Consider the following 55,888-nt stretch of genomic DNA (forward strand, 5'->3'; position numbering starts at 1 on the left):
TGGAAGCGGCGGTCCACCAAGGTAGGCTCACGCGCATCCAGCAGGCGGGAGCCGCTGCGCTCGGCAGCCGGGTGTTGGGCAATCAGTGCTTCGGGCAGCTCGAAATCGAAATCGCTCAGGTGAAATGTGCGGCGGGCACCGGAGAAGGCAGTCATCTTTGGCTCATGCAGGCGGAACACACCTGCAGCTCACAGGGATCAAAACAAGGGGGCGATTGTGCCACTGTGGCAGAGGCGCAGCAGGCTGCGCGGGCTTGGCCCGGTTGGGGGCTGCCTCCTACGTGCCTGTGCAGCGCAGTTGCTATAGTGGCCCGATGCAAAATCTTCGCCACTGGATGAGCTTCGCGTTGGTCTGGATTCTGGGTATCCTCGCGGCTCCTGCTGCCGGGGCTGCGCAGGAGGAAACCCTGCGCGTGGGCTCCAAGCGCTTTACCGAATCCTATGTGCTGGCCGAGATTATGGCGCAGCAAGCGCAGGCCGCCGGGGTCAAGACCCAGGTGCGCCAGGGCCTGGGCAACACGGCCATCGTCTATGAAGCGTTGCGATCCGGGCAGATCGATGTCTATGCTGAATACAGCGGCACCATTGCGCTGGAGATTGCCAAACATGCCAATGGCAGCGATCTGGCATCGCTGAATGCGGCGCTGGCGCCGTTGGGCCTGGCCGTCGGTGTGCCCCTGGGCTTTAACGATGGCTATGCGCTGGCCATGCGCCGCAAGCAGGCCGAGGAGCTGGGTATCCGCAGCCTGAGCGACCTGGCGCGCCACAGCGAACTGCGCTTTGGCCTGTCGAACGAATTCATTGGCCGGGGCGATGGCTGGCCGGGCCTGGCCCAGCGCTACAGCCTGCAGGCCAAGCCCCAGGGACTGGACCATGGCCTGGCCTATGAGGCCATCACGCAAAAGCACATCGATGTGATGGATATCTACACCACCGATGCCAAGATCGACCACCTGGGCCTGTTGGTGCTGGAAGATGACCAGGCCTATTTTCCGCGCTATGACGCGCTGCTGCTCTATCGCCAGGATCTGCCCCAGCAAAAGCCCATCGCCTGGGCGGCTCTGCAAAAGCTGCAGGGCCGGATCAGCGAGGAGGCGATGATCGGCATGAATGCCCAGGCCGAGCTGAACGGCCTGGGCTTTGCCGAGATTGCCAAACAATTTCTGGCGGGTGGGGCGCCGCAGGCGGCTGCGGCCACGCCGGCCGATGCAGGGGCTGGCGGCCAGCCCTCCTTTGGCGCCCGGCTGTGGTCGCGGCTGGTGGCGCCTGATCTGTGGCGGCTCACGGCGCAGCATTTGGCGCTGGTGCTGATCTCCGTGGGCGTGGCAGCGCTGATTGCGGTGCCTGCCGGCATTCTGCTGTTTCCGCATGCGCGTTCCAGGGCCTTGGCACTGGGCGCGGCTGGCGTGCTGCAGACGATTCCATCACTCGCACTGCTGGCGGTGCTGATTGCCTGGTTTGGCGTGATAGGCCGCCTGCCGGCGCTGGTGGCGCTCACGGCTTACTCCATCTTGCCGATCTTGAGCAATACCTGTGCGGGGCTGGCCGAGGTGTCACCCGGCCTGCGCAGTGCGGGCTCGGCGCTGGGCATGACGCGGCCGCAACGCATGCGCTGGGTGGAGCTGCCGATTGCGATGCCCACGGTGGTGGCGGGTATCCGCACCGCCTGCGCCATCGGCATTGGCACGGCGACGATTGCGGCCTTTATTGGCGCCGGCGGTTTGGGCGAGCGCATTGTGACCGGCCTGGCGCTGAACGACAGCGCGTTGATGATGGCCGGTGCCTTGCCCGCCGCAGCGCTGGCCTTGCTGTCAGAGCTGGTGTTTGAGCTCTGGGAGCGCTACCTGCGGCGCCGGCGCGTGCGGCGCTGATACTACGTGCTGCTTGCGCAGGCACTGTTTTTTTAACCAGTCGTGCGGCAAAGCATGCCAGAATGCAGCATTGCTGAAACTGCCTCCATGTCTGCTGCCACGCCTGCCAACTCCGCTGAAGATGCCGCGCCTGTGAAGGGGCGCAAGCCTGGCCGGCCGCGCAAGGCGGCTGCGGCAACGCCTGGCGCTGCGGCTGCCGCCAGCGCCGCAAAGAATCCAGCGAAGAACCCGGCCCAGCAGGCCCTGGCCAAGTTGGGGCTGACGCGCGATATCGATCTGGCCCTGCACCTGCCACTGCGCTATGAAGACGAGACCCGCATCATTGCGCTGCGCAATGCCCGCGATGGCGAGGTCGCGCAGATCGAGGCGACGGTGGTGTCTGCCGATGTGCAGCTGCGCCCCCGCCGCCAACTGGTGGTGCGGGTGGAAGACGCCAATGGCGACCCCTGCGAGCTGCGCTTTTTCAGCTTTTACCCCTCGCACCAGAAGACCATGGCTGTGGGCAATACCTTGCGTATCCGGGGCGAGGTCAAGGGCGGCTTCTGGGGGCGGCAGATGCTGCACCCGGCCTTTCGCCTGGCCGGTGGTGAGTTGCCCCAGTCGCTGACCCCCGTCTACCCCACCACGGCCGGGCTGCCCCAGCCCTATTTGCGCCGCGCGGTGATCAGCGGTGTGCAACGCGCCGATCTGAGCGAAACCCTGCCGCCCGGTGTGGACCTGCCCTATGCCCGCTACCAGGGTGAGGGCGGCCTGGGCCGCGCCTATACCTTGCGCGAGGCGCTGCAGTTTTTGCACCACCCGACACCCGATGTGGCGCTGGCCACCCTGGAAGACCACAGCCACCCGGCCTGGCAGCGCCTCAAGGCCGAGGAGCTGCTGGCGCAGCAGCTGTCGCAACTGACGGCCAAGCGCGAGCGCGACAGCCTGCGTGCCCCCGCGCTGGCGGCACAGCGCATGGCCGATGGCAGCCTGAACCTGCATGAGCAGTTTCTGGCCGCGCTGCCCTTTGCGCTGACCGGGGCGCAGCGCCGGGTCTGCGAGGAAATCGCCCGCGATCTGGGGCGCCACATACCGATGCACCGCCTGCTGCAAGGCGATGTGGGCTCGGGCAAGACCATTGTGGCGGCACTGTCGGCGGTGATCGCCATCGACGCGGGCTGGCAGTGCGCGCTGATGGCGCCCACCGAAATCCTGGCCGAGCAGCACTTTGCGAAGCTGGTGGGCTGGCTGGAGCCACTGCTGGCGCCACGCGGCCTGAAAGTAGCCTGGCTGGCCGGTGCGCAAAAGAAGAAGCAGCGCACCGAAATGCTGGCCCTGGTCGAGAGTGGCGAGGCCGCGCTGGTGGTGGGCACGCATGCCGTCATCCAGGACCAGGTGCAGTTCAAGAAGCTGGGGCTGGCCGTCATTGATGAGCAACACCGCTTTGGTGTGGCCCAGCGCCTGGCACTGCGGCAAAAGTTGCTCTCCACCGGTATGGAGCCGCATATGCTGATGATGAGCGCCACGCCCATCCCGCGCACCTTGGCGATGAGCTACTACGCCGATTTGGATGTCTCCACCATCGACGAGCTGCCGCCAGGCCGCACACCGGTGGTCACCAAGCTGATCAGCGACAGCCGGCGCGACGAGGTGGTCTCGCGCATCGCCGACCAGATTGCCCAGGGGCGCCAGGTGTACTGGGTCTGTCCGCTCATTGAAGAGAGCGAGGCGCTGGACCTGTCCAATGCCACCGCCACCCATACCGACCTGAGCGAGGCGCTGCCCGGGGTCATGGTCGGCCTGCTGCATTCCCGCATGCCAACGGCCGAGAAAAAGGCGGTGATGGCCTTGTTCACTGAGGGCGTGATGGGTGTGCTGGTGTCGACCACAGTGATTGAAGTGGGGGTGGACGTGCCCAACGCCAGCCTGATGGTGATTGAGCATGCCGAACGCTTTGGCCTGAGCCAGCTGCACCAGCTGCGCGGCCGGGTAGGGCGGGGCGCTGCCGCATCGGCCTGTGTGCTGCTCTATGCCGTGGGGGACAACGGCAAGCTGGGCGAAACCGCCAAGGAGCGTTTGCGCGCGATGGCGGAAACCGCCGATGGCTTCGAGATCGCACGGCGCGATCTGGAAATCCGGGGGCCAGGTGAGTTTCTGGGCGCGCGCCAGTCGGGAGCGCCGTTGCTGCGCTTTGCGGATTTGGAGGCAGACAAGCATCTGCTGGAATGGGCGCGCGAGCTGGCCCCGCACATGCTCGATCGTTGGCCTGAGCTGGCCGCCAGCCATGTTTTGCGCTGGTTGGGTGGCCGGGCGGAATACCTCAAAGCTTGAAAACTAGTACATCTCTACCAGTTTGGTTGCATGGCAGCATTGCAAACAAGATTTAAAAGTTGTGAAAACACGACGAAATCTAGGTAAATATTGATTGATTCGTGCTATGGCTCTTGCGCACAATGATGACGGTGTTGTTCAAATAGAGGATATAAAACGCATCCTGTAACTAGATTTAGGGCGCTGTGCGGTCGCCGAAACCGCAAATATGTCTTATTTAACAGGGAGGTAGCGACGTAGTTTGCAGCATGACTGTGTAGCATTGTGTAAATGCCAGCATCCATATTTACCCACGCATCCGGTAAGCGAGCGCTTGCATTTGACGCATAATAGATTAATCCTATTTTTGTCGTCACGCATTGGCACCCATGGTGCTCCGGAATAGAGTACAACTCATAGCTTGCGGTTCTGATGAAACACAGTGTGGCACTTTGGCCTCTGGCGCTATAGCCAGGTGGTCCACAGGCCATGCACAATACGCGATTCGCACTAAAAACTGACATGACACTTACAGAGCTCAAATATATTGTTGCTGTCGCCCGTGAAAGGCACTTCGGCCGCGCCGCTGATGCCTGCTACGTGTCGCAACCTACCTTGTCTGTTGCCATCAAAAAGCTGGAAGAAGAACTCGAGGTCAAGCTGTTTGAACGCAGTGCCTCGGAAGTGTCAGTCACCAGCCTGGGTGACCAGATCGTGCGCCAAGCGCAAATCGTGCTGGACCAAGCCGCCGCCATCAAGGAAATTGCCAAGCGCGGCAAGGACCCGCTGGCCGGTGTGCTGACCCTGGGTGTGATCTATACCATCGGCCCCTATCTGTTGCCTGAGCTGGTTCGCCAGTCGATCGAGCGCACGCCGCAGATGCCGCTGATGATCAACGAGAACATGACCGCCAAGCTGCTGGAAATGCTGCGTACCGGTGAGATCGACTGCGCCATCGTGGCCGAGCCTTTCCCCGATACCGGTCTGGCCATGGCCCCTCTGTATGACGAGCCCTTCTTTGCGGCCGTGCCCAGCGTGCATCCGCTCGCTACGCGCGACAGCATCTCGGCCAGCGAACTGAAAAACGAGACCATGCTGCTGTTGGGCGCTGGCCACTGCTTCCGTGACCATGTGCTCGAAGTCTGCCCCGAGTTCGCCCGCTACTCCAGCAACACCGAAGGCATCCGCCGTACCTTTGAAGGCTCGTCGCTCGAGACCATCAAGCACATGGTGGCCGCTGGCATGGGCGTGACCTTGGTGCCCCGCCTGTCGGTGCCCAAGGATGCGCTGGAGAAGGGTGTGCGCCGCCGCAAGTCGGACGAGACCCATATCCGCTACATTCCGCTGACCGACGAGATCAACGACGAAGCACCGAAGCGCCGCGTGGTGCTGGTGTGGCGCCGCAGCTTCACCCGCTACGAAGCCATCGCCGCTCTGCGCAATGCCATCTTCGCCTGCAACCTGCCAGGCGTGACCATGCTGCAAGCCTAAAGCGCGCTGCACGGTTTCTTTTGGACCCCATGCACGGCATGCCGGCATGGGGTTTTGTATTTTCTGAGGTGTTGTGAACGTGTTGTCTGTGTTGTTGCCGCATCGGCGGCTGTCGTCGTTGGCCGCTGGCCGAGACCGGTGTTGCCAGGGTTCGTGCTTCGCCGCTCTGATGCTTTTCGGTTCCGAGCAAGCGATGGCCCAGAGCAGTCACCTGCCTGGGGGATCAAGCTTCGTCTTTGATGCCTTGGCCATGCTGGATGCCTGGATGCCGGCGCTGCTCGCCGCCTGGTTGCTGGCGGGGGCGCTGGTTTGGCGCTGGCTGCCGCGCAGGCAGACTGCTGTTCTGTATGCCGCCCAGCGGCCTGTGGCAATGCCGCTGAGCGTGGCGGCCGGCTGCCTGCTGGTGTTTGCGATGCTGGCCTGGGTGGTGGTCTACCCGGAGCATTCTGGCCATGCCCGCCTGTTGGCCGCAGATGCAGCGGCCCAGCAATGGGCACAAGCCCATGTCTCGGCGCCAATGCGCGAGGTTCTGCATGTGTTGACCGCTGCTGGCGATGTGCGCTGGCTGGCGGTCCTGGTGCTGCTGGTGGCCGCCTGGCTGGCGCTGGGCGCGCAGTGGCAGGCCTTGTGGGCTTGGGTGTTCTTTATCGGCCTCAATGGGCTGGCGGTGCGCCTGCTGAAGAATCTGCTGGACCGTGCCCGCCCCGAGGTGCTGCATGAGATGCTGACCTCGGGTGCGAGTTTTCCCAGCGGTCATACTTCTGGTGCCGTGGTCGTCTATGGCTTGCTATGGCTGGTGCTGCGCGGTCGGCTCTCGCCTGCTGCGAGTCGCATCCTGGCTTGGGTCTGCAGTGCCCTGGTCGTCATCATTGCATTGAGCCGCATCCTGCTGCAGGCGCACTTTGCCAGCGATGTGCTGGCTGGCGCGCTGCTGGGCCTGGCCTGGTGTGCACTGGCTGCCCTGGTACTGGGGCGGGGCGGGCGCGCAAATTGACAAAGACAGGGCACAGGGTAGCGCTGTGACGCTATGCTTGCTGCCATGTCTGCTGCCGCCCGTCCCTCCATCTCTCTATCCGAGCGCTTTGCGCTGTACCTCGATCTGATCCGCTTCAACCGGCCTGCTGGCTGGCTGGTGCTGGTCTGGCCCACCTTGGTGGCGCTGTGGGCGGCGTCAGGGGGCTTTCCGGGGTGGCACCTGGTGCTGGTGTTTGTGCTGGGTACTTTTTTGATGCGCAGCGCTGGCTGCTGCATCAATGACATTGCCGACCGCAAGTTCGACCGCCACGTGAAGCGCACGGCCCAGCGCCCGATCACCACGGGCAAGATTTCGGTGTTCGAGGCGGCTATGGTGGGCGTGGTGCTGACCTTGCTGTCGCTGGCGCTGGTGCTGACCACGCGCTGGGAAGCGGTGGCCTGGTCGGTGCCTGCGGTGCTGTTCACCATCCTCTATCCCTTTACCAAGCGTTTCTTTGCGATGCCCCAGGCGTTTTTGGGCATCGCCTTCAACTTTGGCGTGCTGATTGCGTTTGCCGCCGTGCAAGGCCAGGTGCCGATGATGGCCTGGCTGCTGTGGCTGGCCAATATGTGCATGGTGCTGGCCTATGACACCGAGTATGCGATGGTGGACCGCGATGACGATCTGAAGATCGGCATGAAGACCTCGGCCATCACCTTGGGCCGTTTTGATGTTGCCGCGATCATGGCTTTCTTTGGGGTGTGCCTGGTTCTGACGGTGCAGGCGCTGGCGCCCCTGCAGCTGGCCTGGCCCTGGTGGCTGGGCGTGGCCGTGGCAGCGGCGCAGATGCTGTGGCACTACAGCCTCATCCGCCTGCGCACGCGCGAAGGCTGTTTTACCGCCTTCAGCAAAAGCCATTGGATTGGCGTGAGCCTGTTTGCCGGTGTGGCCCTTGCCTTTGCGCTGTGACCGGGCTGTGACAGTGGCGGCATTGTCGGTTTTTGGGAACGCTTACGGATTCTGACACGGAGCTTTCATCGCCAGCGGCGACAAAGAGAGGTTGTTTGCCACTCCCTCTACTGCTGCCATGTTTGCTCTTCGCTCCATTTCGTCTGCCTGCCGCGTCAGCGTGCGGGCATCCCAGGGCCTTTCGCTGGCCGCTGCGTTGCTGCTGGGGGCCGGCATGCTGCCCGCCTCCGCCCAGACCACCCTTGCTGCTGGTGAGGTTGCGGTCATCGGTTTCGCCTCGAACACTCCCGACTCGGTCAGCCTGGTCTTGTTGCGCGATATCGATGCCGGCACCGAGATCCGTGTGACTGACAATGGCTGGCTCAATACCGGCGCATTTCGCGCAGGTGAGGGTGTGCTGATCTGGACAGCCGCAGATGCTCTGCCAGCGGGCACCATCATCAAGATCAGCGCCGCTGACACCAAGACACCGTCAGCCAACCATGGCAGCGTCGGCGCGACAGGCAGCTTCAACCTCGCCGCAGGGGGCGACAGCGTGCTGGTCTACCAAGGCTCTGAAGCTGCTCCCCACTTCCTGTATGCCGTCAACAATGTGGACGCTGGCTCGTGGGACACCAATGCCACCAATTCCAATACCTCTGCATTGCCACCTGGCTTGGTCAACGGCAGCACGGCCATTGCTTTGGTCAAGCAAAACAACTTCGCCTATGACCGCACCAAGGGCGTCACAGAGGGCACCGCATCCGAGCTGCTGTCGGCCATTAGCAAGGCTGCCCACTGGACGGGTGCAGGCGCCGAAGTCACGAAGATGACGGTCCTCGACCCGGATGCGGGCGAAACGGCTCTGTTCACACCAAGGGCCGATACGAAGGCGGGCAGCTCCGACGCTTCTGCCGGCATTGCACTTGACGCCAGCTACATGGTGGTGGGTGACGACGAAGGCAATGTGCTGCGCGTCTTCCCCCGGGGTGGCGGCGCAGCCATCAAGGAGTGGGATTTTGGCACCTTGCTGGGCCTGACCAAGGAGCTGGACCTGGAGGCTGGCACCCGCATCGGCAACACCTTGTATTTCACCGGTTCGCACAGCAACAAGTCCGATGGCAGCGAGGCAGACAACCGCGAGCATCTGTTTGCCGTTGATGTGGCGGGAACGGGCGCCAATACGGAGTTCAGCTTCAAGGGTTCATACGGCGGTCTGGAAACGCAGCTCAACACCTGGGACAGCGGTAATGCGCATGGCAAGGGCGCCAACTACTACGGCTTTGCAGCCTCTTCGGCAGACAAGGTGCCGCCAGAGTCGGCATCTGGTTTCTCCATCGAAGGTATGGCTGCCACTGCAGACGGCCAGCTGCTGCTGGGTTTCCGTGCACCATTGGCCAGCGCGCAGCTGCGCAACCGCGCGCTGGTCATCCCGATCACCAACCCCGCCGCCATGGTGGCGGGAACGGCGCCAGTGCTGGGCGCACCGATCGAGCTGAACCTGGGTGGCCGGGGTATCCGTGACATACAGCGTACGGATGACGGCAAGTTCCTGATCCTGGCTGGCCCGCCGGGCAAGGCTGATCCTGCCGTCAACACCAACTTTGCCTTCTTTGTCTGGAACGGCCCAGGCACGACTGCGGTGCAGCAGCTGGACAATGTGCTGGACAACCTGCTGCGCAGCACCGGCGGCAGCTTCGAGACCCTGGTCAGCCCCACCAGCACCGCCCAGGGCACGACCGTGCAGCTGCTGCAGGACAATGGCGACACCATCTGGCCGGGCAAGGGCTCGGTCTCCAAGGGTCTGCCTTTTGCAGACCAGCAGTTCCAGGGCAACACCGTCAAGCTCGGCGGCCCCATTGCTGCGGACACCACCGCCCCCGTGCTGCAAAGCAGCAGCCCGCTGCAAAATGCGGTGGACGTCGGCAAGACGAGCGTTGTGCGTCTGCAGTTCAGCGAAACTGTGCAGCGCGGCAGCGGCAATATCTCGCTGCTGGAAGGTAGCACTGTTGTCGCCACGGTGCCGATGACCGATGCGCAAGTGACCATCGATGGCAGCGCGCTGAGCTTCAAGTACCGCGAAGGCTACCAACCGGGCAAGACCTACAGCCTGGTGCTGCCCGCCGGTGCCGTGCAGGACATGGCCGGTAATGCCTTGACTGCCGAGCAGAAGCTGACCTTTACCGTCAGCAGCGCCGTGGCAGCTACCGCCAAGGTGCTGGTTTCCGAGGTCAATTCCAACGCCGACGGCGGTGATTTCTTTGAGTTGTACAACTACGGCACGACACCCGTCGATTTGACGAACTGGGGCTGGACCGACAGCAGTGGCGCGCTGCCCAGCACCTTTCCTGCGGGTACCAGCTTGGCTGCCGGTGCCCGGCTGGTGGTGTTGAACGAGACCACGCCCGAAGCCTTCCGCACTGCCTGGGGTCTGGATGCCGGCACGGCCGTCATCCTGGTCGCCGGCCAAGGACTGGGCAAGGGTGATGCTGTCCTGGTGTACGACGCCAATGGCTATGTGGCGGCAGCCATGAACTATGGCAGCAAGGCGCTGACGGCGACCGATGGTTCGACCGTGGCGCCTGCCAAGAACCCCAGTGGGGCAGCGGTTTCCACCAGCGACCATGCCGGTGCAGCGGTGCGCAATGCGGGCACCACGGTAGGTAATGGGGTGTCGGCTGTCTGGGATGGCAGGTCCACGTCCGAGCCGCGCTATACCGCAGCAGCGGTCGGGGTGCTCGATGCGAAGGCTCAACCTTCGAATGCCGCCAACATCGGCTCGCCCGGCTTTGCACAAAACCTGGCGCCTGTGCCCACGACCGCTATCTCCGCCGTGCAAGGCTCGGGCGATGTCTCGCCAATGCTCGGCCAGACGGTGACGGTGCGCGGCATCGTCACCGCCTACCTGCCTGGCCTCAGCGGCTTCTACATCCAGTCACTGCCGGAAGACGATGACAAGAATGATGCGACCTCCGAAGCGGTGTTCGTCTACTTTGGCAACAACCAGCCTGCCGGTATCAACGCCGACAGCATTGGCCAGGCGGTGCAACTGACTGCCACGGTCAGCGAGTACAACGGTCTGACCCAGCTGGGCGGCAACAACCTGGCGGTCAGCGTTCTCAATGCCGGTGCCAAGCAGCCCCTGCCTGCGTTGGTGGAGCTGAAACTGCCGATGGCCGACTACGCCAGCTGGGAGCGCTACGAAGGCATGCGTGTGCGCATCACCGGCAGCACCGGCCCGCTGGTGGTGACGGACAACTATTACCTGGGCCGCTATGGCACCGTCAGCCTGAGTGACTCCGCCAAGCTGGTGCAGTACACCGAGCTGAATGCGCCCAGCGTGGCGGGCAACACCGCCTATATGGAGAGCGTCAAGCGCAGCCATATCGTGCTGGACGATGGCAGCAGCACGCAAAACCCGGAAACGGCACTTGGGCGCAATGGCCAGGATCTGAGCGCCAGCAACACCCTGCGTGCGGGCGACAGCACCACGGCAATTGAAGGCATTCTGGACCAGTTCATCGACAAGAATGCGGGTGCCCACCAGACCAGCTACCGCGTGCAACCGCTGCAAAAGCCCATCTTTACCGGTGCCGCACGCCCGACGGTGGCCGACCTCCAGCAGGCCATTGGCAGCCCAACGGTCAAGATTGCTTCGGCCAACGTGCTGAACTTCTTCAGCACCTTGGGCACGGCCAAGTTCAACAACCCCTATGGCGATTCGCTGGAAGGCCGTGGTGCCGACAATGCGGCAGAGCTGACCCGGCAGACCGACAAGATCGTCAGCAACCTGCTGGGCCTGGACGCCGATGTCTACGGGCTGATGGAAATCCAGAACAATGGCTTTGACACCAGCAGCGCGCTGGCGACCTTGACCCGGGCGCTGAACGCCAAGCATGGCAGCGAGGTCTATGACTATGTGAAGGGCCCCTTCAATGCCGGTGGCTCTAAGACGGCCGTCGCGGCTGGCCATGATGCCATCTCGGTGGCTGTCATCTACCGCAAGGACCGTGTCAGCCCCGTGGGCGTGCCTGCAGTGCCTGATGAGGCGCAGTACGATGCCTTCAATGCCACCTATGGCAACCGCGTGCCGCTGGCCCAGACCTTCGAGAAGACGCTGGCGAGCGGCGGCAAGGACCAGTTCACCGTGGTGGTCAACCACCTGAAGTCCAAGGGCAGTGTCAACGACCCGGACACCGGTGACGGCCAAGGCGCCAACAACCAGTCGCGCAAGCGTGCCGTCGAGCAGCTGCAAAACTGGCTGGCAGGCAACCCGACGCAAGCGGGCAATGGCAAGAACGTGCTGATGGGCGACTTCAACGCCTATGCCAAGGAAGACCCGATTTCCTTCCTGGAAAGCAAAGGCTACAAGAAGCTGGGCACCGGCCAGTATTCGTACAGCTTCCAGACCCTGTGGGGATCGCTGGACCATGTGCTGGTCAGCCCGGCCCTCGCCAGCCAGGTGGGCAATGTGCTGAAGTGGCAGATCAATGCGGAAGAGCCGCCGGTCATCGACTACAACACCAACTTCAAGAGCGCCGCGCAGGTCTCGTCGTTCTATGCGGCTGACGCCTACCGCTCCAGCGATCACAACCCGATTGTGCTGGGTCTGAACCTAGAAGGCGCGCCGGTCGATCCGAAGCCGGAGCAGCACTTTGATGTGGCGTTGCCAGCTCCCGGCGGTGGCGGCAGTGCTGCAGTGCAGTGGACCAGCGCCGATGCCTGCCGCCTGGCCCAAGCGCCGGTGGCCGTGGCTGCTGCATCGCTGGGTGCGCTGCCCCAAGGCCTGAGCGTGCCTTACGGCGCTCTGCAGTGGACGGCCACGGGCTGCGCCATGGGTGGCAATGGCACGATGCGCATCAGTTACCCATCGGCCCTGCCGGCCAATGCCAAGTACTGGAAGTTCGGTCCCACCAAGTCCAACACCACCCCACATTGGTACAACCTGCCGTCGACTGTGAACGGCAACACGCTGTCCGTGCAGATCGTAGACGGTGGGGATGGGGATGACGACATGGTCGCCAACGGCCAGATCGCGGATCCAGGTGGTGCTGGCTGGTTGGCGGATGTGCCGGTAGATCCAGGCACTCCTGTCGACCCAGGTACCCCAGGCGTCGGCAGCGCTGTGCCGGTGCCTGCCTTGGGTCTGTGGAGCCTGCTGAGCCTGAGCGGCTTGCTGGGTCTGCTGGCGGCGGTTCGCCGCCGTATCGGTCTGAGCTGCTGAGCACAAGCTGCCCTGGCGGCCCTGGGCCGATCCGCCCCGCTCTCAAGGACTTGCTTGCAAGTCCTTTTTTCATGCCCGAGCGATGGCCGTTTTCAAGCCGGATTTCGGTGCGCTGCCAATGAAATGCAGACAAAAAAGCGGCCATCACTAGATGGCCGCTAACACTGGAGTCGCAGGAAAAAACGTTAATTTTTTCGAAGAATTGCGTGGATACTTCGAAAAAATGTCTCAAATCATGGTGTTGTGTAAGCCAGAGTTTAATCCAAAGTGTCAAACACTGCATCATCCGGGCCTACAAAAGCCGGAGAACGCCAGGTGACATCCCGCAAATTACGGGCAATCTGGTTCTCAACGCCCATCAAAACCGCAAACAAAGCCATGCGCACAGGAATGCCATTGTCGGTCTGGCGGAAGATGGCCAGGCGTGGATCGAGGTTCAGATCGGTCGACAGATCATTGGCGCCGGCGCGGGCATCGCGCGGCAGCGGGTGCATGATGATGGTGTCAGGTTTGCACACGGCATCGACGAGCGATTTCTGCACCTGGAACTCGGGCGTGTAGCCCTCGATGTTCTCACCGGCAAAGCGCTCCTTCTGGATGCGCGTGGCATAGACCACATCGGCGCCCTTGAGGTCCTGCAGCGAGGTCGAGACCTCCACCACATGGCCATTGGTCGAGGCCAGCTCGATCAGGTAGGCAGGCATCTCCAGCGAGCTGGGCGAGATGAGGGTGAACTTCATGCCCTTGTAGAGCGACAGCAGGCGGATCAACGAGTGCACCGTGCGGCCGTACTTCAGGTCGCCGACCATGGCGATGTGCGCGCCATCCATCAGCTTGCCCAGGCGCGAGAACTCGCGCTGGATGGTGTACATGTCCAGGATCGCCTGGCTCGGGTGTTCGCCCGGGCCGTCGCCCGCGTTGATGACGGGGATGTTGGTGGCGCGTGCAAACTCGGCCACCGAGCCTTGCTCGGGGTGGCGGATGACCAGCGCATCGACATAGCCCGCCATCACGCGGCTGGTGTCATAGATCGATTCGCCCTTGGCCATCGACGAGAAGGTGAAGCCGGTGGTATCGCAGACCGAGCCACCCAGGCGGCTGAAGGCGGCGCCAAAGCTCACGCGGGTGCGGGTGCTGGCTTCAAAGAACAGGCTGCCCATGACGGCGCCTTCGAGCACGCGGCAGACCTTGTGGCGGCGCGCAATGGGCTGCATCACATCGGCAATGCGGAAAAGTTCTTCGAGGCTTTCGCGCTCCAGCTGGGCCACCGACAGCAGCTGCGGACGGCCATCGGCAGACATGCGCTCGGCCAGCGGGCGGTGGTGCTTCTGGGCATCGTGGCCGGCTGCTTCACGGTACAGGATTTCGGAGACAAACTTCTGCGCCATATCGGGCATGGCGCGCGCTTCGCCCGAAGCCTCGGGCAGCAGCCAGGTGTCCAGGGTGCGGCGTCGCACGCCCAGGCGCTCGGCAAAGGCGTCGCGCGTCAAGTTCAAACGGCGCATTGCGTCGCGAAGAAAATCCTGTTGGCTGTCCATGGGCCGTGCTCCGATGCAGAGGAATGAATGCGGCCGAATTATACGCTTTGCGTTTGACTTTTGTGTGAAATATACGCAATGCGTTGCCGCATTTCTGCAAAGTTGCTGGCGCAGGACGGGTAGCGCGCCTGCCTTCTGCGCAAGGCAGGCGCTGCAGGGCTGGTTTAGCCGCCGAACTCGTCGCCAAGCGCCTTGGCGCGGCGCTCGGCAGCGTGCATCGCGCCGATGAAGTGGGCAGCAATATCGGCGCCGCGCATGTGCTCCAGCGCGGCAAAGGTGGTGCCGCCCTTGCTGGTGACGCGCTCACGCAGCACCGCTGGCGCTTCGCCCGACTGTGCAGCCAAGGCCGATGCGCCGCTGAAGGTGCCAATCGCCAGCTGCAGTGCCTGCTCGGCGGGCAGCCCCATCTCGGCACCGGCTTGCTGCATGGCTTCGAGGAAGTAGAAGACATACGCAGGGCCCGAACCCGACAGCGCGGTGACCGCATCAAGCTGCGACTCTTGCTGCACCCAGACCAGCTGGCCGGTGGTGCTGATGATCTGCTCGGCCAGTTGCTGCTGGGCGGCGCTGACTTGGGGGCGGGCAAACAAGCCCGTCATGCCTTGGCCCACCAGGGCCGGGGTGTTGGGCATCGCGCGCACGATCTGGTCATTGCCCAGCCACTGGGCAATGCTGTCGCTGCGGATGCCGGCGGCCACGCTCAGGTGCAGCGCATGGCGGCTGTGGTCGGCAACGGCGGCAGCGGCCTGGGCAAAGGTTTGTGGCTTGACGGCCCAGACAACGACTTGGGCCTGCGCCAGGCTGCTGTCAGCAGCGGGCAGCGCATGGATGCCGAACTGCTGCTGCAAGGTCTGGCGCTGGGGCTCGTAGGGCTCGACGACCTGGATACGGTCTTTGGGCAGGCCTTGGCGGATCAGGCCGCCGATGATGGCGCTGGCCATGTTGCCGCCGCCGATGAAGGCAATGGTGGGGAATTGGGACAGATCGGTAGTGGACATGGCGGCAGGTGCAAACAATGAGAAAAGAGGGCAGAACCAGCGCGGGCTGCTGTGGCTGCCACTATAGCGGCGGCCTGCACAAAGCTCAAACCGCCAGCGCGGCAAGCCATGCGGGGCGCACAGGTTTTGCTATCAATTTCAATTGCGATGCGATTGACCTGCGCTGCCAGATGGGTTGCCAGATGCATTGACTGATGCAGTGGTGCAGGCCGGCGTCTCCACCAGCGCCAGAAACTGCGTGACCTGGGCGGGGTTGAAGTTGTTGTCGCTGACCAGCAGCAGCACGCGCTCGCCGCTGGCCAGGCGCGGGCCCCAGGTCATGCCTTCGAGGTTGTCCACGGTGCGCAGGCCCAGGTGTGCAAAATCCAGCAACAGCTCTTTATGGGCCGGCGTATATGCGGCGTCGTTTAGCGCATCGGTCGCCAGGGTGTCGCTGGCTTCCTGGGTGTTGATGCGGTAGAGGCGCGCGGAAAAACCGGCGCCCAGCACATAGGCGCGCTCCAGCACCAGCAGGTGGTTGGGGCCATCGGCCAGGATCTCGCTGACGCCATTGATGGCGATCAGGGGCAGCAGCAGGTTGTCCTTGGGCAGCGCATCGGGGATGTAGGCGATCTGCCGCACGGGCTGCTGGCTGGCCAGATCGTACTGGGTGATGCGCAGCGGCCCGCCGATCTGGCCCCGGCGCGGCAGCGGGCCGTCCTGGCGCAGGGCGCCTTCCATCGATAGCCACAGGCTGCGCTGGTCCTCGCTGATCGCGATGCCTTCCAGGGTCATATTGTTGCGCGGGCCCCGGCCAGTTTCGGGCTGCAGCGGGCCCTGCAGCAGCGCGGGCAGCGGCCAGGTTTTTTGCCAGCTGCCATCCAGCCCGGCCTGCTGCAAAGAGGGCCCAAAGCCCCGTGCAAAGTCTCCTTCGCTGCTCCAGACCACACTGCGCCCGCCGGGCAGCAGGCGCAGTGCTTCAGGGTCCGGCACCGCTGTACCGGCTGTGGCTGTGCGGTTGCTGGGGTAGGGCGTGCCAGATGGTGTTTGCAGGTAGTGCTGGTGCGTGATGCTGACTTGCTGCAGGCCGCTGGCGTCATAGCGGATGCGGGCCTGGTACCAGCGGGCGTTGTCCTTGGCTGAGCGGTCGTCGCTCACCAGGTGGTAGCTGTCATTGGCCGGGTCGTAGTCAATGGACGACAGCCCGCCGATGGGCACGCCGGCCCATTGCGTGTCCAGCGGCCAACGCTGCTCACCCAACAGCCGCAAGGCGGGGCTGCCGGGCGTGTGGCAGGCGACGGCGCCAGGGGTGTTGGGGGATGGAGAAGCGGGGGCTTGGGCCGGTTCCGGAGAGGTCTTGCAACCGGCTAAAAACAGCACCAGAACGGAGAGCGACAGCGCGTTGAATAGACCGAATGAATAATGTATTTGAGTATTGATTTTCATAGCATTTTCAGCAAGTGTATCGCGCTTGTTGCACCGGCAATTGTTGACATTTTCAAACGCGTCTCGCTACTTATCATCTCGCCTGCTTGGACCTGCATGCCGCAGGTCGGCGTGATGAAGGGGTAAGAGAAATGACATCAAACATACAAAAATGGTCGGCGGAATGCCTGGGAACGTTCTGGCTGACTTTTGGCGGTTGCGGCAGCGCTGTGCTGGCCGCTGCTTTCCCTGAGCTGGGAATTGGCCTCCTGGGCGTATCGCTGGCTTTTGGCCTGACGGTGCTGACCGGCGCCTATGCCTTTGGCCCGATCTCGGGCGGCCATTTCAACCCGGCCGTGTCCGTGGGCTTGACGGTGGCCGGGCGCTTCAAGGCGTCCGAGCTGCCGGGCTACATCATTGCCCAGGTGCTGGGCGCGATTGTGGCCGCTGGCCTGCTGTACCTGATTGCCAGCGGCAAGGCTGGCGCCCAGGTCACGGACCTGGCGACCAATGGCTTTGGTGAACACTCGCCCGGCAAGTTCTCGATGCTGGCCGCGCTGCTGACAGAAGTGGTGCTGACGGCCGTGTTCCTGCTGGTGATCCTGGGCTCGACCACCAAGAAGGCCGCTGTGGGCTTTGCCGGCATGAGCATTGGCCTGTGCCTGACCTTGATCCACCTGATCTCGATCCCCGTGACCAATACCTCGGTCAACCCTGCACGCAGCACCGGCCCGGCGCTGTTTGGCCCCGCGATTGCGCTGGAGCAGCTGTGGCTGTTCTGGCTGGCGCCGATTGTCGGTGCAGCCATCGGTGCGCTGATCCACCGCGCCTTGCTGCGTGGCGACGAGGAATAAGCGGCTTCCATTGAAAGCATAAAAAACAGGGGCTGCGGCCCCTGTTGTCGTTGTGAAGCGGTGGCTTATCGCGCCGTGGTCTGGCGCACCGCCTGTTCCCAGCGCGCCATCAGCGCATCGGCACGCGCCTTGTCCTGTGTGGGCATAAAGCGGCGCTCGGCCTTCCACAGCGCAGACAGCTCTTCGCTGTTCTGGTAGATGCCGGTGGTCAGGCCCGCCAGGTAGGCGGCGCCCAGGGCGGTGGTCTCCACGCAGGCGGGACGCACCACCGGAATGCCCAGCAAATCGGCCTGGAACTGCATCAGCAGGTTGTTGACGCTGGCGCCACCATCGACCCGCAACTCGCTCACCGGTTGGCCGCCATTGGCGACGGCATCCAGGCTCATGGCTTGCAGCAGTGCCGCGCTTTGGTAGGCAATGGATTCCAGCGCCGCGCGGGCAATATGCGCCACCGTGGTGCCCCGGGTCAGGCCGGTGATGGTGCCCCTGGCATCGGCATCCCAGTAGGGCGCCCCCAGGCCGGTGAAGGCGGGCACCATCATCACGCCGCCGCTGTCGGGCACGCTCTCGGCCAGCTGCTGCACCTGGCCACTGTGCTCAATGGCGCGCAGGCCATCGCGCAGCCATTGCACGACGGCGCCGCCGACAAACACACTGCCTTCCAGCGCGAACTGGGCTTGGCTGTCGGTCTGTGCGGCGCTGGTGGTCAGCAGGCCGTTGCGCGAGGGGTGGAACTGCGTGCCGGTGTGCATCAGCATGAAGCAGCCGGTTCCATAGGTGTTCTTGGCCATGCCCGGTGCAAAGCAGGCCTGGCCAAACAGTGCGCTTTGCTGGTCGCCAGCCATGCCTCCAATGTGGATGGCGGCGCCCAGCACCTGGGCGGCGGTATCGCCAAAATGGCTGGCCGAGGGCTGCACCTCGGGCATCAGCGAGCGCGGAATGTTCAGCAGGTCCAGCAGCTCCTGGTCCCAGGTGTTGCTGTGCACGTTGAACAGCATGGTGCGGCTGGCATTGCTCACATCGGTGACATGGCGCTGCCCCTGGGTCAGCTGCCAGACCAGCCAGGTATCGACGGTGCCAAAGGCCAGCTCGCCGCGCTCGGCGGCGGCGCGTGCGCCCGGCACATGGTCCAGCAGCCACTGCAGCTTGGTGCCCGAGAAATAGGCGTCCACCAGCAGGCCGGTCTTTTGCTGTATGCGTTCGGCATGGCCATCGGCACGCAGCTGGGCGCAGACGGGCTCGGCACGGCGGTCCTGCCAGACCAGGGCGTTGTGGATGGGCTGGCCGGTCTTGCGGTTCCAGATGATGGTGGTTTCGCGCTGGTTGGTGATGCCCAGGCTGGTGACCTGGCTGGCGCTGATGCCGGCGGCCTTCAGTGCCTCTTGCGCCGTGGCCAGCTGCGTGCCCCAGATCTGCATCGGGTCGTGCTCCACATGGCCGGGGCGGGGGTAGATTTGCGGCAGCTCGCGCTGCGCCTGGGCCACGATGGCGCCCTGGCGGTCAAACACGATGGTGCGGGAGCTGGAGGTGCCCTGGTCCAGAGCGAGCAGATAGGTCATGTCTCAAGGCCGGTCTGAGCCGGTATGTCAGTCAAGTCAACAAAGGGGCGAGGGGCTGTGCCTGGCCGTCAGGCGACGGTGCAGCGCACATGGGCTTCCTGCAGCAGCCGGGGGAAGGGCTCGGGCGGCGGCGCATCGGTAAACAGCCGGTCGATGCGCGACAGCGGGCCCACTTCGACCATGGCCGGGCGGCCAAACTTGCTGTGGTCGGCCGCCATCCAGACCTCGCGCGCTTGGTCCATGATGGTCTGGGCCACTTTCACCTCGCGGAAGTCGTAGTCGCGCAGGCTGCCATCGGATTCGATGCCGGAGATGCCGATCAGCGCGATGTCCACGCGGAACTGGCGGATGAAGTCCACTGCGGCCTCGCCGATGATGCCCCGGTCTCGGCCGCGCACCACGCCGCCGGCCACGATGACTTCGCAGTCGGCATTGCTGCTCAAGGTGGCCGCCACATTGAGGTTGTTGGTGATGATGCGCAGCCCCCGGTGCTGCATCAGCGCGCGGGCAATGGCCTCGGTGGTGGTGCCGATGTTCAGGATCAGCGAGCAGTTGTGCGGCACCTGGGCGGCCACGGCCTGGGCGATGCGGGTCTTGCCGTCGGCATTGAGGGCTTCGCGCTGCTGGTGGGCCAGGTTCTCGGTGGTGGAGTTGGGCACGCGCACGCCGCCGTGAAAGCGGGTAAGCACGCCGGCTTCGGACAGCCGCTGCACATCGCGGCGCACGGTCTGCAGGGTCACGCCCAGAAAGGCGGCCAGTTCCTCGACAGTGGCCGAGCTGCGGCGCTGCACCTCTTGCAAGAGCAGCAGTTGGCGTGGATTGCTGTTGTAGAGCTCCGTCATGGCGTGGATCTGAAACGAATAAAAACGAAAACTCCCGCCAATATAGTGCAAAACGCAACAGTTCGGCCAGCCGCTGCGGGCACGCGCTGAGGCGCTTTTGCAGCAGCAGCCATGGCTGGCGGGTGGTTTTGTCATCAGATTGGCATGCCATGCTGGCATGCTGGGCTGCGGAGATCTTGGGGTTTGCAGACGGCAAATTTTGCAATAACGAACACAAAAGATCAAAAACGAATAAAATTTAGAGACAAAAGCGCAAAAGCGAATCTCCGCTTCCAGGCTTTGGCTATTTGCCGCGCTGCTGCCCTGTTCGCCAGCGCCGCAACCCTCAGACCTTCATATCTACTTCGCATGTCCACTGCTGCTGCACCGCTGTCTGTTCACCGTACTGATTTGCTGGCCCGCCTGGGCGCCACGCCGGTGTTTGATCTGGTGGTGGTCGGGGGCGGTGCCACCGGCCTGGGCGTGGCGCTGGATGCGGCGGCACGCGGCTTCAAGGTCGCGCTGCTCGAAGCCATGGACTTTGCCAAGGGCACCTCGTCGCGCGCCACCAAGCTGGTGCATGGCGGCGTGCGTTACCTGGCACAAGGCAATATCTCGCTGGTGCGCGAGGCCTTGCACGAGCGCACCACCTTGCTGAACAATGCACCGCACATCGCCCAGCCGCTGGCCTTTGTGATGCCTTCCTACAAGATGCTGGACACGCCGTTCTACGGCATCGGCCTCAAGATGTATGACGCGCTGGCGGGCAAGGCGGGCCTGGGCTCCACCCAGTTTCTGTCGGCCGGCGCCACGCGCCGCCTGCTGCCCACGGTGCAGGACAAGGGCTTGAAGGGCGGCGTCAAATACTGGGATGGCCAGTTCGACGATGCCCGCCTGGCCATCGCGCTGGCCCGCACAGCGGCTGCCAAGGGTGCGTTGCTGGTCAACTACTGCCCGGTGATGGAGTTGGTGCAGGAAGAGGGCCGCGTGGCCGGCGTGGTCTGCCGGGATGCGGAATCCGGCCAGCGCTACACAGTGCGTGCGCGCTGCGTGGTGAATGCCACCGGCCCCTGGGTGGACCACCTGCGCCAACAGGATGCCGAGCTGATGGGCAAGCCCGTCAAGCCCATGGTGGCGCCCAGCCAGGGCGTGCACCTGGTGGTGGACCGGGATTTCCTGCCATCCGACCATGCCTTGCTGGTGCCCAAGACGGCCGATGGCCGGGTGCTGTTTGCGGTGCCATGGCTGGGCAAGGTGATTCTGGGCACGACCGACACGCCGCGCCATGACCTGGCGCGCGAGCCCCGTCCGTTTGAGGAAGAGCTGAACTTCATCCTGAGCGAGGCGGGCAAGTACCTCAGCCGCGCGCCGACGATGGCCGATGTGCGCAGCATGTGGGCTGGCCTGCGTCCGCTGGTCAAGCCGCAGGACGACGATGGCGAAAACACCAAGGGCATCAGCCGCGAGCACACGGTGCTGACCAGCAAATCCGGCATGGTGACCGTGACCGGTGGCAAGTGGACCACCTACCGCGCGATGGCCGAGGACGTGCTCAATGCCTGCTTCGATGCCCAGCGCCTGCCGCGCAAGCCCGGTGGTGTGACCGTGAAGCTGCCGCTGGTGGGTACGCCAACATCGGGCCGCGCCCAGCACAGCATGCACATGGCCCAGGGCATGCACTCCTATGGCAGCGAGGCCGATTTTGTAGCCACCCTGCCGGGTGCGGACATCTGGCTGGCCAACTGCCTGAGCGAGGCCATGGTGCGCTTTGCCGCGCGCTTTGAATATGCGCGCACCGTGGAAGACGTGCTCGCCCGCCGCAGCCGCTTGCTGTTCCTGGATGCGCGCCTGGCTGCCAAGCTGGCCCCGCGCGTGTCGGCCATCCTACAGGAAGAATTGGGGTCAGACACTGCGCTGACCGCCTTCCTGGTGCTGGCGCAGCAGTACGCCGGCGAAAAAGTGGCGTAAAAATACAAATTTACCGCTGGTTTGGGTACGCGCTCTTGACGGAGTGTGCTAGCTCTGACAGAATGGAGGGCTTCGCGTTTAATGCGCGAGGTTTCTGCCCAGGAGAAGCATCGTAAATGGTTGCGGTGTGGACGACGGGCCCAAGACTGACTGGCTGCTTGGCTGTCCATGAGGATTAATTCTTATTGGGCTGTCTGGTCTGCTGGTGCAAGTTGGGAATATTGAAATGATCCAGACAGAATCTCGACTCGAGGTTGCCGACAATACCGGCGCGAAGTCTGTCCAGTGCATCAAAGTGCTGGGTGGTTCGCACCGTCGCTATGCGAGCGTTGGTGACATTATCAAGGTGAGCGTGAAAGAAGCTGCTCCACGTGGCCGCGTCAAAAAAGGCGAGGTTTACAGTGCTGTGGTGGTGCGTACCGCAAAGGGTATTCGCCGTGCTGACGGTTCGCTCGTCAAATTCGATGGCAACGCTGCTGTGTTGCTCAACGCCAAGCTGGAGCCTATCGGCACCCGCATCTTTGGCCCCGTGACCCGTGAACTGCGTACCGAAAAGTTCATGAAGATCGTGTCGCTGGCCCCTGAAGTTCTCTAAAGGAATAGCACTATGAACAAGATTCGCAAGGGCGACGAAGTTATCGTGCTGACCGGCCGTGACAAGGGCAAGCGTGGCGTTGTGACGCTGCGTGCGGACGACTCTCACCTGGTGATCGAAGGCATCAACATGGTGAAGAAGCACGTCAAGCCAAACCCCATGAAGGGCACCAACGGCGGTATCGTGGAAAAGGCCATGCCTATCCACCAATCCAACGTGGCTATCTTCAATGCGGCAACCGGCAAGGCTGATCGCGTGGGCATCAAGGTGAACGCCGACGGCGCACGTGTTCGCGTGTTCAAGTCCAATGGCGCTGATATCGCAGCCTAAGGAGTAAGACATGGCAAACGTTGCACGACTGCAAAAACAATACCGTGAGCAAATTGCTCCGGAACTGATGAAGAAGTTCGGCTACACCTCCTCCATGGAAGTGCCTCGCCTGACCAAGATCACCCTGAACATGGGTGTGAGCGAAGCCGTCTCCGACAAGAAGGTGATGGACAACGCCGTGGCTGACCTGACCAAGATTGCTGGTCAGAAGCCTGTGGTGACCAAGGCCAAGAAGGCTATCGCTGGTTTCAAGATCCGCGAAGGCCAAGCTATCGGCTGCATGGTGACCCTGCGTGGCGTTCAGATGTATGAATTCCTGGACCGTTTCGTGACCGTGGCTCTGCCCCGCGTGCGTGACTTCCGTGGTATTTCTGGCCGCGCCTTTGATGGCCGTGGCAACTACAACATCGGCGTCAAAGAACAAATCATCTTCCCTGAAATTGAGTACGACAAAGTCGACGCACTGCGTGGTCTCAACATCAGCATTACGACGACTGCGAAGAATGACGACGAGTGCAAGGCACTGTTGCAGGCTTTCCGCTTCCCGTTCAAGAACTGAGGTGATGCATGGCTAAACAAGCACTGATCCAACGCGAACTGAAGCGTGAAAAGCTGGCTGCCAAGTACGCAGCCAAGTATGCAGAACTGAAGGCCATCGCCGGCGACGCCAAGCGTTCCGACGAAGAGCGCGATGCAGCCCGTCAAGGCCTGCAAAAGCTGCCTCGCAATGCAAACCCCACTCGTCAACGTGCACGTTGCGAAATCACGGGTCGTCCCCGTGGCACTTTCCGTCAATTCGGTCTGGGCCGCGCCAAGATTCGTGAACTGGCATTCGTCGGCGCCATCCCTGGCGTGACCAAGGCCAGCTGGTAAGCAGTCAGGAGATTAAACATGAGCATGAGTGATCCAATCGCTGACTTGCTGACCCGTATCCGTAACGCACAAATGGTGTCCAAAGCCACCGTGCTGGTTCCTTCCTCCAAAGTGAAGGTTGCCATTGCACAGGTTTTGAAGGACGAGGGTTACATCGATGGCTTCGAAGTGAAGACCGAAGATGGCAAGTCTGAACTCGCAATTACCTTGAAGTACTACGCCGGTCGCCCAGTGATCGAGCGTATCGAGCGCGTGAGCCGTCCTGGCCTGCGTGTGTACAAGGGCTGCACTGCAATTCCCCAAGTCCAAAACGGCCTGGGTGTTGCAATCGTGACCACGCCTAAGGGTGTGATGACCGATCGTAAAGCGCGCGCTGCCGGTGTCGGCGGTGAAGTGCTTTGCTATGTGGCTTAACGCGGCATTGAAGGAGAAATACTGACATGTCCCGTGTAGCAAAAATGCCTGTGAGCATCCCCCAAGGTGTGGATGTCTCCATCAAGGAAGACCAAATCAGCGTCAAGGGCGCAGGCGGCACGCTGCTGCTGACCCCCAACGCCCTGGTCAAGGTTTCCAACAACGACGGTAAGCTGGCTTTCGAGCCGGTGAATGACTCCCGTGAAGCCAATGCCATGAGCGGCACCATGCGTCAGCTGGTGAACAACATGGTGGTTGGTGTGAGCAAGGGCTTCGAAAAGAAGCTGTCTCTCGTCGGCGTGGGTTACAAGGCCGCTGCTTCTGGCAGCAAGCTGAACCTGAGCGTTGGTTATTCCCACCCAGTCAACTTTGAAATGCCTGCTGGCATCACCGTGGCCACCCCTACCCCTACGGAAGTGGTGATCAAGGGTGCTGACCGCCAACGCGTTGGTCAGCTGGCAGCTGAGATTCGTGCCGTTCGTCCTCCCGAGCCTTACAAGGGCAAGGGCATCCGTTATTCGGATGAGAAGGTCACGATCAAAGAGACTAAGAAGAAATAAGGAGCTGCATCATGTTGAACAAGAAACAGCAGCGTCTTCGTCGTTCCCTGCAAACCCGTATCCGCATTGCCAACCAAGGCGTTGCGCGTTTGACGGTGAACCGTACGAACCTCCATATCTATGCCACGATCATCTCTGGCGACGGCACCAAGGTCATTGCTACCGCATCTACGGCAGAAGCCGAAGTGCGCGGCAACCTGGGCGCTGCCGGCAAGGGTGGCAACACCGCCGCAGCTACTCTCATCGGCAAGCGCATCGCTGAAAAGGCGAAGGCAGCTGGCGTTGAGAAGGTTGCATTCGACCGTGCAGGTTTCGCCTACCACGGCCGCGTCAAGGCTCTGGCTGATGCAGCCCGCGAAGCCGGCCTGCAGTTCTAAGCGGAGTGGATAGAAATGGCTAAATTTTCCCCCAAAGTGCAAGACGAAGGTCGTGACGACGGTTTGCGCGAAAAAATGATCGCGGTCAACCGCGTCACCAAGGTTGTGAAGGGTGGTCGTATTCTCGGCTTCGCTGCACTGACCGTGGTTGGCGACGGTGACGGCCGCGTTGGCATGGGCAAGGGCAAGTCCAAGGAAGTGCCTGCTGCCGTGCAGAAGGCTATGGAAGAAGCCCGTCGCAACATGATCAAGGTGTCGTTGAAGAACGGCACCCTGCATCACAAAGTGATGGGTCACCATGGCGCTGCCAACGTGATGTTGGCTCCTGCTCCCAAGGGTACCGGTATCATCGCCGGCGGCCCAATGCGCGCCGTCTTCGAAGTTCTGGGTATCACCGACATCGTGGCCAAGAGCCATGGCTCGTCGAATCCCTACAACATGGTTCGCGCCACTTTCGACGCTTTGAACAACTCCACGACCCCTGCGGAAGTGGCTGCAAAGCGTGGCAAGTCGGTTGAAGACCTGTTCGTCTGATCGGAGTCACTATGACAACGCAACAAACTGTGAAGGTCCAACTGGTGCGTAGCCCGATTGGTACCAAGGAAGACCACCGCGCCACCGTGCGTGGTCTGGGTCTGCGCAAGCTGAACAGCATCAGCGAACTGAAGGACACCCCTGAAGTGCGCGGTATGATTAACAAGATCGCCTACTTGGTGAAGGTTCTCTGAAAGGATTGATGATGGAACTCAATAGCATCAAGCCTGCAGCAGGTGCCAAGCACGCCAAGCGTCGCGTCGGTCGCGGTATCGGTTCGGGTCTGGGTAAGACCGCCGGCCGTGGTCACAAGGGTCAAAAGTCGCGTTCGGGTGGCTACCACAAGGTAGGCTTCGAAGGCGGTCAAATGCCTTTGCAGCGTCGCCTGCCCAAGCGCGGTTTCAAGTCCACCACGTTGAAGTTCAACGCCGAAGTCTCCCTGGCTGCTCTCGAGCTGCTGGGTGCTGCGGAAGTGGATCTGGCAGTGCTCAAGCAAGCTGGTCTGGTTGGCCAACGCGCCAAGGTCGTCAAGGTGATCAACACCGGTGCTCTGTCCAAGGCTGTCAAGCTGAACGGCATTGGCGCCACCGCTGGTGCCAAGGCTGCGATCGAAGCCGCTGGCGGCAGCATCGCCTAACCCTTTCTGAAAGATTCATCAGTGGCTACGAACACCGCAACTATTGCAAAGACCGGTAAATACGGCGATCTGCGTCGTCGTTTGGTTTTTCTGTTGCTGGCGCTGATCGTCTACCGCATCGGAGCTCATATTCCGGTGCCTGGTATCGATCCCACCCAGTTGCAGCAGCTGTTCAATAGCCAACAGGGTGGCATCCTCAACCTGTTCAACATGTTCTCGGGCGGAGCGCTCTCGCGCTTCACCGTGTTTGCACTGGGGATCATGCCGTACATCTCGGCATCGATCATCATGCAATTGATGACCTACGTCGTCCCGACATTCGAACAGATGAAGAAAGAGGGCGAAGCCGGCCGTCGCAAGATTACCCAGTACACCCGTTACGGTGCCCTGGCGCTTGCGCTGTTCCAGTCGCTCGGCATTGCCGTGGCGCTGGAAGGCACTGCCGGTTTGGTCCTCAGCCCTGGTTTCGGGTTCCGTCTTACCGCCGTGGTCAGCTTGACCGCCGGTACGATGTTCCTGATGTGGCTGGGTGAACAGATCACCGAGCGTGGTTTGGGCAACGGGATCTCGATCCTGATCTTCGCCGGTATCGCTGCGGGTCTCCCCAGCTCCATCGGTGGATTGCTCGAATTGGTGCGCACTGGTGCGATGAGCATCATTGCCGCGATCTTCATTGTTCTCGTAGTGGCAGCCGTGACGTACTTCGTCGTGTTTGTCGAGCGTGGACAGCGCAAGATCCTGGTGAACTATGCGCGCCGTCAGGTTGGAAACAAGGTGTATGGTGGTCAGTCTTCGCACTTGCCACTGAAGCTGAACATGGCAGGTGTGATTCCTCCCATCTTCGCTTCGTCGATCATCTTGCTGCCTGCCACTGTTGTGAACTGGTTCAGCGCTGGCGAATCGATGCGTTGGCTCCGGGACATTGCTAGCATGCTGACTCCTGGTCAGCCCATCTATGTGATGTTCTATGCCGCAGCGATCATCTTTTTCTGCTTCTTCTATACGGCCTTGGTTTTCAACAGCCGCGAAACGGCCGATAACCTGAAGAAGAGTGGTGCCTTTATTCCCGGGATTCGCCCAGGGGATCAGACAGCACGTTATATTGATAAGATTTTGGTGCGTTTGACGCTTGCGGGTGCTGTTTACATCACCTTCGTGTGTCTGCTGCCAGAGTTCTTGATCCTGAAGTACAACGTTCCGTTCTATTTCGGTGGCACTTCCTTGTTGATCATCGTGGTGGTGACCATGGACTTCATGTCCCAGGTCCAGAACTACATGATGTCTCAGCAGTATGAGTCGCTTCTGAAGAAGGCGAACTTCAAGGCCTCAGCCAAAAACTGAGATCGACAGGAAAGTGTGCCCTCCAGTCTGTTCGGGCTAAATATTTGAAATGCCGTCACAGACTGGAGCGGATGGAAGTTTTAGGAGAATGAAATGAGAGTTTCAGCTTCGGTAAAGAAGATTTGCCGTAACTGCAAGATCATCCGTCGCAAGGGTGTCGTACGCGTGATCTGCACCGACCAGCGCCATAAGCAGCGCCAAGGTTAATCTAAAGTATTAGAGGACACAAATGGCACGTATTGCTGGTATTAACATCCCTCCGCACAAGCATGCGGAGATCGGCCTGACCGCTATCTATGGCATCGGTCGCACCACCGCTCGCAAGATCTGCGAAGCCGCTGGTATCGACTACGCCAAGAAAGTCAAGGACTTCACGGACGCTGATCTGGAAAAGATCCGCGACGCAATCGCTCACCTGACCCTGGAAGGTGACCTGCGCCGTGAAACCACGATGAACATCAAGCGTTTGATGGACATCGGCTGCTACCGCGGTTTCCGTCATCGTCGTGGTCTGCCCATGCGTGGTCAGCGTACCCGCACCAATGCCCGTACCCGTAAGGGTCCGCGCAAAGGCGCAGCGGCTTTGAAGAAATAAAGAGATTGAAGGTACACAATGGCTAAGTCTCAGAACAACGCAGCTGCACGTGTACGTAAGAAAGTTCGCAAGAACATTTCTGACGGCATTGCACACGTTCACGCTTCGTTCAACAACACCATCATCACGATCACCGACCGCCAAGGCAATTCCCTGTCTTGGGCTTCGTCGGGTGGCCAGGGTTTCAAGGGCTCGCGCAAGTCGACGCCTTTCGCAGCCCAGGTTGCTTCCGAAGTGGCCGGCCGTGCTGCCATGGAACAGGGCATCAAGAACCTGGACGTCGAGATCAAGGGCCCAGGCCCAGGTCGCGAGTCTTCGGTGCGTGCTCTGGGTGCATTGGGCATCCGCATCACGTCGATCTCCGACGTGACGCCAGTCCCGCACAACGGCTGCCGCCCTCAAAAGCGTCGTCGTATCTAACTCACCATAAGCCCACCGCCGCCAGTGCATGGTGCTCTGGCGGCTCCCGCATTTTTGCGGCAGCTGAAAAAAGGATATTCAAGTGGCACGTTTTATTGGCCCTAAGGGCAAACTTTCCCGCCGCGAAGGCGTAGACCTGTTCCTGAAGAGCGCACGTCGCTCGATCGCGGACAAGGTCAAGCTGGACACCAAGCCAGGTCAACACGGCCGTACCTCCGGCACGCGTACCTCGGACTACGGTCTGCAACTGCGTGAAAAGCAAAAGGTCAAGCGCACCTACGGTGTGCTGGAAAAGCAATTCCGCCGTTACTTCGCTGAAGCTGATCGTCGCCGTGGCAACACCGGCGCGAACCTGCTGAGCTTGCTGGAAAGCCGTCTGGACAACGTGGTGTACCGCATGGGCTTTGGCTCGACCCGCTCCGAAGCGCGTCAGCTGGTGTCCCACAAGGCCATCACCGTGAACGGTCAATCGGTCAACATTCCTTCCTACTCCGTGAAGGAAGGCGACGTGGTTGCTGTGCGCGAAAAGTCGAAGAAGCAAGCCCGTATCATCGAGTCGCTGCAACTGGCTGGTCAAGTGGGCTTCCCCGCTTGGGTGGACGTGTCGGCTGACAAGGCTGAAGGCGTCTTCAAGAAGTCTCCAGACCGCGATGAATTCGGTGCTGACATCAACGAATCGCTGATCGTCGAATTGTATTCTCGTTAATTTCACAGTCGTTTTCGACTGCGAAAGTGTATCCGTCCCAGAACCGCGAGGCATCGCGGTTCTGGTGCTTCACCAGCCTTACCGGTGTAACGAGCCGGGGGTATTGAGAGGAAGTTTGCATGCAGACCAATTTGCTGAAACCCAAGACAATTAACGTAGAACAGCTGGGCCACAATCGCGCCAAGGTAGAGCTGGAGCCGTTTGAACGCGGCTACGGACACACGCTGGGCAATGCGCTGCGTCGTGTTCTGCTGTCCTCGATGGTGGGTTATGCAGCGACGGAAGTGACCATTGCAGGTGTGCTGCACGAGTACTCGTCTATCGACGGCGTCCAGGAAGATGTGGTCAACATCTTGCTGAACCTCAAGGGCGTGGTGTTCAAGCTCCACAACCGTGACGAAGTGACGCTGAGCCTGCGCAAGGATGGCGAAGGCGTGGTGACGGCTGCTGACATTCAGACGCCTCACGATGTAGAAATCATCAACCCTGATCATGTCATCGCCAACCTGTCGCAAGGCGGCAAGCTGGACATGCAGATCAAGGTGGAAAAAGGCCGTGGCTATGTGCCCGGTAACGTGCGCCGCTACGGTGACGAGTCGACCAAGTCGATCGGCCGCATTGTGCTGGACGCATCGTTCTCGCCGATCAAGCGCGTCAGCTACACGGTCGAATCCGCCCGTGTTGAGCAGCGTACCGATCTGGACAAGCTGGTTCTCGAGATCGAAACCAACGGCGCCATCGCTGCAGAAGATGCAGTGCGCTCGTCGGCCAAGATCCTGGTGGAACAGCTCGCCGTGTTTGCGCAGCTCGAAGGCGGCGCATTGGATGTGTTCGACCAGCCAGGTGGCCAAGCGCGCAACAACGCCACGTTCGACCCGATCCTGCTGCGTCCTGTGGACGAGCTGGAGTTGACCGTGCGTTCCGCCAACTGCCTGAAGGCCGAAAACATCTACTACATCGGTGACCTGATCCAGCGCACCGAAAATGAGTTGCTCAAGACCCCGAATCTGGGTCGTAAGTCGCTCAACGAGATCAAGGAAGTTCTGGCTTCCCGTGGTCTGACCCTGGGTATGAAGCTTGAAAACTGGCCACCAGCCGGTTTGGAAAAGCGTTAAGTTATAATGGAGAGCTCTCCCAATGGTGGGGGAGCTCAATCGTAGTGCGTCGAACAGTACCTGATACGGCTGTTTGATTGAATCAATCTAAAAGGAAAAGCACCATGCGTCACGGACACGGCCTCCGCAAACTGAACCGCACCTCGTCTCACCGTAAGGCGATGCTGCAAAACATGATGAATTCGCTCATCGAGCACGAAGCCATCAAGACCACCGTTCCTAAAGCCAAGGAACTGCGCAAGGTGATCGAGCCCATGATCACGCTGGCAAAGGTGGACACCGTTGCCAACCGCCGTCTGGCATTCGACCGTCTGCGCAGCCGCGACAGCGTGACCAAGCTGTTCAACGTGCTGGGTCCTCGCTCGGCAAACCGTCCAGGCGGCTACACCCGCATCCTGAAGATGGGTTTCCGCGTGGGCGACAACGCGCCTATGGCCTATGTTGAACTGGTGGACCGCGCTGAAGAAGCCGGTGATGCCGCAGCTGAATAAGCCCTCTGCAGGTTCACACTGAGAAAGCCCACTTCGGTGGGCTTTTTCTATGGTGGGGAGGCTTTGGTCGCCCATGGCAAGCGGACCCCAGGCGCAGATTGCACAAATAGTTTTCCAAATGATGACAAAGCGCTTCATATTAAGGAAAACCCGCGCTATAATGCTAGTGCGCGATGGAGCAGTCTGGTAGCTCGTTGGGCTCATAACCCAAAGGTCGGAGGTTCAAATCCTCCTCGCGCAACCAGAACACCAAAAGCCAGCTTTCGAGCTGGCTTTTTTGTGGCCGGGTGCCGGGCACAGCCCTGCTGGAGCAGGCGGGCCAGCCTGCAAGGCGGCCCCGATGGCTGCGGGTTCGAGCCAGCCAAGATTGCTATAAAAGTCGAAGCGCGAAAAATATGCGCTAAAAGCGCGCTCCGGCAAAATGCAGCCCCAAAGTCGCGCTATAATTGCGGTGCGCGATGGAGCAGTCTGGTAGCTCGTTGGGCTCATAACCCAAAGGTCGGAGGTTCAAATCCTTCTCGCGCAACCAGAACACCAAAAGCCAGCTTTCGAGCTGGCTTTTTTTGTGCCCGTTTCCCTAGCAGCGGCGGACACCAAGTCTGATCGCTGCGCTAGTCACCACAGGCAGGGCGGCAGCAGCCGCGTGTCCCACCTCCGATGGCCCTTTGGCGGGGCCGCAGCGCAGCATCAATGCGCGTACAACTGCTCCAGCGAGCGAAAGCCTTTGACCTCGATCGGGTTGCCACTGGGGTCGTGGAAGAACATCGTCCATTGCTCGCCGGGCTCGCCTTCAAAGCGCACCTGGGGCTCCAGCACAAAGCGGGTATTGGCAGCGCGCAGGCGTTCGGCCAACTGCTTCCAGTTTTCCAGTTTCAGCACCAAGCCAAAGTGCGGCATGGGCACCTTGTGGTTGCCCACCAGGCCGGTATTGCTGGTCTCAAAAGGCTTGCCCAGGTGGCAGGAGATCTGGTGGCCAAAGAAATCAAAATCCACCCAGCTGTCGGTGCTGCGGCCCTCGGCGCAGCCGAGCGTGTCGCGGTAGAAGTGGCGTGCAGCATCCAGGTCGTGCACATGGAAGGCGAGATGGAAAAGGCTCTGCATGGTGGCGGGCTCAAAAGGCGGGGTTGCAAGATGGGTCGTACACCGCTGCATGCGACTTATCACATAGGCAGGGGCTGCACAATCCGCTAAGCTGTGCAGCATACACCTTGGCATTGCACACGCGGCCAACGGCCCCAACCACTGGAGACAACACCATGCAGGACTCCGCCCAGCCCTTCAACCCCTTTGCCCCTGGTTTTGATTTTCTGCAAAAGCTCGCAGCAGGCAGCACCTCCAAGCCCTCTGCGGCCTTTGCGCAGTGGCAGGAATGGGTGGCACCGACGATGAATGTGCCAGATCTGGAAAAACGGATCCAGGAGCTGAAAACCGTGCTGTTCTGGCTGGAGCAGAACCAGCGTGCGTTGGCCGCCACCATCCAGGCGATGGAGGTGCAGAAGATGACCTTGTCCGCGCTGCAGACCATGAATGTACCGGTGGAGAACTGGGCCAGCACGATGGTGCAAAGCTGGCAGCAGTTTGCGCAGAGCACAGCAGCGCAGGCGCAAGAGGCTGCCGCAGCGACTGCGCCGCAGGCCTCGGCCCCAGCGCAAGCCGCACCCAGCCCGGCGCCCGCAGCCACTCCGGCACCCGCACCGGCCGCTGCCGCTGCAGAACCCCCTGAAAAAGCCGACCAGGCCAGCAATGCCGCAGCAGCCTCGGTGACCGATCCCATGCAATGGTGGGGCGCGCTGACCCAGCAATTCCAGCACATTGCCCAGCAGGCCGTGCAGGATGTCACCGAGCAGGCAATGGCCCATGCCGCCAGCACCCAGCAGGCGGCAGCATCGGCCGCGCAGGCGGTGCGCAGCACGGCAGAAGAGATGGCAGAGGCCGGCAAAGCCGCAGCCAAAGCGGCGATGGGCCAGCCGGCCGCAGCCAAGCGCAGCACGGCTTCGTCCGGAAGCAATCACACTACCAAGGCGTCTGCCCACAAGCCCAAGAGCGGGCCCCCGCCCAGCGCAGCACGCAGCGCCAGCAAGCAGGCGGCCCCCCGCAAGGCGACGCCCGCCAACGGCACCCGACAGGCCGCTCCCCGCAAGGCCGCCCCGCGCAAGCCTTCCCCCGGCCAGCGTTGAGTCAGCATTACGATCGAGCGCTGGTGATTTTTTAGCGCGGCACTGGCTTGGCCGCCGCGCAGCAGCAGGTTTTTGACAATGGCAGGCACAAAGCTTTTTCCCTATGGCCATGTGACCCACCCCGACTGGCGGATGGCCGTGGCGTTGGTGGTGGCCCAATTGCGCGGGCGCATGGCCCAGGCGGGCTACGCCAGCGCGCCCAACTTGGGGCTGGTGTATTTCACCGATGCCTATGCGCGCCATGCGCCGCAGCTGCTGGAGGCCTTGCAGGATGAGTTTCCGCAGATCGGCGACTGGAGCGGCTCGGTCGGCGTCGGCGTGATGGCCTCGCATGCCGAATACCTCAACGAGCCAGCGCTGTCGGTCATGCTGCTAGAGCTGCCTGCCCATTCCTACCGCTTGTTCTCCGGCATCGCACCGCTGCCGGTGGCGCCTTCATCGCCCTGGGAGAGGGCGCTGGTGCATGCCGATGCGGGACTGCCGGATTTTGCGGAGCTGCTCGAAGAGCTGGCCGCCCGCACCCGGGCTGGCAGCGTGCTCGGCGGCCTCAGCTCTGAGGCAGTGGCGCCGCTGCAGCTGGCCTGGAGCAAGGCGCTGGGCCCCAGCCACAGTGGTGTGCTGCGCGGCGGGCTCTCGGGCATGGCTTTTTCTGCCGAGGCCGGCGTGGTGCAGGAGCTGACCCAGGGCTGCCAGGTCATGGGTGCGCGCATGCGCATCACCGCCATGCAAGGCCATGTGGTGCTGGCCCTGGATGGCCGGCCCGCGCTCGATGTGCTGGAAGAACTGATGCCCGTGCGCCTGGATGCCGACCCCGAGCGGGCCACCCGCACGATGCGCCATATCCATGCCGCGCTGGAGCCGCATGCGCCCGAATCGGCCATGCATGCCGGCCAGCTGGGCCCCGAGGCGCGCGTGGTGCCGCTGGTGGGCGTGGACATGGCCAGCCGGGGCATTGTGCTGCCCGAGCTGGCCCAACCCCAGCAGTACCTCTGCTTTTGCCAGCGCAACCTGTCGGCCGCGCGTGCCGATCTGCTGCGCATGTGTGCCGAACTGCGCGAGTCGCTGGCGCCTGCCGAGGCACAGACGGGCCTGCCGCTGGGCGACAGCGTGCTGGGTGATGCCGGGGCCGGCCGCAGCATTGCCGGTGCCGTCTACATCAGCTGCGCGGAGCGGGCCAGCCCCTATTTCGGCGTGCCCGGCGCCGAGCTGGAGCTGATCCACCATGTGCTGGGCGATATCCCGCTGGTGGGCTTTTATAGCCAGGGCGAGATTGCCGGCCAGCAGCTGCACCGCTATGCCGGTGCGCTGATGCTGTTTACCCAGGCGGCATAGGTCTTCAACACGTTCTTAGCGGTTGCCCCCTGGCTGCAGGCGCCGCATCTCGGTAAACACCGACAGCTCCCAGCTGCGCATCGCCAGCAGCAGGGTATAGCCCTCGCGCTCCTTCTCGGGCAGGCGCTGGTCGGTCAGGTGCTGCTGGGCAAAATCCTGGGCCACGCGCTGCAGGCGCTCCAAAAAGGCTGGCGCCAGGGTGCGGCTGATGGCGCCATGCACGAGCATCAAGCCCTCGCCCGATTTGTCGAAGGTGCCCGAGAAATAGTCGTGCACCGCGTTCTCGCGGAAGTACTCCATCACCGGGCCATGCGGGCGCCAGCGGAAGGTTTTGGCCAGCTTGAGCCGGTAGCGGTTCATCGGGCGCAGCTCGATGATGCCGATGCGGTCCAGCTGCGCCAGGTACTTGATGCCCTCGGCCTCGGTCAAGCGGTAGGTGGTCAGCACCTGCTCCAGGGTCCACTGGCTGAGCACGCAGATGGCCATCAGCAGCAGCTTCTTGTCCGCGACCACGGCCTGCTCCTGCTGCTGCGTCAGCTCCTTGATCAGCGGCTGGTTGTCGGCCACGCGGCGCGCCAGGTCGGCAAAGTCCAGGCGCAGCACATGGCAGATGGCGTCGATGCGCGACAGCGGCATGTCGCCCTTGGCCAGCATGCGCTTGACGCTGGACTCCGCCATGCCCAGGGCCTCGGCCAGGTCGGCATAGGTCATCTGTGCAGCTTTCAGCTCTTTCTTCAATGCCAGTACCAGATCGGCGGTGGTGCTCATGGGTATCGTCCTGTCATACTTTGGGTGCCATCATAGGGGATCACGCCAGGATTCCGGGACGCTCGGCTGCCCCAGCAGCACAGTGCAGGCCATGACTGATACCTCCCAACCCCCAAGCCCCCGCAGCCCGGCTGCGGAATACGCGCTGTATGCCTTCCATGCCGCCATGCTGGCCTTGGCCTGCCTGGGGCCCTATGTGCCGCAGGCGGCCCATTACCATGACTTTGCCGACCAGCGCCCGCTGCTGGGCCTGGTCAATGCGGCCGATGTGCTGAGCAATCTGCCGTTTTTGCTGCTCGGTGTCTGGGGCTTGCTGGCCACTTTCAAAACGCCCGCAGAGACGCTGCGCTCCCAAGGGGCGACACCCTGGCTGCTGATGGTTTTTGGCGGCCTGGTGCTGACGGCCCTGGGCTCGTCCTACTACCACCTGCTGCCCGGCGATGTGCGCGTTTTTTGGGATCGCATGGGCATGGTGCCGGTGTTTGCCGGTGTGCTGGGCCTGGCGCTGCAGTCGCTGCTCAACACCCGCGCGGCCTGGCTGACGGCGCTGTGCGTGCTGCTGGGCGGGCCGCTGGCGCTGTGGATCTGGTTGCAGACCGGGCAGCTGCTGCCCTGGGCCGTGTTGCAGGGCGCGGGCATGGTGCTGCTGCTGGTACTGGCCGTGTGGCAGCAGCGCAGCCCGCCGGCCGCGCACCTGATGCGCTGGCCCCTGGCCGGCATCGTGGCCTGGTATGCGCTGGCCAAGTTGTTTGAGCTGGGCGATGCCGCCGTCTGGGCCGGTAGCGGCCATCTGGTGGCCGGCCATGCGCTTAAGCACCTGGCGGCAGCGCTGGCGGTGCTGCCGCTGCTGCGCAGCTTGCAGCAACTGCGCCACCGGGCGCACGCAAACGGCGCGTCCGCAGGCACAATCGGGGGCGGCGCCCTGGGGGCAGGGCGTTTGCGCTGAATGCCCGGTACCGACCACCCCCACCGCCCTTGATCCGCCAGGAGATGCTTGTTCCATGAACCGTCCACATGCCCCCTCTGTGCCCGCCGCTGAGGCGCCAGACCATCCCAACCAGTTTGCCTTGCTGGGCCAGCGCCGCTTTGCCCCCTTCTTCTGGACCCAGTTCGCTGGGGCTGCCAACGACAACCTGTTCAAGTTTGCCTTCACCGTCATGGTGACCTACCAGCTGCAGGTGGCCTGGATGCCGCCGGCGATGGCGGGCCTGGTGATCGGCGCGCTGTTCATCCTGCCATTTCTGCTGTTCTCCGCCACCTCGGGTCAGCTGACCGACAAGTATGAAAAGCACCGCATGATCCGCTTCGTCAAGGACCTGGAGATTGGCGTGATGCTGATCGCCGGCCTGGGCTTCTGGATCGAAAGCCCGGCGCTGCTGCTGGGCTGCGTGTTCTTGATGGGTCTGCATTCCACCCTGTTCGGGCCCGTCAAGTTTGCTTACCTGCCCCAGGTGCTGCGCGACGATGAGCTGACCGGCGGCAATGGCATGGTCGAGATGGGCACCTTTGTCGCCATCTTGCTGGGCAATGTGGTGGGGGGCCTGCTGGTGGCCTTGCCGGAGATCGGCCATGCCTCGGTCGCGGTGGCTTGCTTTAGCCTGGCCGTGGTGGGGCGTTTGACGGCCCAGGGCGTGCCGGTGGTGCCTGCCACCGACCCGGGCCTGCGCATCAACTGGAACCCGGTGAGCGAAACCTGGCGCAACCTGAAGCTGGCCCATGGCAATGTGGTCGTATTCCGCTCGCTGCTGGGCATCAGCTGGATGTGGTTCTTCGGCGCGGTGTTTCTGAGCCAGTTCCCCAGCTTTGCCAAGGAGGTGCTGCATGGCAACGAGCATGTGGCATCGCTGCTGCTGGTGGTGTTTTCCATCGGCATCGGCCTGGGCTCGCTGCTGTGTGAGGTGCTCTCGCGCCGCCAGGTGGAGATTGGCCTGGTGCCCATCGGCACCATCGGCATGAGCGTGTTTGCGATTGACCTGTACTTTGCATCGCGCGGCCTGGCGCAGCCCGCCCAGACCTGGACGGCGCTGGCCTTCATCAGCCAGCCGGCGCACTGGCGTGTGATGGCCGATCTGGCCCTGCTGTCGCTGTTTGCGGGTCTCTACAGCGTGCCCATGTATGCGCTGATCCAGCTGCGCAGCCAGCCCACGCACCGCGCCCGCATCATTGCGGCCAACAATATCCTCAATGCGCTGTTCATGATCGCCAGCTCGGTCATCGCCGGCGCCTTGCTGGGGGCAGGCTTTACCGTGCCGCAGATCTTCCTGTTCACCGGCATTGCCAATGCCATCGTCGCCACCTACATCTTCTTGCTGGTGCCGGAATACCTGCTGCGCTGCATTGCCTGGCTGATTACGAACGTCGTCTACCGCTTTCGGGTGCAGGGCGCACACCACATTCCCACCAGCGGGCCGGCGCTGCTGACCTGCAACCATGTCAGCTTTGTCGACCCCATCCTGATGATGGCCGCCAGCCCGCGCCCGATCTACTTTGTGATGGACTACCGCATCTTCCGCACGCCGTTGCTGGGCTGGCTGTTCCGCCTGTGCAAGGCCATTCCGGTGGCCCCCCGCAGCGAAGACCCTGCCGTCTACGAGGCCGCTTTTGCCAGGGCCGCGCAAGTGCTGCGCGAGGGTGATCTGCTGGCCATCTTTCCCGAGGGGGGTATCACCCGCGACGGCGAGCTGCAGGCGTTCAAGGGCGGCGTGATGAAGATCCTGGAGCAGGCGCGTGCCGATGGGCTGGATGTGCCGGTGGTGCCGATGGCCTTGTCCAACCTCTGGGGCTCGTTCTTCAGCCGCATCGAACCCAAGGGCGCGATGACCCGGCCGTTCCGCCGTGGCTTCTTCAACCGGGTGACCTTGCGCATCGGTGCCGCCAGCCCGGCCGCCAAATGCTCGGCCGAGCAACTGCGCCAGCGCGTGGGTGAACTGCTGGACCAGGAGGGTGGCCATGGCAGCGGTTCGCCCGCTTTGGGATAATGCAGGCTGGACAACGAATGGCTTTGTGATGACCTCTCTGACGATTCTGTACAAAAGCGTGGCAGCCTTGGTGGCCATGTCTGCCCTGGCCGCTTGCACCAGTACTTCGGGCCTGAAGCCGCTGCATGACCCTGAAGAGAAGGAGGCTTTCACACGCGCCACCGTCTATGCCGGGCCGCGCAGCCCCGCATCGGCCTACTGTGTGCAGATGGGCGGCGCCATCCTCAATACGCCCAAGGGCAAGAACACCTTGTGCCGCTTCCCCGACGGCAAGGAAATGGACCCCTGGGACCTGTTCTGGCGCGACAACCCCTCGAACTAAAGCCCACGACGGGCTGCGGTACAACGCAAAAAACCCCTGCCAGCACATACCGCGCTGGCAGGGGTTTTGTCTTGCTGAGCTGCTGACCAGGCTTTAGATCACGCCATGCGTCTTGAACCAGTCCTGCATGCGCTTCCAGCCGTCCTCGGCCGCATCCTTGCGGTAGCTGGGGCGGTAGTCGGCATGGAAGGCATGGCCCGCTTCAGGGTAGATATGGAAGCTGGAGGCCGCAGCAGCAGCATTGCCGGCAGCGCCCGCCTTTTGCAGGCTTTGCTTCATCGCTTCGACCGATTCCAGCGGAATGCCCTGGTCCTTGCCACCATAGAGGCCCAGCACCGGTGCCTTGAGCGCGCTGCTCAGGTCGATGGGGTGCTTGGGTTGCAGGTCGTTGGCGGCACCTTGCAGGCGGCCATACCAGGCGACACCGGCCTTGACCTTGCCGGTAGCGGCATACAGCCAGGTGATGCGGCCACCCCAGCAGAAACCGGTGATGCCGGCGCGGCTGGTGTCGCCACCATTGTCCTTGGCCCAGGCCAGCGCGGCGTCCAGGTCCTTGATGACCTGGGCATCGGGCACCTTGCTGACCAGCTCGCTTTGCAGTTGGCTGATTTCGGTGTACTTGCGGGGGTCGCCCTGGCGCGCAAACAGCTCGGGCGCAATCGCCAGATAGCCCAGCTGGGCCAGGCGGCGGCAGGTGTCGGCGATGTAGTCATGCACGCCAAAGATTTCCTGGATCACCAGAACCACCGGCAGATTGGTCTTGCCAGCAGGCGCTGCGCGGTAGGCGCTGACCTGGAAGCCGTCGACCGTGTACTGGATGGTGCCGGCGGTCAGCCCGGCATCGGGGGTCTTGATGGCCGTCTGCGCCATCACCGGCACGGCCGCTGCAGCGTAGCCCACGCCCAGCGCCATTTGCAGGGCGCTGCGGCGGGTGCTGCCGGCCAAGGTGGCGCGGCCCGGGAGAAGAGAGTCGAAGTCGGCATTGTGAGTCTGGGACATAGGATTTCCTTTTCTACGGATGGCAGGCCCATTATGGAGGGCGATAAAAAATGGCCTGTGACAAGGCGTTGGCGCCTGGGTTGGGTCAGTCCTGCATTTCTAAGTTCCGCTCCATGAAAAATGCCTGGCATGGCCAGGCATCGTGGTGGTGGAGGCTGGGTTCAGATCACTTCCACAGCGCACACTTGGTTTCTTCCTTGGTCGTAAACACCTCGTCACCGGGCAGCTTCTTGACGATCTTGTAGTAGTCCCAGGTGCCCTTGGATTCCTGTGGCGTCTTGACCTGGACCAGGTACATGTCGTGGATGTAGCTGCCGTCGGCGCGCAGGGTGCCCGAGCCAAAGAAGTCGTCCATCTTCATGCCGCGCCAGGTCTCCATCACCTTGTCGGCATCGGTGGTGCCGGCGGCTTGCACGGCCTTCAGGTAGTTCATCGTGGCCGAGTAGTCGGCGGCCTGGATTTCGGTGGGGCGGCGCTGGGTTTTCTTCATGTAGGCATCGGCAAACTTGCGCGATGCGTCATTCATGTCCCAGTACCAGCTGGTGACGAACTGCATGCCGGCGGTGTTCTTCAGGCCCAGGCTGTGGATGTCGCTGTAGAAGACGAGCAGCGGCGCGATCTTCATCGTCTTGTCGATGCCGAATTCCTTGGCGGCCTTGATGGCGTTGATGGTGTCGCCACCGGCATTGGCCAGCGCCAGCACCTGGGCCTTGGAGCTTTGCGCCTGCAGCAGGAAGGACGAGAAGTCGGAGGCATTGAGCGGGTGGCGCACGGCTGCAGCCACCGCGCCGCCCTTGGCCTTGATGACCTTGGTGGCATCGGCTTCCATTGCATGGCCAAAGGCATAGTCGGCCGTCAGAAAGAACCAGTTCTTGCCACCGCCCTCGACAATGGCGCCAGCCGCACCCTTGGACAGCGCCACGGTGTCATAGGCGTAATGGATGGTGTAAGGCGTGCATGCCTCATTGGTCAGCGCCGAGGTGCCGGCGCCGTTGTTGATCATCACGCGCTTTTTCTCATCAGCCACCTTGGCCAGCGCCAGTGCGGTGCCCGAGTTGGTGCCGCTGAAGATCATCGTCAGGTTTTGGGTGTCGATCCATTCGCGCGCCTTGCTGGCAGCGATGTCGGCCTTGTTCTGGTGGTCAACGCTCAGCAACTCGATCGGCTTGCCCAGGACCTTGCCACCAAAATCGTCGATCGCCATCTGGATGGCGGTGGCGCCGCCCTTGCCTTCAACGTCGGCATAGAGGCTGGACATGTCGGAGATGTAGCCGATCTTGACCTTGTCCTGCGCATGGGCGGTGCCCATGGCGGCGGTCAAGCCGAGCAGACCCAAGGTGGCCAAGGCCTGCGCCAGGCGAGTGCGTTGCATAGTTGCTCCTGATGTTTATGGTGTTATCTCAATGCGGCAGCCGCATGGCACAGATACTGGCATGCACAGCGCCGGGCGGTATTGGGGCAACCACGCGCTGCCCGCCCATGGCCCACCCACGGCCCGGCAGCCGACCTGGCATAAAAATAGCTGCCGGTGCTTGGGTTTAAAGCACCGGCAGCTATCAATTCAGGAGTTTTGCGCTCGCCTGGGCGCATGCGCACACTGGCTTGGCTTTTTTGCGCACCCCCATGGGAAAATGCCTCAGGCGGCCTGGCTGCGCAGATAGGTCTGCACGATGGCGGCGGCATCGACCGCAAAATGCTGGCGCAGTGCGGCGCGCGAATCGCTGCGGCCAAAGCCGTCCGTGCCCAGGGTGTAGTAATGCTGGCGCGGCAGGCCTCGCTCGTCGGTGGGAAGGTAGGCGCGCACCAGCTCGGGCAGCGCACGCACATAGTCGCTGGCGGCAATGATGGGGCCTTGCGAGGCCGCCAGCTGCTGCGCAAACCAGCTGGGCGCACTCGCCTCAGCGGCGCGCCAGCGCTCCAGCTGGGCCTCGCCATCGCGGGCCAGCTCGGCATAGCTGGTAACACTCCAGACATCGGCGGCCACACCATGCTCGCGCTCCAGAATGGCCGCCGCCTTGAGCACCTCGCCCATGATCGCGCCACTACCCAGCAGCTGCACCCGGCGCGCGCTGTGCGCCGGGCCACTCTGCAGCCGGTACATGCCTCGGATGACCCCTTCGTGCGCCTCCGGCGGCAGGCTGGGGTTGGCCACGTTTTCGTTGGTGACGGTGATGTAGAAGAACTCGTCCCGCTGCTCCTGCAGCATGCGCTGCATGCCATGGTCAATGATGACCGCCAGCTCGCCGGCAAAGGCCGGGTCATAGCTCTTGCAGTTGGGCACCGTGGATGCGCTCAGCAGGCTGCTGCCGTCCTGGTGCTGCAGGCCTTCGCCGCCCAGGGTGGTGCGGCCGGAGGTGGCACCAATCAGGAAGCCGCGTGCGCGCTGGTCGGCGGCGGCCCAGATCAAGTCGCCCACGCGCTGGAAGCCGAACATGCTGTAGAAGATGAAGAAGGGCAGCATGGCCGTGCCATGGGTGCTGTAGCTGGTGGCGGCTGCTGTCCAGGACGACAGCGCGCCCGCTTCGCTGATGCCTTCTTCCAGAATCTGGCCGCTGCTGTCTTCGCGGTAGAGCAGCATCGAGGCATTGTCCTCGGGCTGGTAAAGCTGGCCAAACGGCGCATAGATGCCGACCTGGCGGAACAGCCCGGCCATGCCGAAGGTGCGTGCCTCATCGGCCACGATGGGCACGATGCGCGGGCCCAGGGTTGCGTCCTTGAGCAGGTTGCCCAGCTGGCGCACAAAGGCCATCGTGGTGCTCATCGCTTTGCCCTCAGCCTGCAACGCAAAGCCGGCGGTCGCCTGCAGATCGGGCACGGCCACCGGCGTGGCCTGGCCTTTGCGCGCCGGCAAAAAGCCGCCCAGCGCCTGGCGGCGCGCCAGCAGGTAGCGCATCTCGGCGCTGCCATCGGCCGGCTTGAGGAAGGCGGCTGAGGTGGCCTGGGCATCGCTCAGCGGCAGGTTGAAGCGGTCGCGGAAGGCCAGCAGGTCCTCGGCGCCCAGCTTTTTTTGCTGGTGCGATGTCATGCGGCCCTGGCCAATGCTGCCCATGCCGTAGCCCTTCATGGTCTTGGCCAGCACCACGGTGGGTTGACCGCTGTGCGCAGCGGCGCTGGCAAAGGCGGCATGGATCTTGACCGGGTCATGGCCGCCACGGCGCAGGCGGTCGATATCGCTGTCGGACAGGTGGGCGACCAGCGCGGCCAGCTCGGGGCTTTGGTTGAAGAAATGCTCGCGGTTGAATGCGCCATCGTTGGCCGACAGGGTCTGGAACTCGCCATCGACGGTGCGCGCAAAGGTGCGGGCCAGCACATGGCTGTGGTCGCGCGCCAGCAGCGCATCCCACTCCGATCCCCAGAGGCACTTGACCACGTTCCAGCCCGCGCCGCTGAACAGCGCCTCCAGCTCATCGATGATGCGGCCGTTGCCGCGCACCGGGCCATCGAGCCGCTGCAGGTTGCAGTTGATGACGAAGATGCAGTTGTCCAGCCCCTCACGCGCGGCCAAGGTAAGGGCGGCGATGGACTCGGGTTCGTCCATTTCGCCATCGCCAAAAAAGCCCCAGACCTTGCGGCCCGCCGTGTCGGCCAGCCCCCGGTCGGCCAGGTAGCGCATGAAGCGCGCCTGGTAGATGGCATTGATCGGGCCGATGCCCATCGAGCCGGTGGGGAACTGCCAGAACTCGGGCATCAGATAGGGATGCGGGTAGGAGCACAGGCCCTGGATGCCCTGGCTGGCGGCCACCAGCTCCTGCCGGTAGTGCGCCAGGTTCTCCTCGCCCAGGCGTCCTTCCAGAAAAGCGCGGGCATAGACGCCGGGAGAGGAGTGCGGCTGGAAGTACACCAGGTCGGCAGCCTGGTGGCCATCATCGGCGCGGAAGAAATGGTTAAAGCCGGTCTCGAACAGATCGGCCGCCGAGGCATAGCTGGCTATGTGGCCGCCCAGCTCGCCATGCGCGGCATTGGCACGCACCACCATGGCCAGCGCGTTCCAGCGCAGGATGGCCGAAAGCTTTTTCTCCAGCTCCACATCGCCCGGGTAGGGCGGCTGTTCATCCACCGTGACGGTGTTGACATAGGGCGTGTTGCCCGAGGGCTTCCAGGCCACATGGCGCTTGCGGGCATGGGCCAGCAGCGCATCGAGCAGCGCAGCCGCCTGCTCCTTGCCCTGCGCCGAGCCATAGGCCGCCAACAGTCCATCGAAGGCGTCGCACCACTCGGCCAGTTCGGCCGGGTCAGCATGCGGGGTGGCGGGCAAATGGTGGGGCGGCTGGCGCACGGCGGTCTCCTGTCTGGGTCTTGGTTTGAATGCTGGGAATCATGCCATGGAAGCACCGCCCGGGCGCAAGACCCGGCGACACAGGCTGTGCGCAAAAGTATTGCTGTGCGATACCTGTTTCGTTGAAAACTGCTACCGGCATTAAACAGGGATGCTGGCGCAGCCACCTGCACGCATGATGGCGCCGTGTTCAACCAAAGCGGGGCCCTGTTGCTCCGACCCACCATGTCTCAGTCCTTCAACCCTGTTCAGCGTGACACCCGTGCATGGCAATACCAGGTGTGGATCTCGTTCGGTATTGCGATCTCTATGTGCGCGATCGGCCTGGCCTGGCTGCCAGGGCAACACCTGGAACAGGCGTTCATGGTCATGGGCTATATGTTCTGCCTCTCGGCCGCCTTTGTGCTGGCCAAGTTTGTGCGGGACAAGCAAGCGGACAGCAGCCAGGCGGCCGGCGACACGCCCATGTGGCGCTTTGTGGTCTGGGGCGGTTTTGCGATTGCGATGGGCCTGACCGGCTGGGGCATGCTGGGCATGGACATCAACCCCACCTACAAGGCCTTTCTGGGCGTGAGCTGGATGTACATGATCACCACCGCCTTCACCCTGGCCAAGATGCTGCGCGACAAGCATGAATCGGACCTGGCCAGCGCCATCCACCATGCCCGCAGCATGCGCAGCGCCCCCCGCGACCAAGACGTGGGCAACCCCCAGGAGCGCGTGTGAGCGCCCACCGGATGATGCCACCAACCCGGGAGCAGCACATGTTCAGTCTTACGTTCAACAAATGGCAGCGCCGCGCTGCTGCCACCCTGGCCAGCACCGCCCTGGTGCTGGGTTTGGCCACCGCCCCGGCAGCCCACGCACAAAGCGATGCCTCGCTGATGCTCTCGGCGCTGCCGATTGCATCGGTGGTTGTCGGCACTGCGGCCTCGGTGGGTGCATCGACCAGCGTGGTCGCCATTCCGGTGGCACTGTCGGTCGATGGCGCCCAGCTCATCGTCAAGGGCGTGCAGGCATCGGCCAAGGGAACGGTCTGGTTGCTGGAGAGCGCATCGGACGGCGCAGCGGCCAGCATTGAGCTGTCGGCTGGCGCATTGGGCGCCAGCGCCGCCGGTGTGGGCACCGCCATCCTTGTCAGCGTGGTGGGAGCCGGCGTGCTGCTGTCAGCCGCTGGCGAGGTGATTGCCTTTATCCCCAATGAGGTGGGGAAGGCGCTGCTCTATAACGAGCGCTTGTGAACACCGGAGACGCGCAATGTGGACCTCTTTACGCTTAAGCCTGGTGGCCGCTGCACTGCTGGCCGCTACGGCCGCCCAGGCAGGCCGCAGCTGCGAGCCGCAAAAGCCCACGCTCGACAGCGTGCGCCAGAGCCTGAACCTGGCGCAAAACGTGGCGCAGACGCTGGATGCCAGCGGCGCGCAGGTGGTGTTGCTGGGCCGCCAGGGCCAGGATCTGCGCAAGTACCAGCTGCAGTTTTCGCACATGGGCTGGGCCTACAAATCGGCCACCGGCGCCTGGCGTGTGGTGCACAAGCTCAATGACTGCGGCACTGCCGCTTCCCATGTCTACCGCCAGGGCCTGGGTGAGTTCTTTCTGGACGATATGTGGCGCTACCAGGCGGTGATGGTGGTGCCGACCAAGGACGTGCAACAAAAGCTGCTGCTGGCGCTGTCGGCCAACGCGCAGCCCTTGCAGCTGCATGAGCCGCGCTACAGCATGCTGGCCTATCCCTGGAGCCAGCGCTACCAGCAAAGCAACCAGTGGGCCCTGGAGACCCTGGCCCAGGCGATGGCGCCGCAAACCGTGCATGACCGGGGCCAGGCGCAGGCCTGGCTGCAGCTGCAGGGCTACCAGCCCAGCGATTTGCGCATTGGCGCGATGACCCGGCTGGGCGGCCGCATCACGCGCGCCAACATCGCCTTTGACGACCACCCGCCGGAAAAGCGCTTTGCCGGCCATATTGAAACGGCAACGGTGGACTCAGCCTTGCTGTTCATGCAGCGCAGCGGCTTGGCGTCTGCGCCGGTGTTGTTGCGTTAAATGGCTTAGAGCGGCGCCGTCCACACCGCGCAGTCGCGCCCTTGGGACTTGGCCTGGTACAGGGCCAGGTCCGCTTCGCGCAGCAGGTCTTCCAGGCTGTCGGCGGGCCGCAGTGCCTGTTTGTAGGCCAGGCCGATGCTGAGCGTGGCCAGCAGTGGCTCGTTGTGGGCCGTCTGGAACTGGCCATTGCGCACGGTATGGCAGAGGCGCTCGGCAATCGCGGTAGCGTCTTCAAAGCTGATGTGGGGCAGCACCACGGCGAACTCTTCTCCGCCGATGCGGCCCAGCACATCCTGCGGCCGCAGCGATTCAGTCAGCACCCGGCTGACATCGCGCAGCAGGCGGTCGCCGCTGGCATGGCCGTGGTTGTCGTTGACGCGCTTGAAATGGTCCAGGTCCAGCATCAGCACCGCTGCCGAGTTGCCCTCATGGGTCAGGCGCTTGAGCAGCGCATGGCTGGCCTGCACAAAGCCATTGCGGCTCAGCACATCGGTCAGGCTGTCGTGATGGGCCTGGTAGCGCATGCGGTGCAGCAGCTCGGCACGCGCCGCATGCGAGCCCGCCACCGACAGCGGACCCAGGATCAGCATCGTGATGCCCAGGCGCAGACTGGCCACGTCCAGCACATTGGCGGGGATGAAGCCCACGATGTTGGAGATCACGATCACTTTGGTCACAAACACCAGCATGGTGATGATGGCCGTCGTCAGGATGCGGTAGGACAGCGCGCACCACAGCAGCGCAGGCAGCGAGAACGCCAGCGAGCCCACCTTGTTGCCCACCATGTAGCTGGTCGTCTCCAGGCCGATCACCGCCAGGGCGGGCAGGAGTTTCAAGGCCCAGGACTGGCGCTCTTGCACCGCCGCAGGCTTGCTGGCCGAAGGCAGGGCCAGCAGGAACGGCAGCAGCATCATCGCGTTCATCCACTCGCCGGTCCACCACATCAGCAGCCCCTGGGTGATGGACAACTCAAAGGCCCAGGCGCTGATGGGCCCGCCAATGGACGCCGACGCCAGCGATGCCATGCCGCTGGCAAAAAACACCATCAGTGCGGAAGCCTGGCCTTCCATCTGCAGATCGCGCTTGGACTGGCGGTGCAGAAACAGCCAGCCGCAGGCGGCGCCGCACAGATTGGCGGTCGTAAAGCCCAGGGACAGCCACACGGAGGTGCCGGTGATCAGATCGGCCAGCACAAAGCTGGCAAAAATAGCTGCCAGGCCTACAGGCCGCATCAGGCGCGGGTAGCGCAGCAGCAGCACCAACACGATCTGGTTGGCGGGCCAGAACACCGACAGATAGCCCAGTGGGCGCAGCAAGATGCCCACCATGGCCGCAGCAAACACGGCCAAGCTGGCGCAGAGCAGCAAGCGACCGCTATGGGGTTGCTCCAAGGGGTGGACGGACGACGCGGTCGGCATGGGTGTGAGGGAGGATGGGCGAAATATACCCGCTCCCCTGCGCAGCCATGGTCCCGACCCCGTGGGCCAGTCACACATTGGCGCGCGGGCGAAGCGCCCCGGTGCGGCAAGGTTCGGCTGAGGTTTTGCTCAATCGATAACCTCAGTCAATCGCTGTTGCTTCTAAATTCGGAGCTAGAGAATCATGCCGGCTGGCATACCAGTCCAAAAAATGCGGTTGTGGGTTAGCGCCCTGGCTGCCGGTTGGTGGCGCATCGGCCAGGGCACCAAGCCCGCCAAGGCGTTGTCTCGTACTTTACGCAAGGGCTGTCAAGCGCTGTGCCGCGTTGTCTCTTGGCCCCCACGCTTTACATGGCAGGGGCCTGGGCAGCTGGTTCTTAGATACCGCGTGCCCGGTCGGACTTGAACTGCGCGCGGAACTGGGCAAAGCTGCCGGCATCGAGGGACTGACGCACTTCCTGCATCAGGTTCAGGTAGTAGTGCAGGTTGTGGATGGTGGTCAGCATCGGGCCCAGCATCTCGCCGCAGCGGTCCAGGTGGTGCAGGTAGGCGCGGCTGAAGCCGTCGCGGCCGCCGTTGTCCCAGCTCACGCCGCTCTTGCCGGCGCAGGCGTGGCAGGTGCATGAGGTGTCGATGGGCTGGTGGTCGGTCTTGTGGCGGGCGTTGCGGATCTTCAGGTCGCCATAGCGGGTGAAGATGGTGCCGTTGCGCGCATTGCGGGTCGGCATCACGCAGTCGAACATGTCCACGCCATCGGCCACACCTTGCACCAGGTCCTCGGGCGTGCCCACGCCCATCAGGTAGCGCGGCTTGTTGGCCGGCAGCAGATGGGGCGTGTGCTGCATGATGTCCAGCATCTCGTCCTTGGGCTCACCCACCGAGACGCCGCCCACCGCGTAGCCGGGGAAGTCGATCTCCAGCAGACCCTGCAGCGATTCCTCGCGCAGGTGCTTGAACATGCCGCCCTGCACGATGCCGAACAAGGCATTGGGGTTGCCCAGGCGCTCGAACTCTTCCTTGGAGCGCTTGGCCCAGCGGCGGCTCATCTCCATCGACTTGCGCGCTTCGGCCTCGGTGGTCTTCTTGCCATTGGTCTCATACGGCGTGCACTCGTCGAGCTGCATGACGATGTCCGAGTTCAGAATCGTCTGGATCTGCATGCTGACCTCGGGCGACATGAACAGCTTGTCGCCATTGACGGGGCTCTGGAAATGCACGCCTTCTTCGGTGATCTTGCGCATCGCGCCCAGCGACCAGACCTGGAAACCGCCCGAGTCGGTCAGGATGGGCTTGTCCCATTTCTCGAAACCGTGCAGGCCGCCAAAGCTCTTCATCACATCCAGGCCCGGGCGCATCCACAGGTGGAAGGTATTGCCCAGAATGATCTGGGCGCCCATTTCCTCCAGGCTGCGCGGCATCACGCCCTTGACGGTGCCATAGGTGCCCACGGGCATGAAGATGGGGGTCTGCACCACGCCATGGTTGAGCGTGAGCGTGCCACGGCGTGCGTGGCTGGTGGGATCGGTTTTGAGGAGGTCGAACTGCAGCATAACCGCTCATTTTCGCAGATGTGCGGTAGTTGACGGCGCGGCGGGTTTCGCAGGTCCGTCTCTGACACAGGGGGTGCCGGCAGGTCGCTACACTGGGCTGATCTTTCACTGCCAAGGAGAAGCCCATGCTCAACATCATGATCGCCGTCGACGGTTCGCCCAACTCGCTGCAAGCGGTGCAGCACGGCGTGCAACTGGTGCAGCAGGGCCTGCGCGCCCATGTCGTGGTCGCCCATGTGCAAAAGGAAGCCAGCTTTCTGGAGCTGGCCACGCAGGATTCGGAGCTGATCGCCAATGCCAGTCTGGAGGCCGGCATGGACCTGGTCGCCCCGGCGCTCGATGTGTTGCGTCTGGCCGGTGTGTCCTACGAGGTGGAGATCCGGTTGGGCGACATCCATGCCACGTTGCTGGATATCGCCGAGGAGAAGGGCTGTGGCCTCATCGTGATCGGCGCCACTGGCGAGAGCACGCTGGGCAGCATCCTGATCGGTTCGGTCTCGCGCGAGGTGGCGCGCCACAGCCGGGTGCCGACCACGATTGTCAAGATGCCCGAGGTGCTGGAGGCCGATGAGGTCGATGGCGACCTCAGCCAGGCCGATACCGCGATGTAATTCCCGCTGAAGGAAAAGGAGCCTGCGGACCAGGGCGGTCCGCAGGCTCTCTGTCATTGGTAGGTGAGGGTCAGCCGGCAACCTGCTCCGCGCGCTGGCCCACAATCTGCCGCAGCAGGCCCAGCTGGTCATACAGCTCGCGCGCGGCATCCGCGCCCAGGGGCGCGAGCAAATGCTCCAGCCACTGTTCATGCGCCTTGGCCATGGCGCTGAACTGCTTTTTTCCGCTGCGCGTCAGGCGCACCGTCATCGAGCGGCGGTCCTCGTCATCGGCCACCCGCTCCACCCAGCCTTCGGCCACCAGCTGGTCCGTCAGACCGGTGATATTGCCGCCGGTCACCATCAGGTACTCGGAGAGCGTCTTCATGCGCAGGCCCTTGGGGAAGCGGCTGAGCTGGGCCAGGTAGTCAAAGCGCGGCAAGGTGGTGGCGAACTGGGTGCGCAGCTTGCTGCGAATCACCTGTTCGATCTGGGTGCTGCAGGTCATCAACCGCAGCCACAGGCGCACGGCCTGGTGTTCATCATGGGCGAGACCGGCCTCGCGGCCAGCGCCACCGCCGCCAGTATCGGAGGGGGAATTGCAGAGGGTTTGCATGTCAGCCATGGCGCCCATGGTGCAGTACCGCAGGCGGCTCCAGTGATAGGGTAAGTTCGTATTTTAGTGAATTATTTATGCATCAATAATTTAGTTATAAAGTATTTTTCAGGACGATCCTGGCCATGAAAATTGTCTGCATAGGCGGTGGTCCCGCCGGCTTGTATTTCGCGCTGCTGATGAAGCAGATGGACCCCGCGCATGACGTGACCGTGGTGGAGCGCAACAAGCCCTATGACACCTTTGGCTGGGGCGTGGTTTTCTCCGATGCCACGATGGACAACATGCGCGAGTGGGACCCGGCCACGGCGATGCAGATCGAGCAGGCCTTCAACCACTGGGACGACATAGAGCTGCTGTTCAAGGGCCGCAAGATCCGCTCGGGCGGCCATGGCTTTGTCGGTATCGGCCGCAAGCACCTGCTCAACATCCTGCAGGCGCGCTGCGAGCAGCTCGGCGTCAAGCTGGTGTTCGAGACCGATGTGCAGTCCGACGAGGACTATGCCGATGCCGACCTCATCATCGCCAGCGATGGTGTGAACTCGCGCATCCGCACTAAGTACGCCGAGGTGTTCAAGCCCGATATCGTCACCCGCCCCAACCGCTTTATCTGGCTGGGAGCCAACAAGGTCTACGAGGCCTTCACCTTTGACTTCGTGCGCACCGAGCACGGCTGGTTCCAGGCCCATATCTACCAGTTCGACGACAAGACCTCGACCTTCATCGTCGAGACCACCGAGGAGACCTGGCAGGCCTGCGGCCTGGACACGGCCGACCAGGAGCAATCGATCGCCTTCTGCGAAAAGCTGTTTGCCGACAACCTGCAAGGCGCAAGGTTGATGACCAATGCCCGCCATCTGCGCGGCTCGGCCTGGATCAATTTCCAGCGCGTGGTATGCGACCAGTGGTGGCTGCAGAACGCCAAGGGCAGCCATGTGGTGCTGATGGGCGACGCCGTGCACACGGCGCATTTCGCGATTGGCTCGGGCACCAAGCTGGCGATCGAGGATGCGATCGAGCTGGCGCGGCAGTTCCAGCAGCTGGGCGACGGCAAGGCGCAGATCCCTGCCGTGCTGGAGGCCTACCAGGCGCTGCGCCGGGTGGAGACCTTGCGCATCCAGAATGCCGCCTGGAATGCGATGGAGTGGTTCGAGGTCTGCGGCAAGCGCTACTGCGACCAGTTGGAGCCCGAGCAGTTCATGTACTCGATGCTGACGCGCAGCCAGCGCATCAGCCACGAGAACCTGCGCCTGCGCGATGCCGCCTGGCTCGGCGGTTATGAGGCCTGGCTGGCTGCGCAAAACGGGGTCGAGGTGCAGGGCAAGGCGCCGCCGCCGATGTTCCTGCCCTATACCCTGCGCGGCCTGACCTTGAAGAACCGCATCGTCGTCTCGCCGATGGCGCAGTACTCGGCCGTCGATGGCGTGCCGGGCGACTACCACCTGGTGCACCTGGGCGCGCGGGCGATGGGCGGCGCCGGTCTGGTGTTTGCCGAGATGGCCTGCGTCAGCCCCGAAGGCCGCATCACCCCCGGCTGCCCGGGCACCTACAGCGAGGCACAAAAGCAGGCCTGGCAGCGCATCAGCGACTGGATCCACACCCACACCGATGCCAAGTTTGCGATGCAGATCGGCCATGCCGGTGCCAAGGCCTCCACCCGCCTGGCCTGGGAGGGCACCGACCTGCCATTGACCGAGGGCAACTGGCCGATCATCTCGGCCTCGCCCCAGCAGTACCTCGAAGGCGTGAGCCAGATCTCGCAGGCCATGAGCCTGGCCCAGATGGACGAGGTCAAGCAGCAGTTTGTACATGCCGCCCAGATGGCCGCCGAGGTGGGTGCCGACTGGCTGGAGCTGCACTGCGCCCACGGCTATCTGCTGTCCAGCTTTATCTCGCCGTTGACCAACCACCGGGACGATGCCTATGGCGGCAGCCTGGAGAACCGCCTGCGCTACCCGCTGGAGGTGTTCCGGGCCGTGCGCGCCGTCTGGCCGCAGGAGCGGCCGATGTCGGTGCGCATCTCCGCCCATGACTGGGTGCCTGGCGGCATCACCCCCGATGATGCGGTAGAGATTGCCAAGGCCTTCAAGGCGGCAGGCGCGGACCTGATCGACTGCTCGTCCGGCCAGGTCAGCAAACAGGAAAAGCCGGTCTATGGCCGCATGTTCCAGACCCCGTTTGCCGACCGCATCCGCCAGGAGGCGGGCATTGCGACGATGGCCGTCGGCGCGATCAGCGAGGCCGACCATGCCAATTCCATCATCGCCGCTGGCCGCGCCGACCTTTGTGCCGTGGCCCGCCCGCACCTGGCCAACCCGGCCTGGACCTTGACCGAGGCGGCCAAGATTGGCTACACCGCCATCAGCTGGCCCAAGCCCTACTTTGCCGGCAAGCGCCAGATGGAGAGCTTGTTCGAGCGCGAGAAGGCCCAGCAAGCGGCCGCCGGCCACTGAGGAGCGGCGCAGATGGCGACCAAGAGCTTGCAAGGACAACATGCGCTGGTGACCGGCGCCGGCCAGGGCATTGGCGAGGCGATTGCGCGCCAGTTGCTGGCGCAGGGCGCGCGGGTGACGGTGCTGGGCCGCCGGCCTGAGCCGCTGCAAAAGCTGGTGGATACCTTCCCGGGCCAGTGCCAGCTGGTGCTGGCCGATGTGGCGCAAGAGGCCGAGGTGGTGGCTGCGTTTGTGCAGGCCGTGGCTGGGTTCGGTGCGATCCAGATCCTGGTGAACAACGCTGGCCAGGCGCAGAGCGCCCCCTTTATGAAGACCGATGCCCAGCTCTGGTCGCAGATGCTGGCGGTGAACCTGACCGGCACCATGCTGTGCATGCAGCAGGTGCTGCCGGCGATGCAGGCTGCAGGTTATGGCCGCATTGTCAATGTGGCCAGCACCGCAGGCCTGACCGGCTATGCCTATGTATCGGCCTATGTGGCGGCCAAGCATGGCGTCGTGGGCTTGACCCGGGCGCTGGCGCTGGAGGTGGCGAGCCGGGGCATCACCGTCAATGCCGTGTGCCCGGGCTATACCGAAACCGACCTGGTCAAGACCAGTCTCGACCGCGTGGTGGCCAAGACCGGCCGCAGCCCCGAGCAGGCCCTGGCCGAATTTGTGCGCAACAACCCCCAGGGCCGCCTGGTGCAGCCGCAGGAGGTGGCCGATGCCGTCGTCTGGCTCTGCGGCAAAGGCGCTGGCGCGATGACCGGACAGGCCATTGCGGTGGCTGGCGGCGAAGTGATGTGAACCCCGAATCTGTGGAGACAGGCATGAGTGACTACCGAATCGACCCCGCGCTGGTGGCGGGCAACCACCAGCAACTGGCCGGCTACCAGGCACAGCATTTTCTGTGGCAGGTCCATGCTGGCGTGGCAACGATCACGCTCAACCGGCCAGAGCGCAAGAACCCGCTGACCTTTGATTCCTACGCCGAGCTGCGCGACCTGTTCCACCGCCTCAAGTGGGCGCAGGATGTGAAGGCCGTGGTGCTGGTGGGCGCCGGTGGCAACTTCTGCTCGGGTGGCGACGTACATGAAATCATCGGCCCGCTGGTGGCCCTGAAGGCGCCCGAGCTGCTGATGTTCACCCGCATGACGGGTGAGCTGATCAAGGCCATGCGCGCCTGCCCGCAACCCATCATTGCGGCGGTTGATGGCATCTGTGCCGGCGCTGGCGCCATCATGGCGATGGCCTCGGACATGCGGCTGGGCACGGCGCGCAGCAAGACGGCGTTTCTGTTCAACCGCGTGGGCCTGGCCGGCTGCGACATGGGCGCCTGCGCCTTTTTGCCGCGCATCATCGGCCAGGGCCGCGCCAGCGAGCTGCTCTACACCGGCCGCAGCCTGGGCGGGGAAGAGGGCGAGCGCTGGGGCTTTTTCAACCGCCTGGCCGAGCCCGAAGCGCTGCTGGAGCAGGCGCAGAAGATGGCCGCTGACTTGGTCGCAGGCCCCAGCTTTGCCAATGGCATCACCAAGACCATGCTGCACCAGGAGTGGGCGATGACCATTGACCAGGCGATCGAGGCCGAGGCGCAGGCGCAGGCCATCTGCATGCTGACCGAAGACTTCAAGCGCGCCTATGAGGCCTTTGTGGCCAAGCAAAAGCCGCAATTCCAGGGGAACTGACATGGCCGACACCCGTTACCTGCAATGGCCGTTTTTTGAGCCGCGCCATGCCGAGCTGGCGCAGAGGCTGGATGCCTGGGCCGCCCAGCATGTAGCCCATGTGCACAGCGGCGATACCGATGGCGATTGCCGCAGCCTGGTGCAGGCGCTGGGCCAGGCGGGCTGGCTGCGCCATGCGGTGGCGGGCGAGGCGCATGGCGGCGCGGCCGCGCAGATCGACACTCGCGCCATCTGCCTGATCCGCGAGACCCTGGCGCGCCACAACGGCCTGGCCGATTTTGCGTTTGCAATGCAGGGGCTGGGCTCGGGCGCGATCAGCCTGGCAGGCACGGAGGCGCAGAAGGCGCGCTACCTGGGCCGGGTCGCACGGGGCGAGGCGATTGCGGCCTTTGCGCTGTCCGAGCCCGATGCCGGATCGGACGTGGCCGCCATGGCCTGCGCCGCCCGCTTGGACGGCGACCACTATGTCATCGACGGCGAAAAAACCTGGATCTCCAACGGCGGCATTGCCGACTTCTATGTGGTGTTTGTGCGCACCGGCGAGGCACCGGGCGCGCGCGGTATCTCGGCGCTGATCGTGGATGCGGACACGCCCGGCCTGGAGATTGCCGAGCGCATCGATGTGATCGCGCCGCATCCGCTGGCGCGGCTGCGCTTCAGCGGCTGCCGCGTGCCGGTCAGCCAGCGCCTTGGCGCGGCGGCCGAGGGCTTCAAGCTGGCGATGCGCACCCTGGATGTGTTCCGCACCTCGGTGGCGGCCGCCGCACTGGGCTTTGCCCGCCGTGCGCTGGACGAGGCCTTGCAGCGGGCCACCAGCCGCCGCATGTTCCAGGGCGTGCTGGCCGATTTTCAGCTCACCCAGGCCAAGCTGGCCCAGATGGCCACGCAGATCGACAGCGCCGCGCTGCTGACCTACCGCGCCGCCTGGCAGCGCGACCAGGGCCAGAGCGTGACCAGCGAGGCGGCGATGGCCAAGATGACCGCCACCGAGAACGCGCAGCAGGTGATCGATGCGGCGCTGCAGATGTGGGGCGGCCTGGGCGTCGTCAGCGATCAGCCGGTCGAGCGCCTGTACCGCGAGATCCGCGCGCTGCGCATCTACGAAGGGGCGACCGAGGTGCAGCAACTCATCATCGCCCGCGAGCTGCTCAAACAAGTGGCGCCCACCGCGCCTTGACCCCTGACCAGTACCTGGACGCCGGTCCTGGTTTCCGCCTTCAGCCTGGAGTTTGCGAGATGTCTGCCACGCCCTATACCGCGCATATCGACCGCTTTGCCGCCACGCATCTGCCGCCGCCCGAGCTGCAGCCGGAGTACCACTTTGACCTGCCCGAGCTGCAGTTCCCCGAGCGCCTCAACTGCGCTGCCGAGCTGCTGGACCGCCATGTGGCCGAAGGCCGGGGCGAGCGCCTCTGCCTGCAGGCCCAGGGTGTACGCTGGACCTATGCCGAGCTGCAGGCCCAGGCCAACCGCATTGCCAATGTGCTGACTACGCAGATGGGCCTGGTGCCCGGCAACCGCGTGCTGCTCTGCGCGCCCAACAACCCGATGATGGTGGCGAGCTGGTTTGCGGTGGTCAAGGCGGGCGGCATTGCGGTGGCCGCCATGCCGCTGCTGCGCGCCAAGGAGCTGGGCACCATCATCGAGATTGCCCAGATCAGCCATGCGCTGTGCGATGCGGCGTTGCAGACCGAGGTGCAGGCGGCGCAGGCGGCCAACCCGTGCTTGCAGGCAGTGCGCTACTTCAATGGCAGTGGCCTGCCGGCAGCGCAGGCGCTGGAGCCGCTGATGGCCC

The 55,888-nt window shown here is 63.2% G+C and carries 53 protein-coding genes and 2 tRNA genes (2 of these 55 only partly in view); 41 read left to right on the top strand and 14 right to left on the bottom strand.

Annotation, left to right across the window (positions count from 1 at the left end):
- On the bottom strand, window positions 1-155 hold the beginning of the coding sequence (queA, locus tag LPW39_RS18425; RefSeq protein WP_230778554.1) for a tRNA preQ1(34) S-adenosylmethionine ribosyltransferase-isomerase QueA. 991 nt of this gene lie to the left of the window's left edge; only the first 155 of its 1,146 coding nucleotides appear in the window; the start codon lies at window positions 153-155; its stop codon lies beyond the left edge, outside the window.
- Window positions 156-313: 158 nt separating this feature from the next.
- Here queA and LPW39_RS18430 point away from each other — a divergent pair, with 158 nt between their 5' ends.
- The 6 genes from LPW39_RS18430 (at window position 314) to LPW39_RS18455 (ending at window position 12,777) form a co-directional block, all read left to right on the top strand.
- Complete coding sequence (locus LPW39_RS18430; RefSeq protein WP_230778555.1) at window positions 314-1,870, top strand: ABC transporter permease/substrate-binding protein; 1,557 nt, start codon at window positions 314-316, stop codon at window positions 1,868-1,870.
- Between the two features lie 87 nt (window positions 1,871-1,957).
- The gene (gene recG, locus LPW39_RS18435) at window positions 1,958-4,180 is read left to right on the top strand and encodes an ATP-dependent DNA helicase RecG (RefSeq protein WP_230778556.1); all 2,223 of its coding nucleotides are present in this window, start codon (window positions 1,958-1,960) and stop codon (window positions 4,178-4,180) included.
- Window positions 4,181-4,681: 501 nt separating this feature from the next.
- Window positions 4,682-5,650 carry a LysR substrate-binding domain-containing protein gene (locus LPW39_RS18440; protein ID WP_021028298.1) on the top strand — a complete coding sequence of 323 codons (969 nt, stop codon included), beginning with the start codon at window positions 4,682-4,684 and terminating at the stop codon, window positions 5,648-5,650.
- Between the two features lie 193 nt (window positions 5,651-5,843).
- Window positions 5,844-6,644, top strand: a complete 801-nt coding sequence (locus tag LPW39_RS18445) for a phosphatase PAP2 family protein (RefSeq protein WP_230778557.1) — start codon at window positions 5,844-5,846, stop codon at window positions 6,642-6,644.
- Between the two features lie 45 nt (window positions 6,645-6,689).
- Complete coding sequence (ubiA, locus tag LPW39_RS18450) at window positions 6,690-7,574, top strand: 4-hydroxybenzoate octaprenyltransferase (RefSeq protein ID WP_407928873.1); 885 nt, start codon at window positions 6,690-6,692, stop codon at window positions 7,572-7,574.
- A 118-nt stretch (window positions 7,575-7,692) separates the two neighbouring features.
- Entirely contained in the window at window positions 7,693-12,777 is a 5,085-nt protein-coding gene (locus LPW39_RS18455; protein WP_230778560.1) for an ExeM/NucH family extracellular endonuclease, read from the top strand.
- Between the two features lie 257 nt (window positions 12,778-13,034).
- Here the strand turns inward: LPW39_RS18455 and LPW39_RS18460 are convergent, their stop codons facing one another.
- From LPW39_RS18460 to LPW39_RS18470, 3 genes are all read right to left on the bottom strand, one after another.
- Window positions 13,035-14,315: an aspartate carbamoyltransferase gene (locus LPW39_RS18460; RefSeq protein WP_133855846.1), complete on the bottom strand. Its 1,281-nt coding sequence runs from the start codon at window positions 14,313-14,315 to the stop codon at window positions 13,035-13,037.
- Between the two features lie 164 nt (window positions 14,316-14,479).
- Window positions 14,480-15,313, bottom strand: a complete 834-nt coding sequence (gene proC, locus LPW39_RS18465; protein ID WP_230778562.1) for a pyrroline-5-carboxylate reductase — start codon at window positions 15,311-15,313, stop codon at window positions 14,480-14,482.
- 138 nt (window positions 15,314-15,451) lie between these two features.
- Window positions 15,452-16,738 (bottom strand): esterase-like activity of phytase family protein, encoded by a 1,287-nt coding sequence (locus LPW39_RS18470; protein ID WP_230778564.1) that lies wholly within the window; start codon window positions 16,736-16,738, stop codon window positions 15,452-15,454.
- Between the two features lie 131 nt (window positions 16,739-16,869).
- On the opposite strand from LPW39_RS18470, the gene aqpZ reads away from it, so the two are divergent.
- Window positions 16,870-17,571 carry an aquaporin Z gene (aqpZ, locus tag LPW39_RS18475; RefSeq protein ID WP_230778567.1) on the top strand — a complete coding sequence of 234 codons (702 nt, stop codon included), beginning with the start codon at window positions 16,870-16,872 and terminating at the stop codon, window positions 17,569-17,571.
- Between the two features lie 65 nt (window positions 17,572-17,636).
- Here the strand turns inward: aqpZ and glpK are convergent, their stop codons facing one another.
- Together glpK and LPW39_RS18485 are read right to left on the bottom strand one after the other, a co-directional pair.
- Window positions 17,637-19,130: a glycerol kinase GlpK gene (glpK, locus tag LPW39_RS18480; RefSeq protein WP_230778569.1), complete on the bottom strand. Its 1,494-nt coding sequence runs from the start codon at window positions 19,128-19,130 to the stop codon at window positions 17,637-17,639.
- 68 nt (window positions 19,131-19,198) lie between these two features.
- A complete protein-coding gene (locus LPW39_RS18485) occupies window positions 19,199-19,972 on the bottom strand; it encodes a DeoR/GlpR family DNA-binding transcription regulator (protein ID WP_133855841.1) in 774 nt (257 codons plus the stop codon).
- 348 nt (window positions 19,973-20,320) lie between these two features.
- Here LPW39_RS18485 and LPW39_RS18490 point away from each other — a divergent pair, with 348 nt between their 5' ends.
- The 20 genes from LPW39_RS18490 to LPW39_RS18585 all read left to right on the top strand — a co-directional run bounded on the left by LPW39_RS18490 (window position 20,321) and on the right by LPW39_RS18585 (window position 31,436).
- Complete coding sequence (locus LPW39_RS18490; RefSeq protein ID WP_230778570.1) at window positions 20,321-21,919, top strand: glycerol-3-phosphate dehydrogenase/oxidase; 1,599 nt, start codon at window positions 20,321-20,323, stop codon at window positions 21,917-21,919.
- Between the two features lie 226 nt (window positions 21,920-22,145).
- Entirely contained in the window at window positions 22,146-22,514 is a 369-nt protein-coding gene (gene rplN / locus LPW39_RS18495; protein WP_027016133.1) for a 50S ribosomal protein L14, read from the top strand.
- 12 nt (window positions 22,515-22,526) lie between these two features.
- Entirely contained in the window at window positions 22,527-22,844 is a 318-nt protein-coding gene (gene rplX / locus LPW39_RS18500) for a 50S ribosomal protein L24 (protein WP_133855839.1), read from the top strand.
- A gap of 10 nt (window positions 22,845-22,854) precedes the next feature.
- Complete coding sequence (gene rplE / locus LPW39_RS18505; RefSeq protein ID WP_133855838.1) at window positions 22,855-23,403, top strand: 50S ribosomal protein L5; 549 nt, start codon at window positions 22,855-22,857, stop codon at window positions 23,401-23,403.
- An 8-nt stretch (window positions 23,404-23,411) separates the two neighbouring features.
- Window positions 23,412-23,717 (top strand): 30S ribosomal protein S14, encoded by a 306-nt coding sequence (rpsN, locus tag LPW39_RS18510; RefSeq protein WP_133855837.1) that lies wholly within the window; start codon window positions 23,412-23,414, stop codon window positions 23,715-23,717.
- An 18-nt stretch (window positions 23,718-23,735) separates the two neighbouring features.
- Window positions 23,736-24,131 (top strand): 30S ribosomal protein S8, encoded by a 396-nt coding sequence (gene rpsH, locus LPW39_RS18515; RefSeq protein WP_021028310.1) that lies wholly within the window; start codon window positions 23,736-23,738, stop codon window positions 24,129-24,131.
- Window positions 24,132-24,157: 26 nt separating this feature from the next.
- A complete protein-coding gene (gene rplF, locus LPW39_RS18520) occupies window positions 24,158-24,691 on the top strand; it encodes a 50S ribosomal protein L6 (protein WP_133855836.1) in 534 nt (177 codons plus the stop codon).
- An 11-nt stretch (window positions 24,692-24,702) separates the two neighbouring features.
- Window positions 24,703-25,068 carry a 50S ribosomal protein L18 gene (rplR, locus tag LPW39_RS18525; protein ID WP_133855835.1) on the top strand — a complete coding sequence of 122 codons (366 nt, stop codon included), beginning with the start codon at window positions 24,703-24,705 and terminating at the stop codon, window positions 25,066-25,068.
- 15 nt (window positions 25,069-25,083) lie between these two features.
- On the top strand, window positions 25,084-25,602 hold the full coding sequence (rpsE, locus tag LPW39_RS18530; protein ID WP_133855834.1) for a 30S ribosomal protein S5: 519 nt from the start codon (window positions 25,084-25,086) through the stop codon (window positions 25,600-25,602).
- Between the two features lie 11 nt (window positions 25,603-25,613).
- Entirely contained in the window at window positions 25,614-25,796 is a 183-nt protein-coding gene (rpmD, locus tag LPW39_RS18535; RefSeq protein WP_021028314.1) for a 50S ribosomal protein L30, read from the top strand.
- Window positions 25,797-25,807: 11 nt separating this feature from the next.
- Window positions 25,808-26,239, top strand: a complete 432-nt coding sequence (gene rplO / locus LPW39_RS18540) for a 50S ribosomal protein L15 (protein WP_133855833.1) — start codon at window positions 25,808-25,810, stop codon at window positions 26,237-26,239.
- Window positions 26,240-26,260: 21 nt separating this feature from the next.
- Window positions 26,261-27,580, top strand: a complete 1,320-nt coding sequence (gene secY, locus LPW39_RS18545; RefSeq protein ID WP_230778571.1) for a preprotein translocase subunit SecY — start codon at window positions 26,261-26,263, stop codon at window positions 27,578-27,580.
- A 93-nt stretch (window positions 27,581-27,673) separates the two neighbouring features.
- Complete coding sequence (gene rpmJ / locus LPW39_RS18550; RefSeq protein WP_003050535.1) at window positions 27,674-27,787, top strand: 50S ribosomal protein L36; 114 nt, start codon at window positions 27,674-27,676, stop codon at window positions 27,785-27,787.
- Window positions 27,788-27,809: 22 nt separating this feature from the next.
- On the top strand, window positions 27,810-28,175 hold the full coding sequence (rpsM, locus tag LPW39_RS18555; protein WP_021028317.1) for a 30S ribosomal protein S13: 366 nt from the start codon (window positions 27,810-27,812) through the stop codon (window positions 28,173-28,175).
- 18 nt (window positions 28,176-28,193) lie between these two features.
- Complete coding sequence (gene rpsK, locus LPW39_RS18560) at window positions 28,194-28,595, top strand: 30S ribosomal protein S11 (RefSeq protein ID WP_021028318.1); 402 nt, start codon at window positions 28,194-28,196, stop codon at window positions 28,593-28,595.
- Window positions 28,596-28,677: 82 nt separating this feature from the next.
- Complete coding sequence (gene rpsD / locus LPW39_RS18565) at window positions 28,678-29,301, top strand: 30S ribosomal protein S4 (protein ID WP_133855831.1); 624 nt, start codon at window positions 28,678-28,680, stop codon at window positions 29,299-29,301.
- A 119-nt stretch (window positions 29,302-29,420) separates the two neighbouring features.
- The gene (locus LPW39_RS18570) at window positions 29,421-30,416 is read left to right on the top strand and encodes a DNA-directed RNA polymerase subunit alpha (RefSeq protein WP_021028320.1); all 996 of its coding nucleotides are present in this window, start codon (window positions 29,421-29,423) and stop codon (window positions 30,414-30,416) included.
- A gap of 104 nt (window positions 30,417-30,520) precedes the next feature.
- Window positions 30,521-30,907: a 50S ribosomal protein L17 gene (rplQ, locus tag LPW39_RS18575; RefSeq protein ID WP_021028321.1), complete on the top strand. Its 387-nt coding sequence runs from the start codon at window positions 30,521-30,523 to the stop codon at window positions 30,905-30,907.
- Between the two features lie 167 nt (window positions 30,908-31,074).
- Window positions 31,075-31,151, top strand: a tRNA-Met gene (locus LPW39_RS18580).
- A gap of 208 nt (window positions 31,152-31,359) precedes the next feature.
- Window positions 31,360-31,436: transfer RNA gene (locus tag LPW39_RS18585), tRNA-Met, on the top strand.
- A 158-nt stretch (window positions 31,437-31,594) separates the two neighbouring features.
- On the opposite strand, the gene LPW39_RS18590 is transcribed toward LPW39_RS18585, so the two are convergent.
- The gene (locus tag LPW39_RS18590; RefSeq protein ID WP_230778574.1) at window positions 31,595-32,008 is read right to left on the bottom strand and encodes a VOC family protein; all 414 of its coding nucleotides are present in this window, start codon (window positions 32,006-32,008) and stop codon (window positions 31,595-31,597) included.
- A gap of 155 nt (window positions 32,009-32,163) precedes the next feature.
- Between LPW39_RS18590 and LPW39_RS18595 the strand changes: the two genes are divergently transcribed.
- Window positions 32,164-33,084, top strand: a complete 921-nt coding sequence (locus LPW39_RS18595) for a PhaM family polyhydroxyalkanoate granule multifunctional regulatory protein (protein ID WP_230778578.1) — start codon at window positions 32,164-32,166, stop codon at window positions 33,082-33,084.
- 78 nt (window positions 33,085-33,162) lie between these two features.
- Entirely contained in the window at window positions 33,163-34,416 is a 1,254-nt protein-coding gene (locus LPW39_RS18600; protein ID WP_230778581.1) for an FIST signal transduction protein, read from the top strand.
- Window positions 34,417-34,431: 15 nt separating this feature from the next.
- Here LPW39_RS18600 and LPW39_RS18605 read toward each other — a convergent pair whose 3' ends face one another.
- A complete protein-coding gene (locus tag LPW39_RS18605) occupies window positions 34,432-35,184 on the bottom strand; it encodes a helix-turn-helix domain-containing protein (protein ID WP_133855828.1) in 753 nt (250 codons plus the stop codon).
- A 91-nt stretch (window positions 35,185-35,275) separates the two neighbouring features.
- Here LPW39_RS18605 and LPW39_RS18610 point away from each other — a divergent pair, with 91 nt between their 5' ends.
- From LPW39_RS18610 to LPW39_RS18620, 3 genes are read left to right on the top strand one after another with little or no spacing between them, the layout of a single operon-like run.
- Window positions 35,276-36,130, top strand: coding sequence for a hypothetical protein (locus tag LPW39_RS18610; RefSeq protein ID WP_230778584.1), 855 nt, complete (start codon window positions 35,276-35,278; stop codon window positions 36,128-36,130).
- 55 nt (window positions 36,131-36,185) lie between these two features.
- Window positions 36,186-38,162, top strand: coding sequence for an MFS transporter (locus LPW39_RS18615; protein WP_230778586.1), 1,977 nt, complete (start codon window positions 36,186-36,188; stop codon window positions 38,160-38,162).
- A gap of 28 nt (window positions 38,163-38,190) precedes the next feature.
- Complete coding sequence (locus tag LPW39_RS18620) at window positions 38,191-38,484, top strand: putative hemolysin (RefSeq protein ID WP_230778588.1); 294 nt, start codon at window positions 38,191-38,193, stop codon at window positions 38,482-38,484.
- Between the two features lie 93 nt (window positions 38,485-38,577).
- Here LPW39_RS18620 and LPW39_RS18625 read toward each other — a convergent pair whose 3' ends face one another.
- From LPW39_RS18625 to mdeB, 3 genes are all read right to left on the bottom strand, one after another.
- Window positions 38,578-39,483, bottom strand: a complete 906-nt coding sequence (locus LPW39_RS18625) for a dienelactone hydrolase family protein (protein ID WP_230778591.1) — start codon at window positions 39,481-39,483, stop codon at window positions 38,578-38,580.
- Between the two features lie 166 nt (window positions 39,484-39,649).
- Complete coding sequence (locus LPW39_RS18630) at window positions 39,650-40,855, bottom strand: ABC transporter substrate-binding protein (RefSeq protein WP_407928874.1); 1,206 nt, start codon at window positions 40,853-40,855, stop codon at window positions 39,650-39,652.
- A gap of 264 nt (window positions 40,856-41,119) precedes the next feature.
- Window positions 41,120-43,759, bottom strand: a complete 2,640-nt coding sequence (gene mdeB / locus LPW39_RS18635) for an alpha-ketoglutarate dehydrogenase (protein ID WP_230778592.1) — start codon at window positions 43,757-43,759, stop codon at window positions 41,120-41,122.
- A 225-nt stretch (window positions 43,760-43,984) separates the two neighbouring features.
- Here mdeB and LPW39_RS18640 point away from each other — a divergent pair, with 225 nt between their 5' ends.
- The 3 genes from LPW39_RS18640 to LPW39_RS18650 are packed head-to-tail and all read left to right on the top strand — an operon-like array spanning window position 43,985 to window position 45,802.
- Window positions 43,985-44,485: a YiaA/YiaB family inner membrane protein gene (locus LPW39_RS18640; RefSeq protein WP_230778593.1), complete on the top strand. Its 501-nt coding sequence runs from the start codon at window positions 43,985-43,987 to the stop codon at window positions 44,483-44,485.
- A gap of 38 nt (window positions 44,486-44,523) precedes the next feature.
- Window positions 44,524-45,000 (top strand): hypothetical protein, encoded by a 477-nt coding sequence (locus LPW39_RS18645; RefSeq protein ID WP_230778594.1) that lies wholly within the window; start codon window positions 44,524-44,526, stop codon window positions 44,998-45,000.
- A 16-nt stretch (window positions 45,001-45,016) separates the two neighbouring features.
- Window positions 45,017-45,802 carry a DUF2145 domain-containing protein gene (locus tag LPW39_RS18650; RefSeq protein WP_230778595.1) on the top strand — a complete coding sequence of 262 codons (786 nt, stop codon included), beginning with the start codon at window positions 45,017-45,019 and terminating at the stop codon, window positions 45,800-45,802.
- Window positions 45,803-45,807: 5 nt separating this feature from the next.
- Here the strand turns inward: LPW39_RS18650 and LPW39_RS18655 are convergent, their stop codons facing one another.
- Window positions 45,808-47,220 (bottom strand): GGDEF domain-containing protein, encoded by a 1,413-nt coding sequence (locus LPW39_RS18655; protein ID WP_230778596.1) that lies wholly within the window; start codon window positions 47,218-47,220, stop codon window positions 45,808-45,810.
- 377 nt (window positions 47,221-47,597) lie between these two features.
- A complete protein-coding gene (gene tgt, locus LPW39_RS18660) occupies window positions 47,598-48,770 on the bottom strand; it encodes a tRNA guanosine(34) transglycosylase Tgt (RefSeq protein WP_230778597.1) in 1,173 nt (390 codons plus the stop codon).
- A 125-nt stretch (window positions 48,771-48,895) separates the two neighbouring features.
- On the opposite strand from tgt, the gene LPW39_RS18665 reads away from it, so the two are divergent.
- Window positions 48,896-49,381 carry a universal stress protein gene (locus LPW39_RS18665; RefSeq protein ID WP_230778599.1) on the top strand — a complete coding sequence of 162 codons (486 nt, stop codon included), beginning with the start codon at window positions 48,896-48,898 and terminating at the stop codon, window positions 49,379-49,381.
- 70 nt (window positions 49,382-49,451) lie between these two features.
- Here the strand turns inward: LPW39_RS18665 and LPW39_RS18670 are convergent, their stop codons facing one another.
- Window positions 49,452-49,985 carry a MarR family winged helix-turn-helix transcriptional regulator gene (locus LPW39_RS18670; RefSeq protein WP_230778601.1) on the bottom strand — a complete coding sequence of 178 codons (534 nt, stop codon included), beginning with the start codon at window positions 49,983-49,985 and terminating at the stop codon, window positions 49,452-49,454.
- A gap of 116 nt (window positions 49,986-50,101) precedes the next feature.
- On the opposite strand from LPW39_RS18670, the gene LPW39_RS18675 reads away from it, so the two are divergent.
- The 5 genes in view from LPW39_RS18675 to LPW39_RS18695 are tightly spaced (at most 59 nt apart) and all read left to right on the top strand, a layout consistent with a single transcriptional unit that may run on beyond the window.
- A complete protein-coding gene (locus LPW39_RS18675; protein ID WP_230778602.1) occupies window positions 50,102-52,429 on the top strand; it encodes a bifunctional salicylyl-CoA 5-hydroxylase/oxidoreductase in 2,328 nt (775 codons plus the stop codon).
- Window positions 52,430-52,441: 12 nt separating this feature from the next.
- Complete coding sequence (locus tag LPW39_RS18680; RefSeq protein ID WP_230778603.1) at window positions 52,442-53,215, top strand: SDR family NAD(P)-dependent oxidoreductase; 774 nt, start codon at window positions 52,442-52,444, stop codon at window positions 53,213-53,215.
- Window positions 53,216-53,238: 23 nt separating this feature from the next.
- Window positions 53,239-54,093: an enoyl-CoA hydratase family protein gene (locus LPW39_RS18685; protein WP_230778604.1), complete on the top strand. Its 855-nt coding sequence runs from the start codon at window positions 53,239-53,241 to the stop codon at window positions 54,091-54,093.
- A gap of 1 nt (window position 54,094) precedes the next feature.
- Window positions 54,095-55,270 carry an acyl-CoA dehydrogenase family protein gene (locus LPW39_RS18690; protein WP_230778605.1) on the top strand — a complete coding sequence of 392 codons (1,176 nt, stop codon included), beginning with the start codon at window positions 54,095-54,097 and terminating at the stop codon, window positions 55,268-55,270.
- Window positions 55,271-55,329: 59 nt separating this feature from the next.
- Window positions 55,330-55,888: the beginning of a benzoate-CoA ligase family protein gene (locus LPW39_RS18695; protein ID WP_230778606.1), read on the top strand. Its footprint extends 1,073 nt past the window's final position; only the first 559 of its 1,632 coding nucleotides appear in the window; its start codon is at window positions 55,330-55,332; its stop codon lies off the right edge, out of view.

The sequence above is a fragment of the Comamonas koreensis genome (assembly GCF_021026195.1).
GTDB lineage: Bacteria > Pseudomonadota > Gammaproteobacteria > Burkholderiales > Burkholderiaceae_C > Comamonas > Comamonas koreensis.

Bases quoted from the DNA above. Each gene is read 5' to 3' on its own strand.
- LPW39_RS18430 (WP_230778555.1), top strand. From the start codon at position 314: ATGCAAAATCTTCGCCACTGGATGAGCTTCGCGTTGGTCTGGATTCTG.
- recG (WP_230778556.1), top strand. From the start codon at position 1,958: ATGTCTGCTGCCACGCCTGCCAACTCCGCTGAAGATGCCGCGCCTGTG.
- LPW39_RS18440 (WP_021028298.1), top strand. From the start codon at position 4,682: ATGACACTTACAGAGCTCAAATATATTGTTGCTGTCGCCCGTGAAAGG.
- LPW39_RS18445 (WP_230778557.1), top strand. From the start codon at position 5,844: ATGGCCCAGAGCAGTCACCTGCCTGGGGGATCAAGCTTCGTCTTTGAT.
- ubiA (WP_407928873.1), top strand. From the start codon at position 6,690: ATGTCTGCTGCCGCCCGTCCCTCCATCTCTCTATCCGAGCGCTTTGCG.
- LPW39_RS18455 (WP_230778560.1), top strand. From the start codon at position 7,693: ATGTTTGCTCTTCGCTCCATTTCGTCTGCCTGCCGCGTCAGCGTGCGG.
- LPW39_RS18460 (WP_133855846.1), bottom strand. From the start codon at position 14,315: ATGGACAGCCAACAGGATTTTCTTCGCGACGCAATGCGCCGTTTGAAC.
- proC (WP_230778562.1), bottom strand. From the start codon at position 15,313: ATGTCCACTACCGATCTGTCCCAATTCCCCACCATTGCCTTCATCGGC.
- LPW39_RS18470 (WP_230778564.1), bottom strand. From the start codon at position 16,738: ATGAAAATCAATACTCAAATACATTATTCATTCGGTCTATTCAACGCG.
- aqpZ (WP_230778567.1), top strand. From the start codon at position 16,870: ATGACATCAAACATACAAAAATGGTCGGCGGAATGCCTGGGAACGTTC.
- glpK (WP_230778569.1), bottom strand. From the start codon at position 19,130: ATGACCTATCTGCTCGCTCTGGACCAGGGCACCTCCAGCTCCCGCACC.
- LPW39_RS18485 (WP_133855841.1), bottom strand. From the start codon at position 19,972: ATGACGGAGCTCTACAACAGCAATCCACGCCAACTGCTGCTCTTGCAA.
- LPW39_RS18490 (WP_230778570.1), top strand. From the start codon at position 20,321: ATGTCCACTGCTGCTGCACCGCTGTCTGTTCACCGTACTGATTTGCTG.
- rplN (WP_027016133.1), top strand. From the start codon at position 22,146: ATGATCCAGACAGAATCTCGACTCGAGGTTGCCGACAATACCGGCGCG.
- rplX (WP_133855839.1), top strand. From the start codon at position 22,527: ATGAACAAGATTCGCAAGGGCGACGAAGTTATCGTGCTGACCGGCCGT.
- rplE (WP_133855838.1), top strand. From the start codon at position 22,855: ATGGCAAACGTTGCACGACTGCAAAAACAATACCGTGAGCAAATTGCT.
- rpsN (WP_133855837.1), top strand. From the start codon at position 23,412: ATGGCTAAACAAGCACTGATCCAACGCGAACTGAAGCGTGAAAAGCTG.
- rpsH (WP_021028310.1), top strand. From the start codon at position 23,736: ATGAGCATGAGTGATCCAATCGCTGACTTGCTGACCCGTATCCGTAAC.
- rplF (WP_133855836.1), top strand. From the start codon at position 24,158: ATGTCCCGTGTAGCAAAAATGCCTGTGAGCATCCCCCAAGGTGTGGAT.
- rplR (WP_133855835.1), top strand. From the start codon at position 24,703: ATGTTGAACAAGAAACAGCAGCGTCTTCGTCGTTCCCTGCAAACCCGT.
- rpsE (WP_133855834.1), top strand. From the start codon at position 25,084: ATGGCTAAATTTTCCCCCAAAGTGCAAGACGAAGGTCGTGACGACGGT.
- rpmD (WP_021028314.1), top strand. From the start codon at position 25,614: ATGACAACGCAACAAACTGTGAAGGTCCAACTGGTGCGTAGCCCGATT.
- rplO (WP_133855833.1), top strand. From the start codon at position 25,808: ATGGAACTCAATAGCATCAAGCCTGCAGCAGGTGCCAAGCACGCCAAG.
- rpmJ (WP_003050535.1), top strand. From the start codon at position 27,674: ATGAGAGTTTCAGCTTCGGTAAAGAAGATTTGCCGTAACTGCAAGATC.
- rpsM (WP_021028317.1), top strand. From the start codon at position 27,810: ATGGCACGTATTGCTGGTATTAACATCCCTCCGCACAAGCATGCGGAG.
- rpsK (WP_021028318.1), top strand. From the start codon at position 28,194: ATGGCTAAGTCTCAGAACAACGCAGCTGCACGTGTACGTAAGAAAGTT.
- LPW39_RS18570 (WP_021028320.1), top strand. From the start codon at position 29,421: ATGCAGACCAATTTGCTGAAACCCAAGACAATTAACGTAGAACAGCTG.
- rplQ (WP_021028321.1), top strand. From the start codon at position 30,521: ATGCGTCACGGACACGGCCTCCGCAAACTGAACCGCACCTCGTCTCAC.
- LPW39_RS18590 (WP_230778574.1), bottom strand. From the start codon at position 32,008: ATGCAGAGCCTTTTCCATCTCGCCTTCCATGTGCACGACCTGGATGCT.
- LPW39_RS18595 (WP_230778578.1), top strand. From the start codon at position 32,164: ATGCAGGACTCCGCCCAGCCCTTCAACCCCTTTGCCCCTGGTTTTGAT.
- LPW39_RS18600 (WP_230778581.1), top strand. From the start codon at position 33,163: ATGGCAGGCACAAAGCTTTTTCCCTATGGCCATGTGACCCACCCCGAC.
- LPW39_RS18605 (WP_133855828.1), bottom strand. From the start codon at position 35,184: ATGAGCACCACCGCCGATCTGGTACTGGCATTGAAGAAAGAGCTGAAA.
- LPW39_RS18610 (WP_230778584.1), top strand. From the start codon at position 35,276: ATGACTGATACCTCCCAACCCCCAAGCCCCCGCAGCCCGGCTGCGGAA.
- LPW39_RS18615 (WP_230778586.1), top strand. From the start codon at position 36,186: ATGAACCGTCCACATGCCCCCTCTGTGCCCGCCGCTGAGGCGCCAGAC.
- LPW39_RS18620 (WP_230778588.1), top strand. From the start codon at position 38,191: ATGACCTCTCTGACGATTCTGTACAAAAGCGTGGCAGCCTTGGTGGCC.
- LPW39_RS18625 (WP_230778591.1), bottom strand. From the start codon at position 39,483: ATGTCCCAGACTCACAATGCCGACTTCGACTCTCTTCTCCCGGGCCGC.
- LPW39_RS18630 (WP_407928874.1), bottom strand. From the start codon at position 40,855: ATGCAACGCACTCGCCTGGCGCAGGCCTTGGCCACCTTGGGTCTGCTC.
- LPW39_RS18640 (WP_230778593.1), top strand. From the start codon at position 43,985: ATGTCTCAGTCCTTCAACCCTGTTCAGCGTGACACCCGTGCATGGCAA.
- LPW39_RS18645 (WP_230778594.1), top strand. From the start codon at position 44,524: ATGTTCAGTCTTACGTTCAACAAATGGCAGCGCCGCGCTGCTGCCACC.
- LPW39_RS18650 (WP_230778595.1), top strand. From the start codon at position 45,017: ATGTGGACCTCTTTACGCTTAAGCCTGGTGGCCGCTGCACTGCTGGCC.
- LPW39_RS18655 (WP_230778596.1), bottom strand. From the start codon at position 47,220: ATGCCGACCGCGTCGTCCGTCCACCCCTTGGAGCAACCCCATAGCGGT.
- tgt (WP_230778597.1), bottom strand. From the start codon at position 48,770: ATGCTGCAGTTCGACCTCCTCAAAACCGATCCCACCAGCCACGCACGC.
- LPW39_RS18665 (WP_230778599.1), top strand. From the start codon at position 48,896: ATGCTCAACATCATGATCGCCGTCGACGGTTCGCCCAACTCGCTGCAA.
- LPW39_RS18670 (WP_230778601.1), bottom strand. From the start codon at position 49,985: ATGGCTGACATGCAAACCCTCTGCAATTCCCCCTCCGATACTGGCGGC.
- LPW39_RS18675 (WP_230778602.1), top strand. From the start codon at position 50,102: ATGAAAATTGTCTGCATAGGCGGTGGTCCCGCCGGCTTGTATTTCGCG.
- LPW39_RS18680 (WP_230778603.1), top strand. From the start codon at position 52,442: ATGGCGACCAAGAGCTTGCAAGGACAACATGCGCTGGTGACCGGCGCC.
- LPW39_RS18685 (WP_230778604.1), top strand. From the start codon at position 53,239: ATGAGTGACTACCGAATCGACCCCGCGCTGGTGGCGGGCAACCACCAG.
- LPW39_RS18690 (WP_230778605.1), top strand. From the start codon at position 54,095: ATGGCCGACACCCGTTACCTGCAATGGCCGTTTTTTGAGCCGCGCCAT.